We start from the raw sequence: 54,671 nt of genomic DNA, 5'->3' as shown, positions 1-54,671 counted from the left end.
CCGCACACTCCGGGTACGCAAACCGCAACCCTTTCACCCACAAAAACGCGCTCTCAGCCACCCTATCTCCTCGATGCGGAAAGCGGCCATTCTAGGAAGCTGCAGCACGCCGGGCCCACCACAAGCCTCCCACCTGGTTCACCACCAGCCCGCAGAGCACTGCGGCTGCGCCCAGCCACTGCAGAGGCGCCGGGGTTTCACCCAGAAAGGCATAAGCCGCCCACAGCCCCACCACCGGCACCAGCAGCGAAAACGGTGTGACACGCCCCGCCGCATGGCGTTGCAGCAGTTGCGTCCACAGCGTGTAGGCCAGCAGTGTGGCCAAAAAGGCCAGGTAGGCCACGGCCAGCAACCCTTTGCCATTCAAAGACTGCAGCTGTGCCCACACGGCGGTGGAGCCTTCACTCCACAACGCCAGCGCAAAGAACGGCCCGATGGGCACCACGCTGCTCCACACGATGAAAGGAAACGGCGCATACGCCCCGGCCTGTGCCGCGCGGCGCGCCACCAGGTTGGACACCGCCCACATGAATGCGGCGCCGAGGGTGAGCACAAACCCCGCCAGCGTCATCTGGCCCGGCCCCTCGCCATGCGCGAGGCCGATGGCCATCAAGCCGCCGAACGCCAGCAACAAGCCGCCCCACTGCCAGGGCTTGGCGCGCTCCCCCAGCAACGGCGCGGCCAGCAGCAAAGTGAAGAACGCCTGGGTCTGCATCACCACCGACGCCATGCCCGCCGTCATGCCCAGCTGCAGCCCCAGAAACAGAAAACCAAACTGCCCCAAGCCCTGCGCCAACCCGTAGCCCACCACAAAACGCCAGGGCAGCGAAGGGCGCGGCACGAACAGCAGGAATGGCAGCGACGCCGCCGTAAAGCGCAGCGCGCCCAGCAGCATCGGGCTGAGCCCCTGCAAGCCGAACTTCATCACCACAAAGTTCAGCCCCCAGATGACCACCACCGCCAAGGCGCGCAACAGGTCGCCACGGCTTAAGGCCGCTGGCGCACTCATGCGGCAGCCACCGATGCGCCCGCCGCCACCGGGCGGCCCTGCCGCGCCCGTGCAGTGACGAAAGCCTCAAACGCCTGGGCACTGGTCTTGCCGGGCACATAGCCCAGCACCTCCTTGAGTGCGGTATTCAGCAGCACCGGCCGGTAGCGCAGAAAGTCGAGCTGCTCAGGGCCATAGCGGCTCACACCGAGCGCAGAGCCCACCGCCAGCGCGGTGCGCAGCAGCCCGGCGGGCAGCTCCAGCACGGGCTTGCCCAGGCGCCGGGCGATCTCACGCAAAGGCAAGGCACCATCGCCCGCCAGGTTGAAACAGCCCGCCCGCTGCGTGCGCAAGGCATGCAGGATGGCACCGGTCACGTCTTCGTCCCAGATGAAGACAAACGGGCTCTCGCTGCCCCGGATGGCGAGCAGGCGCGGCTTTTCAAACAAGGCGGTGATCTGGTTGTCCACCCGCTCACCCAGGATGGTGCCAATGCGCAGCACCGTCTGCGCCAGCGCCGGGTGCTGCGTGCGGTATTGCGCCAGCATCTCCTCCACCAGCCGCTTGTGGTGTGAATAGGCAAACACCTCGTTGCCCCGCAGCGCATCCGTCTCGCGCAGCCATTCGGGGTTGTCGGCGTGGTAGCCGTAGGCCGCACCGCTGGAGCTGACGACCAGCTGCTTCACGCCAGTGGCCACACAGGCATCCAGCACGTTCTGGCTGCCCAGCACGTCCACCGAATATTCGAACTCGCGGCTGGAGCCCTTGCCGGGCGTAACGATGGACGCCAGGTGCACTACGCTGTCGATGGCGTGGTCCGCCAGTGTCTTCGCCAATCCGGGGTCGCGCACGTCCTGCACCAGATAGGAAACGCCGGACAGGCGGCGCTCAGCAGGCACCTCGCGCACATCGGCCGCCACGATCACGCCCGCCTGTTCGCGTGCCAGCGCTGCCACCACGCTACGGCCCAGAAAGCCGTCGGCGCCAGTGACGAGGATGCGGCGGTTTGCCCATGCCGCGCCGCTCATGCGCGCTGCTCCCTGGCGCCATCGGCGGGCGGCACGGCAGCGGGCCTACGGCCCCACCAGCCCGCCAGCGCCAGGCCCGCGATGATGTCCCAGAAACCCCAGACACCCGCCACCACCGCCATGCCCCCCAGCCCGCCAAAGAAGCTGAAGATCAGCACCAGGCCCAACCCGGCGTTTCGGATGCCGACCTCGATGCTCACTGCGCGCCGGTCGTAGTCCGGCAGGCCGCTCAGGCGCGCGCAGGCATAGCCGGTGCCAAAGGCCAAGGCATCGTGCAGCGCCACAGCCAGCAACACCAGGCCCACATAGTCCAGAAAATAGCGCCAGTTGCCCGCCACGGCACCGATGATGAAACCGATCAGGCAGACAAAACTGAGGATGCGCACGGGCTTGTTCACGCGCTGTGTGAGGCGCGGCAACTTTTCGGCACAGAGAATACCCAGCACAAACGGAATGCCGATGATGGCCACAATGTGGCCCGCCATCTCCAGCGGGTCGAGCGCAATGCTGCGTAGCAGCGGCGCCGCCGTGGGGTGCATGCCTCCCCAGAAGGCGAAGTTGAGCGGCATGAGCACGATGGCCAGCGCGTTGGAGATGGCCGTCATCGACACTGACAGCGCCACATTGCCTCCGGCACGGTGTGTGAGGATGTTGCTCACATTGCCCGGCGGGCAGCAGGCCACCAGGATCATGCCCAGCGCAATGCTGGGCCCAGGCTGAAGCAGCAGCGTGAGCACAAAGGTCACTGCAGGCAGCACGATGAACTGCGCGGCAATGCCCACCGCCATGGCGCCCGGCATGCGCAGCACGCGCTTGAAATCGGCAACGCGCGTGTCCAGCGCGATGCCGAACATGAGAAAACCCAGCACCACGTTGAGCACCACCAGCGATGCGGGGTTGAAGTTGAGGCGTATTTCGTCCACGGGCAGCATGGCGGTCCTTTCAGGCGAGGGCAGCGGCCGCTGCGCGCACCGCGTTGCGGTAGGTGTCCTTGTGCACGTAGTACGCCATGCGTTCGAGCTTGAGGTATTTGAAGCCACCCGACAGATCGGGTGGTGGCCCGGCCTTGGCCTGTCGCAGGGCCTCGGCGCGCTGCGAACCCTCGGCCTGCGCCTTGAAGAAGCGCGCCACCAGTTCGGCCTGTTCATAGCGCCCCTGCCAGCCGATGCCACTCGCCTCGATCATGCCCATCACCGCCAGGTTGTCGAAACGGGGCGACAGGATGTTGAGGTACAGCTGCGGCGCCATGCCCTGCCAGTTGAGCAGGCTGTGGTCGATGAAGGGGTAGTGCAGCTTGTAGCCCGTGGCGCAGAGCACCAGATCGTAGTCCTGTGCGCGGCCGTCCTTGAAGAACACGGTGCGGCCCTCAAAACGTGCGATGTCAGGCTTCACATGAATGTCCCCATGGCCCAGGTGGTGCAACACCAGCGAATTGACCACCGGGTGCGACTCGTACATCTTGTAGTCGGGCTTGGGCAAACCAAACCGCACAGGATCGCCGGTGAACCACTGCAGCACCACGCTGTCGATCTTCTGTTTGAGCCAGGGCGGCATCTTGAACTTGCCCCCCAGCGTGTCGGCTGGCTGGCCGAACACGTATTTGGGGACGAAGTAGTAGCCGCGCCGCACCGACAGATCCACGCTGCGCGCGTAATGCACCGCATCCACGGCTATGTCGCAGCCCGAGTTGCCCGCGCCCACCACCAACACGCGTTTGCCTTTGAACAACTCCGCACTTTTGTAGGCGCTGGTGTGCAGCAGTTCGCCATCAAACTGGCCTTCAAAGCGCGGCATGTTGGGCTCGGCCAGCGTGCCATTGGCAATCACCACGCCCTTGAACTCTGCGGTCTGCGCGGGTCCGCCGTGCTGGCTCCAGGTAACGCGCCACAGCGGCGCTGCGCCCTCGCCCACGGGTTCCACCTTCAAGACGCGGGTGCCAAACCAGTAGCAGGGACGCAAACTAAAGTGCGCGGCAAAGTCCATGAAGTACTGCCGCATCTCGCGGTGGCTGGGGTAGTCGGCCACCTCGGCGCGCATGGGGAACTCGGTGAACTCCGTGGTGTGTTTGCTGGAGATGAGGTGTGCCGATTCGTAGACCGTGCTGCGCGGGTTCTCGATGTTCCACAAACCGCCCACGTCGGTGTGCGCCTCAAAGCCCTGGAAGGGCACGCCCAGCTTTTGCAGGTTGCGCGCAGCCGCCAGGCCACTGGGGCCTGCGCCTATCAGGGCGATCTGGGTGCGGGTATCTGCCACAGTGGGTGTTGTCTCCGTTGTCATGCGTTTTTGCTTTCGTTGTGTATCGGTGTCTCTGCAGGCAACGGCAGGCCCGGAATGGCCGTGGCCCCCGCCTCGCCCACGCGTGGCTTGCGCGGCTGGCCCAGCAGCAGTCGGTCGTGCAGGGCGTCGGGCAACAGGTTCAGCAAGCGGGCCAACCAGCCGATGCGCGCGGGCAGCACGATGTGGGTACGCCCTTGCGCGACGCCCGCCAGCAGAGCCCGGGCAGCGGCTTCGGGCTCCATCAGGCCCGGCATGGCAAAACGGTTGCCCGCCGTGAGCGCGGTACGCAAATAGCCGGGGCTGACCGTGCTGACCACAATGGATTCGCCGCGCAACTCAGCCCGCAGGCTCTCCAGGTAGCGGATGAGCCCGCCCTTGCTCGCGCAGTAGGCGCCGTTGCCCGGCATGCCACGCCAGCCCGCAATGCTGGCCACGCCCACCAGGGCACCGCGCCGCCGCGCGCGCATGGCTTTCACAAACGGCTGGAAGGTGGTGGCGGCGCCCAGCAGGTTGATTTCCAGCATGCGCCGCATCACCGCGAGGTCGTCGGCTTCGGCGGTGTCAAAGCCACCAGCCACCCCGGCATTGGCAATGACAAGATCAGGCGTTCCCCAACGTCCCATCCAGTCGGCAGCCATGGCCTGCATGGCCGTGGCGTCGGCCACATCGGGCGTGTAGACAGCACAGCGCTCTGGCGCCAGTGCGGCCAGTGTCTCCAGCACGGGCTGGTTCAGGCCCACCAGCGCCACGGCGGCGCCCTGGCCGATCAGCTCCCGCGCCAGGGCCTGGCCCAGGCCACCACAAGCGCCGGTGAGTACCGCGTTCTGAAAAGTCGCCGCCATGAGCACCCCGTGAAATGTTGGTTTGCAGCTTAGCCACAATGCTCAATAATCCCGAAATGTTTTATGGATTCGTCTCGAATTCCGGGATTTATGACCAACCCATCCCCCAGCCTGCGCCTGTTTGAACTGCTGGAAATCATGTGCGCCCATGGCCGCCCGTTCAGTTTGGCGGACGCCATCGAGGCCACCGGCTGGCCCAAACCCAGCGTGCACCGCATGCTGGGCCAGCTCGAAAGCGGTGGCCTGCTGGCGCGCGAGCCCGATGGGCGCCGCTACACCCCCGCGCCCCGCCTGCTGCGCCTGGCCGAAAGCACGCTCAGCGCGGGGACCCAGCATGGCGTGCGCCATGCGGTGCTGCGCCAGCTGGTGGCCGATATTGGCGAGAGCTGCAACCTCACGGCGCTCAGCGGCGCCGAGGTGATCTACCTGGACCGCGTGGAGTCGGCCTTTCCGCTGCGCATGGAGCTGCGGCCCGGCACGCGTGTGCCCATCCACTGCTCGGCCAGCGGCAAGCTGTTTCTGGCCCACCTGTCGGCCGCGCGCCGGGCGGCGATCCTGGACGGACTGCCGCTGACCCGCCACACGGCCACGACTTTGACCGACCGCGCCGCCCTGGAGGCCGAGCTGGAGCAGATCCTGCGGCAGGGTTACGCCACAGACGCCGAAGAGTTTGTGGATGGTCTCGTTTGTGTGGCTGTGCCTGTGCTAGGCAGCGGGGGGCGGAAGGTACGCTGCGCCGTGGCACTGCAAGCACCAGCAGCACGCATGCCGCTGGCGCAGGCGCTACAGCAGGTGACCCGCCTGGGCGAAGCCGCCCAGGCGCTGGGCCGTACCTGGACATGACATCTCTTTAACGGACACCATGAACCTGAACTACCTGGATTTTGACTACAGCGAAGACGCGGACGGCGTAGGTACGTTTGACGCCATGGCGAGCGTGCAGCCCGCGCAGATCCCCACATTGCACGCCGAAATCGTTGCAGTGCTGGCCTGGGCGCACCAGCATTGGCCCGATGCCTGCGGCCCCTCAGAAGACGGCGGCGAATGGCACTACGACCTGCATGGCACGCAGGAGGTCAGCACACCGCTGGCGCTGAGGTTTGACGACTCCGCCGGGCAACTTCACGCGACGGCAGGCAGCCCTGCCCCACCCCGGACCACGATCACCCTCACAGTCAGCGGGAGCCCCGCCTTTTGCGATGCACTGCGCGCGGCTTTCGCGATCGACTAGGCCCTCGATGCGGGGTTAACCCCAATTACCAGCAAAAGCCCCACGTTGCGAACAGGTTAGTGCAACGGCACGTGGCAATCTCTCAGGCATCGCCACAGTTGCGACTCCTCAGTTCAACTCAAGACCGGAGAGTTTTCATGCTGTCACGCCGCCACTTCCTGGGCGCAAGCCTGGCCACCACCGCTTACGCAGCGGGCTCCTTTGTCCCCGTGTGGGCACAGAACGCGCCCAACTTCGGAACCCCCACCTTGCCCAGTCCCGGCTTTCGCCGCATGAAAGTGGGCGATGTGGAAGTGATTGCGCTGAACGATGGCATCACGCGCCGCCCGCTGGGAGAGGAATTTGTGAAGAACGCGCCGCTGACAGAAGTGAAAGCTCTGCTGACGTCCCAGGGGTTGCCCACCGACTACATCGACGTGCCCTACACGCCCTTTCTGGTGGTGGCAGGCGCGCGCAAGATCCTCATTGACACCGGCTTGGGCGAGTTTGGCGGCGCCACCACCGGCAAGCTGCTCGACAGCCTGCGCGCAGCGGGACTGCAAGCGGCCGACATCGACACGGTGCTGATCAGCCACTACCACGGCGACCACATCAATGGCATCCGCAACAAGGCCGGTGAGTGGGTGTTCCCCAAGGCCAAGGTGATGGTGCCTGCCGCCGAACACGCGTTCTGGATGGACGACGCCCGCATGGCCGCTGCGCCTGCGGGCATGAAGGGCGCATTCGAGAACGTGCGGCGCACCTTTGCCACCATGCCCGCGGACACCCTGGTGCAGTTTGCGGCTGATGCGGAACTGGCGCCAGGAATCAAGTCCGTGGCGGCCTACGGCCACACGCCAGGCCATACGCTGTTTGAGCTGACTTCGTCGGGCCAGAAGTTCTTTTATGTGGCGGACCTGACCAACGTGCCTGCGCTGTTCGCACGCAACCCCGACTGGGCCGTAACGTTTGACATGGATGCCGAGGCTGCGCGCAAGGTGCGGCGTGAAGTGTTCCAGCGCATCACCGCCAGCAACGCCATGCTGGGTGGCTTCCACTTCCCGTTCCCGGCCTTTGGCCGCATGGCGGCTTCTGGCAACGGCTATGCCTTCCAGCCTGCTGCCTGAACCCCGCTTTGCGCGCCGTGCGGTGCTGGGCGCCGGGCTGGCCTTGGCCAGCCTGCGCAGCTGGGCGGCACAAGACCCGGATGCCGAAGCCTTGTTGCGCAAAGGCGGGGTGGTGGCCGCGTTCCGCCACTCGCTGGCCCCCGGCACGTTTGACCCCCCAGGATTCCGGCTGGGTGACTGCAGCACCCAGCGCAATCTGAGCGAAGAAGGCCGCGCACAGGCACGCAGCGTGGGCGCGTGGTTTCAGCAGCGGCAACTCCAGCCGGGCAAGGTTTTATCAAGCCCCTGGTGCCGCTGCGTGGACAGTGCCACCCTCGCCTTTGGTACGCCGCAGGTCTGGGCGGCACTCGGGTCGCCCCATGGCAGCCCGGAGACCACCAGCACGGCCCACCTGCGCGAACTGCGGGCTGCGCTGGCCACGGCATCGTCCCGGCCTGGTCGATTCGAGGCGTGGTTTACACACATGTTTGTGCTGTCCGACCTGGCAAACACCAACACCAGCTCGGGTGAAGCGCTGATCCTGCGGGCCGACACCAAAGGTAAAACCGAGGTGCTGGCACGTCTTGCGGTCCCTGGCTGACGAAGGGGCTGGCTCGCGCACCGGGTGCTGTGGGGGCCGCAGTTTGTGACGCCATGAGAGTCTGTAAAACAGCTGCCAAACAACTTTCAGCGCCCGGCCACCCGGCTGTGGCCTAAAATCGCTCTCTTTTCCACCAACTTTGAGACCTACCATGGGCAACAAGATCGTCACCGAAGCAGACCGCAAGCGCACCCCCCGCCCAACGCCCCTGCCCGGCTACACCCTGGCCACCCCCGGCCGTGGCCAGCGCGTGAGCCTGGAGCGCGGTGTGGCAACCCGCAGCAAGAAGAACCCTGGCAAGCGCTCCAAGAAGGGCGGCTGATCGCCAGATCGTCACAGGCCGGTGGCACAAACCGGCACCTTGCAAAAGAGCCCTCGCAAGAGGGCTTTTTGTTTTGCGTGCACGCTGTGCCAACCAGGCCCTACACAGGCATCGACCCAATGTCCTGGCGCGCCATCTCCAGCAGCCACTGGCGAAACACGGGCAGGCTGGCAGCCGTGTGGCGGCCGGGCAGGCGGCACAAAAAGTAGCCACGCTGCAGGCTGATCGGCAGGTCAAACGGCGTGACAAGGCGGCCCGCCTCCAGCTCCGCACGCACAAGGCAGCGCTGCACCAACGCCACGCCCATGTCGGCCAGGGCCGCCTGGATCAGGATGGAAACCTGATCGAACACCGTCGATAGCTCGGGCTCCACCCCTTCGACCCCAGCGGCACGCAGCCACTGAGCCCAGTTACCAGGGGATGTGGAATGGGCCAGCAAGGGTTCGGCAACCAGATCTGCGGGGCGCCGCCAGCGTTGCCTGGCTGCACGTGCTGGGTGGCACACGGGCACCACTTCGCGGCCGATGAGGTAGTCGCACTCCCAGGTGGGCCATTGCGACGGCCCCAAGCCGGTCAGGATGGCGGCATGTGGTGTGGGCCCCGAAAAATCCTCGTCCTTGCGGTAGGGGACGAAACGCACACGCACCTCGGGGTGCCGGGCCTGGAAATCCGGCAGGCGCGGCACCAGCCACACACTGGCCAATGTGGGCACCACCGAAAGAACCAGCTCCATGGTCTGCGAGGGGCCCACGCGCAGCGCCTCGCTTGCCGCTTCAATCACAGCCAAAGGTTCCCGCACGGCCTCCAGCAACTGTTCGCCAGACTGGGTAAGCACCATCTGGTGCGCACTGCGCCGCAGCAGCACCTTGCCGTAGTGGCTCTCCAGCCGCGCCACCGCCCGGCTGATGGCGCCCTGCGTCACACACAGTTCCTCGGCGGCCCGCGAAAAGCTGCCTGTGCGTACCACCGTGACAAAAGCATGCAGCTCAGACATGGATGCGGAATGAAGACGCATAGGGCACAGGAATGTGAAAGGAAGCGAACGCCAAAGGCAATGGCGCGATGACGGTTGTATGACCAATGGTAATGCAGCAATGCGAGACTGTCGTTTGCGGGCACGCGCCGTTCACAGGAGACTTGCCGGCACCTTTTTGGCCACCGAGACAACCCACCACCATGGCAACCTTCCACTCCTCCTTTTCACCCGCCCGCAGGGCCGCGCTGCTGGTGCTGGCCTTTGCACCATGGAGCGGCATGGCCCAAGCGCAGGCAAGCTACCCAGACCGGCCCATCAAGCTGATCGTGCCCTTTGCGCCCAGCGGCTCCACCGACCTGGCGGCCCGGCTGATTGCCGAATTTGCGAGCCGCGAGCTGGGTCAGCCCATCGTGGTGGAGAACAAGGCGGGGGCTGGCGGCTCGCTGGGCATGGAGCTGGTGGCCAAATCGCGTGCCGACGGCTACACCCTGGGCATGGCCACCATGAGCACGCATGGCTCCAATGCGGCCGCCTATGGCAGCCGCATGAAGTACGACGCGGTGCGGGACTTTGCCCCCATCTCCAACGTGGCCACCGTCCCCAGCGTGTTTGCGGTGCACGCGAACTTCCCCGCCAGGACCATGCAGGAGTTCATCGCACTGGCCCGTGCCAACCCCAACAAGTACACCTTCGGCTCTCCGGGCACAGGCTCGCTGGGGCATGCAAACGTTGAACATTTCTCCAGCCTGGCCAAGATCCAGCTGCTGCATGTCCCCTACAAGGGCGCGGGCATGGCACTCAATGACGCCGTCGCCGGGCAGGTCGATGGCATCACCGACAACCTGCCTTCTGCATTGCCCCACATCAAGTCAGGCCGCCTGCGCGCCCTGGCGGTGCTGTCGGACAGCCGCTCGGCCCTGCTGCCCGACGTACCGACCTACGGCGAGCTGGGTTTCAAGGAAATGGGCTCAGGGGGCTGGTTCGGCGTCGTCGCCCCAGCGGCCACGCCAGCCCCGGTGGTCAACCGGCTCAACCAGGCGATCCACGCGGCCATGAAACAACCCGACTTCATCAAGAAGATGGACGACGCAGGCGCCACGCTGATTCCTGGCACGCCGGCGCAGTTCGGGGTGCAGATCCAGCAAGCGCTGGAGCGCTATGCGCGCGTGGCAAAGGTCGCCAAGCTGTCTGCAGAATGAGCGCGCCGCACCTGCACAGCGGGGAACCCGCATTCACCCTGCGCGCCCCGGTGGCACCTGCCATTCCGCTGGTCTGCGACTCCCCGCACAGTGGCACCACCTATCCGGAAGATTTCGGCCACGCAGTCCCCCGCGCACTTCTGCGCGCAGCGGAAGACACGCATGTGGAGGCCCTGTGGCATGCCGCCCCGGAGTTGGGCGCCACTTTGCTGGCAGCGCATTTCCCGCGCAGCTACATCGATGCCAACCGCACGCTCGATGACCTGGACCCGGCATTGCTCGACGCCCCCTGGCCGACGCCACTGGCCCCCAGTGAAAAGACCCGCCTAGGGTATGGCCTTATCTGGCGCAACGTGAACGCCACCACCCCCATCTATGCCCGCAAGCTCCCGGTGGCCGAGGTACAGCGGCGCATCAGGCGCTGCTACCAGCCCTACCACGAGGCACTCGCCACTGCCATCGAGCACACCCATGCACAATTCGGCGCCGTCTGGCACCTGAACCTGCACTCCATGCCCAACAACGCCTACGAACGGCTTCAGATCCAGAGCGAGCACCCTCTGGCCGACTTCGTGCTGGGCGACCGCGACGGCACCACCTGTGAGCCAGCTTTCGTGGACCTGGTGGAGCAGGAACTCAAAGCTCGGGGGTACACGGTGGCGCGCAACAACCCCTACAAGGGCGTGCAGCTCATCGCACAGATCGGCCAACCCGGGCACCAGCGGCACAGCTTGCAGGTGGAAATCCGGCGGCCGATCTACATGGACGAAGCCAGCCGCGAACGCAGCGCCCAGTTCGATGCCGTGCAGCGGGATCTCAGCGGTGTACTGGAGGCCATTGCACGCTACCTCCGGGAGCATTCAGCAGTGCGACGATCAGGCTCAACAGCTCAACCAGAGTTTCCGCAGGCAGCACCAGTGGCGCCGCACGCGATCGCGCCATAGAGGTAGCTATTACAAGCGGTCTCTCTGCAAAAAACACCTGTGGCAGGCTGGTTGCCGCAGTTTGGCGAGGTCCGACTACTCCAGCCCCAAGGGCGCAGGCATGGTTTCCGCTTGCCCCCTTGCTGGCAGGACGATGTGAAAGGCCGCGCCGCTGGCGGGCACATTGCGGGCATAGATCTGCCCTCCCATAGCCTCCACAATCTTGCGGCAGATAGCCAGCCCCAGGCCTGTCCCCCCTGAACCGTCCTTGGTTTTGCTCGACTGCACAAACGCCTCAAATATGGTTTCGAGTTCGGACTCCGGAATGCCTGGCCCCTCGTCATGCACCACCAGGTGCACCTGGCCTTGCGGGTCCATGAAGCCCTGCAGCGTGATGGTGCTGCCCGGTGGCGAAAATTTGATGGCATTGGCCACCACATTGCGGATCACTTGCTGAAAGCGCAGCGGGTCGGCCTTGGCCACCAAGGGCGTATCGGACATGTCCATGTCCATCATCAAATGGCTGCGTTCCAGAAGTGGCTCCAACTCACGGATGACCGGGCGCACCACACCACGCAGGTCGATGCGCTCCAGGTGGAAGGTCCCCACCGTGCTCTCCAGCTTCGAAACCTCCAACAGGTCGTTGACCAGCGTCAGCATGCGCTTGCCCGCAAGATGAATGTCTTCAAACATTCCCGCTAGCTTGGGCTGCGCACGCCCGCGCAACATGCCCAGCTCGGCGAAACCCAGGATGGACTGCAGTGGGGTGCGCAGTTCATGGCTCATGTTGGCCACAAACTCCGACTTGGCCCGCGACGCCTCTTCGGCCGCATCACGTGCCTCCTGGGTCGCACGCTCGGCCTCGCGGAACTCACTCACGTCCATCAGGATGCTGAGCACACCCGTCACCCGGCCATGCTCGTCTTCAATCGCCGCCTTGGCGACCCGCGTGTCACGCCGCGATCCGTCCCCGTGGCGAACCTTGGTGTCCAACAAGGCCCGCCCACCCCAGCGCAGCAACTGGACGTTAGAGGACTGGTGCACCTTGGCCTCATCGGGTGGAAGGACGGATACGAATTCCCGACCCAGCACGGTTGCGCGCTGCCGCCCTTTGTATTGCTCCCAGGCCTTGTTGACCAACATGAATCGCCCCTGCTCATCGGTGACCGAGATCGGAAGCGGGTTGGTCTCCAGCAGCAAATCCTGGAACGCCAACTGAGAATGCAACTGTTGCTGCGCAACCCAACGCTCCGTCACATCCACTGCGCTGCCAGCAAAGCCTGTCACACGCCCTTCGGAAAGCAACGGAACCACCGCGAGCTGCAACATCATCTCCTTGCCCTCGCCTACGCTCAGCACGACCTGGCATGTACGCACCCCATCGGCAGAAGTGGGATTCAGCACCCTGGCAAGCTCCGCTCGGCTCAATGGGGCCACAACGTCCCGCAGATTCTGCCCCTTGGCCCGCGTTGCTGCATCTCCTGTAAAAGCCGTCCAATGGGCATTGACATAGGTGATGACACCATCGGCATCGGTGCGAAAGATCAACTCCTGCACACTGCGCATCAGGACTGACAGTTCTCGCTCATTGCGAGCTACCCGGGCATGCGCTGCATCCACTGCACGGCGCGCGAACTCCCGGGTTCTCACACTTCGCCACACCACAAAGGTCAACCCGACTACCAGCAAAACCAGCGCAATGCCAATGCCCAGCAGGGCACGTGCTTCCCGCAACCAGCGCTGCACAGCACTGCGCGAGGACTCTTCAACAATCACCAACAGTGGCTTGGTACCCGAAACGCGAAAGCCGACGATCTGGTTCTCGCCCAACACGCCCGCACCAATATAGGCCGCGTGCTCTTGACCGGGCAGGTAATGCGTGAACACGGGAACACGCTGGTTGACCCAGGTCCCGACGTATCCGGCTGCGGGCCCGGAAGTTGCAAGAACCTGCCCCCCGTAAGAGGTCACCACCGAATCAAAGCTGTCTGTCTCCAGCGTCAGATGCTGAAAATTTGAGAGCGAATCCGGGTTGACCAAAGCGATCAATGTCAACTCGTGCCCGGCTTCGTTCTTGTAGCTGTACAGCATCGGCACGAACGCCACGCCAGCCGGTGCCGGTGCAGCAGCTCCATGAAGGCGGATTGCCTGCAAGCCACGCCCAGGGGTTAGTGTTCCCAGAACGCTACGACCGAGGGTGGGCTTGCCTCCAAGCCGGGACATGTCCACGAACGTTTCTGCATCCCCCTTTTGCGTACTGGCCACAATGCGGCCGCCGGTATCCACCACCGCCAGGCTACGCAGAAACGACAAGCCCGTCAAAGCCTGGGTCAGAGCTTCTTCCATCCGCCGGGGGTCTGCCGCCACCGAACCCAGCGCGGGTGCGATGGCCAGGGCCTCCAGTGCCAACTCAGCGGTCTCGAAGGTTCGGGTGGCCTGGTCCTCCAGGATGCGGGCCAGCATCGTGGCATGCGACAGGTCATTGGCCCGGGCTCCTCGAAAGTCATTCACAGCCAACGCCCCCACGGCAAGCAGACTCGCCAGCGCAGCGAGCGCCCCCACCACCAGGACCATGGTACTTGCGTGCGAGATCCACGAAACAGACCTCAGGGACAACTGCTCCAGATGGCGCATGAGGCCCATCAGCGCACCACGATGGATTTGAGGCCATGGTGGCCCGCTGCGCGTAGCAGCCGACCGTCTGCCTTTATGCGAGAGACAAAGGCATCCACAGCAGCGAGCCAGGCAGCATCCCCTTGCTTCACCGCGTAAGCGTAAGGGAGCACGGAGAAGGGCTCCGAAGGTTCGATCAGCCGGGCCCAGTCCGCGTTGTCCAGCAAACGTCTGCTGTAAGGGTAGTCGGTCATGAACACATCCACGCGTCCTGCAACCAGTTCACGCTCTCGGGTTGCGGGGGGGCTGATCTTCACCAAGGTTGCACTCTTAAGGCGCTGCGCCATGATGGGCTCCATGAACGTACCAGCCTGAACGGCCACCATCACCCCCGGCTTGTCGATATCGGCCCATTGTTTGACCACCACGTTGCTTTTGGTGGTGACAGCATAGATGTCGCTTTGCATGTAGGGCTGCGTGAAAGCGAGTTTTTCCATGCGCTGCGGCAGCATGCCAACGGCAAACATCGCAACATCGCAGCGGTCTTGACGCAAGTCTTCGATCAACGTTGCGAATGAGGACTCTACGTACTCAACTTTGACCTTGAGGTCGCGCCCCAGTTCGGCCGACAGCTCAATGTCGATACCCGCCAGCTCCTGGGTGCGTGGGTGGCGATAGGTCACCCCATAGTAGTCTGGCCAGATGCAGACCTTCGCCAGGGCCTGGCCCTGCACACGATCCAGCACCGGGCCCGCAGCGGCACTTGTGGCGACCAAGGCCGTGCACAGGCCTGCGGCCACGCTCCATCGATTCAGACAAGACATCAGCATACGGACTCCTTGAAATTCGGCTTTTTCCAGCACATGTTTTCGCCCTAGGGCGAGTCAATCAGCGAATCGAACGAAGGGCACTCCTGCGTGATCCTGCAGCGCAGGGCATTGATGGCCTCGGCATGCGCCAGGAAGGCATCCACCACCACCGGGTCGAAGGCACGGCCCCGCTCTGCCTTCAGCATCTCCAGCGCCTCCTCCACGCTGAAGGCGGGGCGGTAGACACGGTCCATGGTGAGCGCATCAAAAAAATCAACCACGGCAGTGATGCGACCCGACAGCGGAATGGCATCCCCGGCGAGCCCCGCCGGATACCCTGCACCGTCATAGCGTTCATGGTGGGTCAAGGCCACCTCTGCGGCCATGCGAAACACCGGAATGCGGGAGCGGCCCAGAATCTCTGCCCCCATGGCGGCATGGCCGTTCATGATCTCCCGCTCCTCGGGGGTCAGCTTGCCGGGTTTCTTGAGCACGCTGTCGGGCGTGCCGATCTTGCCGACATCGTGCATGGGGGCCGCCTTGCGCAGCATGCGGGCAAAACCCACCGTTTGCCCCAGAGCCAAAGCCAGCGCCTCTGCCAGGTAGCCAATGCGCACGATGTGAATGCCCGTGTCATCGTCCTTGAGGTCGGCGGCCGCCGACAGGTGCAGCAAGGCCTCATGGTGGGCCCGGGTGACTTCGCGCAGGGCCTCGTTGCGCTCGCGGTACATGCGGCCGAAGTCGTCCACAAAACGCTCCATCTGCGCTGCGGCGGCTTCATCGAAACAGCGCGCCCCTTCTTGGGCCTGAGGCGCAAGGTACGAAAGGGCTGCCATGATCACAACGCCGCCTCCATGCGGTAGATCGTCTCCAGGACCTGCAAGGTGCTGAAAGGCTTCATCAGGTAGTCATCCGCACCGGCAACGAACCCCGCCGCCCTGTCATCGGACTGCACCCGCGCCGTAAGCATGACAACCTTGGTGTGCCGCATCCCCGGATCGGATTTGATGCGACGGCACACATCCAGGCCGTTCAAGGTGCCCGGCATCATCACATCCAGCAGCACGATGTCTGGCTGCAGCTCGCGGGCCAGCGCCCAGCCTGCGTCCCCGGTGGCGGCTTCATGGATCTCGAAGTCATCGAACTCCAGCGTCATCTTCAGCAGTTTGCGGATATCCATGTGGTCTTCAACGATCAAGATCTTCTTCACGGCAAGCCCCTTTCCAGGACATGAATCAATTAGGAGCAGAAAACCACCAAGCCAGGTGATTTTTTTGCGATTGATTGAATCATATCAATCATTTTTATCAAATACAAGATCTCCAACATAAAAAAATCGTCCAAAATGCGCGATCTATGCAATCTGACAAATTCCCATCGGAGCGCCAGGCACCGGACCACTACACCACGCTCGAAGTGGCCAAGATCCTTGGCATGGCCGTGCGCTCGGTCCAGCTCATGGTGGACCGCAACGAGCTGGAAGCCTGGAAAACCCCCGGAGGGCACCGGCGAATATCTCGAACCTCTGTAGAACGCTGGGCCAGCGCCCATGGCTTGGCAGGCGCTGGCAGCGCGCCAATCTCTCCTGCGCCACCTCCGGCTCCCGCTACCCGCTCTTCCACGCCTGCCGCACAGTCAGCGACACCGGCATCGGTGCATGCGCCGCAGATCCTGCTGATTGAAGACTCCGTCCATTTCCAGAACCTCGTGGGGCTGATCGTGAAGCAGCACTTTCCAGGGGCAGTGCTGCAAGTGGCCAATGACGGGATCACGGGACTGGCCCTGTATGGCCAGATCCAGCCCGACGTGCTGATCGTTGACATCCTGCTGCCGGGCATCGACGGCGCCACCCTGATTACCACCCTGCGCTCACACCCGCAGTTTGCGCGCAGCCACCTCATCGTCGTCACATCGCTGGACGAAGCGCAGCGCGAGCCCTATGCCTTTGCCCTGCAGGGAGTGAAGGTGATCCACAAACCCCGGCTGGTGGCAGAGTTGCCTGCAGTCCTCGCGACCTGCCTGCCACAGGGCCAGGTGCCGTCATGAACCTGCCCCGGGTGCTGCTGGTCGAAGACGATGCCTCCATCGCTCGCTTCGTGGAGCTGGCGCTGGAAGAACTGCCCATCGAGCTGGTCACCTGCACCAATGTGGGCGACGCCCTGCTGGCGCTGCAGGCCGGCCACACACGGATCATCATCACCGACCTCATGCTGCCCGGCGAGTCTGGCATCGGCCTGGTGCAGCGGCTGCTGCACGAGCCGGGCCTGGGCCATCCGATCCCTGTCGCGGTCTTCAGTGCCGGACTGACCCCTGCCGTGCGCGACCAGCTGGGTGCCATGAAGGTGTGGCGCATGCTCTCCAAACCCGCCTCGGTGACGGAACTGGAAAACTGTGTGCGCGACGCCTTGGCCCTCCCTATGAGCCCATCCGCTGATGCGCAGCCTTCGCAGGCACCAGCACCCGCCACCCAGGCCGAGGCCGAAGCGATAGCCACCCACTTTGCGGGCGACGAGTTCCTGTTCAGGGCCTACCGCGCCAGTTGCCTGCAGCAGTTCCCTGCCGATGTGCACCAGGGCGATGCAGCGTGCGCTGCGCAGGACTGGCCCACCCTGCGTCGCCTGGCACATAGCCTGGCCACTGTGCTGCTGACGCTGGGGCACCCCACGCAAAGCGTGCGGGCGCGACAGCTGGAGAACGCCGCCGCCCAACTCGCCGCCAGCCAATGCCTGGACCACTGGAGCAAGCTGCGCGCATTCATGATCCAGCTCTGACAACCTGCACAGGACCACACCATGATCACTGTCCACCACCTCGAAACCTCCCGCTCGCAGCGTGTTCTTTGGCTGCTAGAAGAACTGGGCGTTCGTTACGAACTCAAAATCTACCAGCGCGACAAGGCCACCAAGCTGGCCCCGCCGGAACTCAAGAAAATACATCCCCTGGGCAAATCCCCTGTGATCACAGACGGTGGTGAGGTCATCGCCGAGTCGGGTGCCATCATCGAATACCTGGTGGAAACCTATGGCGCCCAGGCCAGTGGCGACCTGGCACACCTGCAACCGGCACCGCGCACTCCAGAGCACCGCCAGTGCCGCTTCTGGATGCACTACGCCGAAGGATCGCTCATGAACTGGCTGGTGATGAAGCTGGTGTTCATGACCATCCCCACCCAGCCCATGCCCTTCTTCGTGAAGCCCATTGCGCGCCAGCTGTGCAGCACGGTGCAGAAGAAGCTCATCGACCCCAACGTGGACAGCGCGCTGGCCTTCATCGAAGCGCACCTGGCCACCCACCGCTGGTTTGCGGGGGAACACCTCACCATGGCCGACTTCCAGATGAGTTTTGCGGTGGAGGCCCTGCTGTCCCGCGCCAATGACGCCAGCGGCAGTCCGCATCTGCGTGCCTACAAGCAGCGCATGGAAGCACGCCCGGCGTACCAGCGCGGCATCGCCAAGGGCGGGCCAGTGGTGATGGGTGCCTGAGGGCCTTTTTTACGATCTGAGTCCCAGCCCCCCCTTCCCCGGGTGATGGGCGACGGGCCTGGAAGATATGTAAGCAAATAGCTGTTTACGTAACAAAAGCATAAAATTTCGCATCCATCCCGACCCTTGGGGGGATGCACCATGCCCAGCAACCCAATCCAGCGGCCGGCCCAGGCCCACCTTGCCAATGAACCGGCAGGGCACCGGGAACGTTTTGCCGCCGGGGCCACCATCCTGGTGTCGGTGGTGCTGTTCATGCTGGCAGTGCCCTACGCCACGGTGGCACTGGTCCCCTTTCCGGCCTTCATTCCCATCTACGTCACCGCCCTGGTGATCTTTGACCTGATCACGGCCGTGCTGCTGTTCGGGCAGTACCGCGCGCTGGGCGCTGTGGGGCTGCTGGTGCTGGGGGGCGCCTACCTGTTCACCGCCACGGCCACGGCGGCCTATGCACTGATCTTTCCAGGCCTGTTCGCGCCCACGGGGCTGCTGGGCTCGGGGCCGCAGACCTCGTCCGCGCTGTACATGCTGTGGCATGCGGGCTTTCCACTGGCCGTGATGGCCTACGCCCAGATCAAACACCACAGGCCACCCGGCCCGCAATGGTGGGAGCACGGCCGCGCCCACCGGGGCATTCTGGCCACGGTGGGCGTGGTGCTGCTGGTGGTGGCCCTGTGGACCGGATTCGCCACCGCCGGGCACGCGCACCTGCCGGTGTTCCTGGATGGCAACCGCACCACCGCCACGGGCAAGCTGGTGCTGGCTGGTATCTGGCTGCTCAGCCTGGCCGCACTGGTGCTGCTGTGGCGCCGCAAGCCCCATGCGCTGCTCGACGTCTGGCTGCAGGTGGTGATGTGCGTCTGGCTGCTGGACATTGCCCTGGCTGCCTTGCTCAACACGGGACGCTACGACCTGGGCTGGTACATGGGGCGCATCTACGGTCTGCTGGCGGCGGGCTTTTTGCTCATCGTGCTGCTCAGCGAAAGCGCCCGGCACCAGGCGCAGTTGCGGCAGGTGACTGCGGCGCTGGAGGCAGCCAACGCGAGCCTGTGGCGCCTTTCGATGCAGGATGGCCTGACCGAGCTGGCCAACCGCCGCGCCTTCGACCTGCACCTGGCTGAGCAGCTGGCCCTGGCCACGCGGCACCACCGCCCGCTGGCGCTGGTGCTGATGGACGTGGACCACTTCAAGGCCTACAACGACGAATACGGACACCAGCTGGGCGACGAGTGCCTGCGAACCATCGCCAAGGTGCTGCGGGCCAGCGGCAAACGCCCTTCAGACCTGGCGGCCCGCTACGGGGGCGAGGAGTTTGCGCTGGTGCTGCCGGAGACGGACAGCCACGGTGCGCTGCACATCGCCACGGCCACACAAGGCGCGGTGGCACGGCTGTCGATCCCGCACAGCCAGTGCTCCACCGGCCCGCATGTGAGCATCAGCGCCGGCATCGCCGCCATCCACCAGGGCGAGGCCATGACGCCGCAGCACTTGATCGAGACCGCAGACAAGGCGCTGTACGAGGCCAAGAGGGCCGGACGCAACCGCGTGGTGCTGCAGGACATTCCCTGCTCGGCCTGACCCGCACCGACGGCCGGCTTCAGCCCACGCCACACACCCGGGCTCCCGGGTCGTTGTGCGCCAGCTCGCGCTCGTTTTTGGCCTGGGCCACTTCCATGTCGCGCGGCAGGGTCACGCCGTTCTTCACGGCCAGGATCTCGGCCATCACGCTCACCGCGATCTCGGGCGGCGTCTTGCTGCCGATGTAGATGCCAATCGGGCCGCGCAGGCGCGCCAGGCTGGCCTCGGTCTGGTCGAAGTGCTCGATCATGCGCGCGCGGCGGGCTTCGTTGTTGCGGCGCGAGCCAATGCCGCCCACATAAAACGCCTCGGTGTTCAGCGCCTCCAGCAGCGCCAGGTCGTCGAGCTTGGGGTCGTGCGTGAGCGCTACCACGCAACTGCGGCGGTCGGGCTTGAAGGCCAACACCACGTCGTCGGGCATGTCGCTCACCACCGTGGCGCCTGCCACGCTCCAGCTGCCCCGGTATTCCTCGCGCGGGTCGCACACCGTCACGGCAAAGCCGTTGAACAAGGCCATGGTGGCCAGGTATTCGGCGAGCTGCCCGGCGCCGATGAGCAGCATGCGGTACTCCGGCCCGAAGGTGTTGGTGAGCTGCACCGCATCCACCGCCAGTTCTTCTGGCGCCTGCGTGGGCGCCAGGGTCACGGCGCCATCGGCCAGGCGCACCGTGCGCTGCATGAGGCGCCCGGCGGCCAGCTGGGCAATCAACGCGGCCAGCAGGGTGGGATCGGGGTCGTACTCCAGCAGCAGCTCCAGCGTGCCGCCACAAGGCAGGCCAAAGCGGTGCGCTTCGTCGGCACTGATGCCGTATTTGACAAACGACGGTGGCCCGCTGGGAATGCTGTGGGCACCATCGTTTGTTGCCGCAGCGGCCTGCGCATAGGCGCGGGTGTGGCGGTCGATCAGGTCGTCCTCGATGCACCCACCCGACACCGAGCCCACCACCGCACCATCCTCACACAACGCCATGATGGAACCCACCGGCCGGGGCGACGAGCCCCAGGTGCGCACCACCGTGGCCAGCAGCGCGCGGCGCCCTGCAGCCCGCCAGCCCTGCAGGGTGCGCAGCACCACAACGTCCAAATTTTCCATGACTCGCTTCCTCTGGGTACCCGGATCACTCAGCCGCGATTGAACCACCAAGCCAGCAACACCAGGGCCCCTGCGCCAACACCCCACGCCCATGCAGGGATACCCCCGCCCTGGATGGCGCCACCGCCACCCGGGGGGGTGATGGCCTCGGCCTGCACGGCATCCGACGCACCGGCCTTCGGGACCTCGACACGCGGGAAACGGCGCTGCATCTCGTCGTCGAAGCGCTTGAAAAAATCCTCCGCCATGCTCTTCGCGGCACCGTCGATGAGGCGCTGGCCCAGCTGGGCGATCTTGCCGCCCACGGTGGCGTGCACTGTGTAGTGCAGCTCACAACTGGCCTGCCCCACCCCATCCACGGCCAAGGGCACCAGTTTGACCTGGGCGCTGCCCTTGCCAAACCCCGCCACACCGCCCGAGCCGTCAAAGGCGATGCTGTAGCTCTCGGGTGGCACGATGTCAGACAGCGTGATCTTGCCCGCGAACTTGGCCGACACGGGTCCGATCTTGAGGGCCATGGCCACAGCGTACTGGTTGTCCCCCGTGGGCTCGACCTTGTCGCAGCCGGGGATGCACAGCTTGAGGACCTCGGGGTCGTTGAGTGCTTCCCAGGCCTGCTGCTGGCTCACGGCAAGGGTGCGGCTGGCTTGCATTTCCATAGTGGTGTTCCTTGTGGGGGGGCGGTTTATTGTCGAAATCGATCATTGCCGCAGCACGCTGGCCAGGCTGGCGGCCAGGTCCTGCAGGCGGCTGAGGTTGTGCACGGCCACCATGCCGTGGGCCTGGCGGTGCAAGGCCGCCGCTCCCCGTGCCGTGGGCGCATAGCCTTCAAAGCGCAGCAAGGGGTTGAGCCACAGCAGGCGGCCGCAGTGGCGACGCAGCCAGGCCAGCTCCTGCGTCAGCACCTCGGGCGCGCCGGTGTCCAACCCGTCGCTGATCAGCAGCACCAGCGTGCGCCGCCCCACCAGGCGCCGCGCATGCTGCTGCCGCAGCTGGGCCAGGCTGTCACCCATGCGTGTGCCACCGGCAAAGTCGTTGATGGCCTGGCTGGCCACCTGCAGCATGGCGTCGGTGTCGGCGAGGCGGAAGGCGGGTGTGAGGTCGGTCAAGCCCGTGCCAAACGCAAACACGTCGCGGCGCACGGCGGCGCCGGTGTGGCGCGGTGCGGTGGCCGCGTGCAAAAAGGCCAGTAGCAAGCGGGCGTAGCGCTCCATGGAGCCCGATACGTCCACCAGCACCAACAACGGCAGCGGTCGCTGGCGCCGCTGCAGCAAGGGGATATGCAGCACCTCGCCCCCACTGCGCGCCGCATGGTGCATGGCGCCGGGCCAGTGCGGGCGGCTGCCGCGTGCGCCAGGCCGGGTGCGGCGGGCGGCGTAGTGCGGCAAGGGCAAAGGCACGTCACGCGCCAGGCGCTCTACCAGGATGTATTCGCTGGCCGAGAGCTGGTTGAAGTCAGCCTGCCGCAGGCGCTGCAGGTCGCTGGCCGTCATGGCGGCATCGAACTCGATCTTGTCTTCTTCGCGCGCAGGCGGCGCATTGCGTGCAGCGCGTACCGGAGCCAATGCCTCGCTCACGCGCGGGCGGCGTTTGACGGGCTCGGCCTTGGACTCTGCGCTGGGCAGCATCTGTGCCAGCAGCTTCTGGGCCACGTCAGGGTTCTTGAAGTAGGCATCGAACAGCTCGCGAAAGACCAGCCGGTCCTGCTCGCGGCTGACCAGCACGGCCTCCAGCGCAGCGCAAAAATCCTCTCGCTGCAGGCCCACGAGCATCACCGCCTGCTGGGCCAACGCCATGCGGGCAGCGTCCACCCGCACACCGGCGCGACGCAGGGTGCGGCCAAAGCCGCTCAGGTTGTCGGCGAGCTTGCCGGTGCGGGCATCGCCGAGCTGGGAGAGCACCGCGCCCTCAGCCATGGGACGGCTCTCATGCATCGGTGTCGGCGGGCTGCAGCAGCTGCACCGCCATGTCGCGCGTGAGCGCCGCCAAGTCCTCACGCTGCTTGAACAAGATGCCCGCCGTGTCGGACACCACCTCCGGGTCCACCACGATGGTGTCGAGCGCGACCAGGGCCTTGGCCCACTCCACGCTCTCCGCAATGCCCGGCGCGCGCTGGAAGGCATTGGCAAACGGCTGGCTGCGCAGGCGGCCCACAAACTCGGCCACCTGCTGCGCCAGCGCCGCGCTGGCGCCCGGCACCTGCGCGCGCACGATGGCCAGCTCGCGCTCACGCTCGGGGTAGTCCAGCCAGTGGTACAGGCAGCGGCGCTTGACAGCGTCGTGCAGGTCGCGCGTGCGGTTGCTGGTAAGGATGGTGACGGGCGTGGCGCTGGCGCGCACCGTGCCGATCTCGGGGATGCTCACCTGGTACTCGCCCAGGTACTCCAGCAGGAAGGCCTCGAAGGGCTCGTCGGCGCGGTCCACCTCGTCGATCAGCAGCACGGCACCCGGCGCAGGTGCCTGCAGCGCCTGCAGCAAGGGGCGGCGGATGAGGTAGCGATCCTGGTAGACCTCCCGCTCCACCTGCGCCATGTCGGCACTGCCCTGTCCCTCCGCAGCCCGCATGTGCAAGAGCTGGGCGGCGTAGTTCCATTCGTACAGCGCCTCGCGCTGCTCCAGGCCGTCGTAGCACTGCAGGCGGATCAGTCTGCGCGAGAGTACTTCAGACAGCGCCTTGGCCAGCGCCGTCTTGCCCACGCCGGGTTCGCCCTCCAGCAGCAGCGGGCGCTGCAGCCTGAGCGCCAGGAACACCGCAGTGGCCAGCCGCCGGTCGGCAAAGTAACCCACGCTTTGCAGCGCCTGCACCAGGGCATCGACGGTGGTTGGCAAACTCATTGCTACTCTTTTAATAGCTTCTTGCGCTTGATAGACGCGCGCAGGAGGCCGATTTGGCTATAAATCGTTGTTGTCGGCACTGTGCCCGGGCTCTGGCAGGTGCTGTCCGCACAGCTGGCATGCCCCGCGCAGCAGGCCGCAGATCGGGTCATGCCCTGGTGGGCACACCCGGCCTGCGGTGCGGCGCGCCTCGCTCAGCCAAGCATCTTCTGCACCGCCCGCTGCGTCTGCACGCTGATCAGGTTGGCGCGGTAGGCAGCGCTGGCGTGGATGTCGCTGTTCAGCTCGCTGGCGTCGATCTTCACCCCCGCAGCCGCTGCAGGCGTGAAGCTCTGGCTCAGCGCCGCCTCCAGCCCCGCGTGGCGGAACACGCTGGTCGCCGCGCCGGTGATGGCCACGCGCACGCCGCTGCCCGTCTGCGCCACAAACACTCCCACCAGCGAGAAGCGCGACGCGGGCTGCTTGAACTTCATGTAGGCCGCGCGCTGGGGGATGGGGAAGCGGATGGCAGTGATGATTTCACCCTCCTCCAGCGCCGTGGTGTACATGCCCACAAAGAAGTCGTCGGCTGCGATCTCGCGTTTGTTGGTAATGACCGTGGCGCCCAACCCGAGCACGGCACTGGGGTAGCAGGCCGCCGGGTCGTTGTTGGCCACCGAGCCGCCCAGCGTGCCGCGTGCGCGCACCTGCCGGTCCCCAATGTGGGCAGCCAGGTCGGCCAGTGCGGGGATGGCGGCCTTCACGTCCGCGCTGTTCGCAACGTCCATGTGGCGTGTCATGGCGCCGATGACGAGGGCATTGCCGTCGCGTCGGATGCCCGCGAGTTCGGTCACGCCATTCAGGTCCACGATCCTCTCGGGGTTGGCCAGGCGCAGGCGCATGGACGGCAGCAGGCTTTGCCCGCCCGCCAGCAGCTTGCCGCCCTGGGCGATGTGTTGCGCAGCTGCGGCGACGGAGGTAGGCGCTTCAAAGGTAAATGCGTACATGGTCGAATCTCCTTATGCCTTGGCCGACTGGATGGCTTCCCACACGCGGTGCGGCGATGCGGGCATGTCGAAGTCCTTCACACCCAGGGGGCGCAGGGCATCGAGCACGGCGTTGATCACCGCCGGGGGCGAGCCAATGGCCCCGGCCTCGCCGCAGCCTTTGGTGCCCAGCGGGTTGTGCGTGCAAGGGGTGCACACATGGCCGAGCTTGAACTCGGGGAAGTCATCGGCGCGCGGCATGGCGTAGTCCATGAAGCTGCCGGTGAGCAGCTGGCCTGTCTCACGGTCGTACACGCAGTTCTCCAGCAGCGCCTGGCCGATGCCCTGCACCAGCCCGCCATGCACCTGGCCTTCCACGATCATGGGGTTGATGATGGTGCCGAAGTCGTCCACAGCGGTGAACTTGTCCACCCGCGTGGCGCCCGTGGCGGGGTCCACCTCCACCTCGCAGATGTAGGTGCCTGCGGGGAAGGTGAAGTTGGTCGGGTCGTAGAACGCAGTTTCGTTCAGGCCCGGCTCCAGCTTGTCCAGCGGGTAGTTGTGCGGCACATAGGCCGTGAGCGCCACCTGGCCAAACGGGATCTTCTTGTCCGTGCCGCGCACGGTGAACTCGCCGCCGCTGAAGTCGATGTCGGCGTCGCTCGCCTCCATCAAATGCGCCGCGATCTTCTTGGCCTTGGCCTCGATCTTGTCCAGCGCCTTCATGATGGCCGCGCCGCCCACGCTGATGGAGCGCGAACCGTAGGTGCCCATGCCAAACGGAACGCGGCCCGTGTCGCCGTGCACGATGTCCACGTTCTCCACCGGGATGCCCAGGCGCGCGGCCACCACCTGCGCAAAGGTCGTCTCATGCCCCTGGCCGTGGCTGTGCGAGCCGGTGAACACCGTCACGCTGCCCGTGGGGTGCACGCGCACCTCGCCGCATTCAAACAGCCCGGCGCGTGCGCCCAGGGCGCCTGCGATGTTGGACGGCGCAATACCGCAGGCCTCGATGTAGCTGCTGTAGCCGATGCCACGCTTGAAGCCCTTGGCCTCGCTGGCCGCCTTGCGCGCCGCAAACCCGGCCACGTCGGCCAGCTGCTGCGCCTGCGTCATGCACGCGTGGTAGTCGCCAATGTCGTACTGCAACGCCACCGGCGTCTGGTACGGAAAGCTGGTGATGAAGTTGCGCTTGCGGATCTCGTCCTGGCCCAGGCCCAGCTCCCACGCGCAGCGGGTAACCAGGCGCTCCAGCAGGTAGGTGGCCTCGGGCCGGCCCGCGCCCCGGTAGGCATCCACCGGCGCGGTGTTGGTGAACCACGAATCCACCTCGACATAGACCTGCGGCGTGGTGTACTGGCCCGCCAGCAGCGTGGCGTACAGGATGGTAGGCACGGCGCTGGCGAAGGTGCTGAGGTAGGCGCCCAGGTTGGCGTGGGTGTGCACCCGCATGGCCAGGAACTTGCCGTCCTTGTCCAGGGCCATTTCGGCGTGGCTGATGTGGTCGCGGCCATGCGCATCGCTCAGGAAAGACTCGCTGCGGTCCGCCACCCACTTGATGTTGCGGTTGAGCTTCTTGGCGGCCCAGGTCAGGCACACGTCCTCGGCATACAGATAGATCTTGGAGCCGAAGCCGCCGCCCACATCGGGCGCAATCACGCGCACCTTGTGCTCGGGCAGGCCCATCACAAACGCCGTCATCAGCAGGCGCTCGACGTGCGGGTTCTGGTTGCTCACGTACAGCGTGTACTCGTCACTCGCGCGGTTGTAGCTGCCGATGGCGGCGCGTGGCTCCATCGCGTTGGGAATGAGCCGGTTGTTGATCAAATCAAGCTGGGTGACATGGGCCGCGCCCGCAAACGCGGCGTCCACCGCGCCCTTGTCGCCAATGGCCCATTTGAAGCAGTGGTTGTCGGGGGCAATGTCGTGCAGCGCCGCACCCGCCACCGCGCCCGCAGCGGCATCGGCCACGTTGACCACGGCGGGCAGCACGTCGTAGTCCACTTCCACCAGCTCGGCCGCATCGCGCGCCTGCTGCAGCGTCTGGGCCACGACCATGGCCACGTGGTCGCCCACATAGCGCACCTTGCCTTGCGCCAGGATGGGGTGCGGCGGCTCCTTCATGGGCTCGCCATTGGTGCTGGTGATGAGCCAGCCGCAAGGCAGGCCGTTGATGTTGTCGGCGGCCACGTCCGCGCCCACAAACACACCCAGCACGCCCGGTGCCGCCTTGGCGGCGCTGGTGTTGATGCTGTTGATCTTGGCGTGCGCGTGCGGCGAACGCACAAACACCGCATGGCTTTGCGCGGCCAGCACCACGTCGTCGGTGTACTGGCCCGCACCGGTGAGGAAGCGGTAGTCCTCCTTGCGCTTGAGCGATTCGCCAATGTGCGGCAGCTTGGAAAAGTCGGATGCACCCATGGTTGTTCTCCTTTTTCCTGGTTAGGCCGATGCCATGGCCTTCTGGCCAACCTGCACTGCGCGCACGATGTTCTGGTAGCCCGTGCAGCGGCAGATGTTGCCTTCGAGCAGCTCGCGGATCTCGGCTTCGCTCGCACCGGGGTGGTTCTTGCACAGGTCCACCGCGCTCATCACCATGCCGGGCGTACAGAAGCCGCACTGCAGGCCGTGGCACTCCTTGAACGCGGCCTGCATGGGGTGCATGGTGCCGTCGGCAGCGGCCATGCCTTCGATGGTGGTCACCTCGGCCCCCTGGGCCTGCACGGCCAGCATGGCGCAGGATTTGACGGCGCGGCCGTTCACGTGGACGGTGCAGGCGCCACACTGGCTGGTGTCGCAGCCCACATGGGTGCCGGTGAGCGCCAGGTGCTCTCGCAGCGCATGGACAAGCAGGGTGTTGGGAGGGACGTCAACACTGGCAGCGCGCCCGTTGACCGTGAACTGGACTTGCATCTGGCTGTCTCCTGAATAGGTTGTAGCTGGACTGACCTCGCGCATCTTCTGCCGCCCCCCACCACCCATCCCTAGGGACAACCCTAGATTTCCGGGGGCCCTCGCCGGATATTCTCAAAATGAAACATGTTGCAGCGCACACCGGCGCATCATGCGCAGCTCAAGGATCCGGATCACCATGCTGCCCTCCGCCCCCACCTCCACCGCCCACCGCCACGCGCTGATTGCGCAGGCCCGCCAGACCCTGCTGGCGGAGGGTGCAGCGCCCGTGCGCGCAGAGGTGGAGCCCTGGATCGCGCGGTCGTGGCAGCGCTGCCTGGCGCAGGGTATGGACCCCACGCAGCGTGTGGTGTTCGAGGCCGTGAGCGCCCCGGCGCTGCGCCACAGCCTGGAGCAAAACCAGGCCCTGCTGCGCGCGGCCCGCCCTGTGCTGGAGCAGCTCACGCGCGCCATTGCGGGCATGCGCTACTTCGCCATCCTGACCGACGCCCGGGGCACCGTGGTCGAGGTGCAAGGCCACTGCGACCCCAGCGACCCGCGCGCCAGCAGCATCGGCCGCGTGGGCATTGATCTCTCGGAAGCCGCCGTGGGCACCACGGCCATCGGTGCGGCGCTGGCCGAGCTGCAGCCCGTGTGGCTGCACCGGGGCGAGCATTTTCTGGACGACAACGGCAGCTACAGCTGCGCGGGCGCACCGCTGTTCGACCCCGAAGGCCGGTGCATGGGCATGCTGGACTTGACCGGCATCGATGTGCCCGAGCGGCCGGAGCTGCGCCACCTGGTGGCGCGCTCGGCCCGCGCCATGGAAGACGCCCTGCTGCTGCAGCGCCCCCACGCGCTGCTGCTGCGCATGAACTGGCCCGGCTGCATGCTGGGCAGCGAAGGCGACGGCCTGCTCGCACTCGACGCCGATGGCTGCGTGGTGGGCGCGAACAGCATGGCCCGCCAGCTGGTGCCCCAGCCCTTGCGCGCGCCCGGTGCCACCACCCACTGCAGCGACCTGCTGGCCATGCCCTGGACCATGTTGTTTGACGCGGCCCGGCGCCACCCCGTGCAGCCGCTGGATTTGCCCCTGTGGTCAGGCCTGCGCCTGCAGGCCATGGCCCAGTGGCCCGCGCACACCCACCGCAGCAGCGCCGCCAACCCCGTCAGCGCGTTCAGTCCCACCGGGGCCACGCCCCTGGTTTCTCCCCCCCCGCCAGTGGCCGCGCCGCTGCGCGAGGCCGAGACCGCCCTGATCCGCCAGGCCGTGCTGGACGCCCGGGGCAACGTGGCCGAGGCGGCCCGCGCACTGGGCATCAGCCGCGCCACGGTGTACCGCAAGCTGGGCACGCCCAAGGGGTCGTGAACGGCGCCGCGCCAGCCCACCTTGCCCGCACGCTGTCGATCAGAGTCAAAATTTTGATAAAAAAAGGCCTCTGCGCGCGACCATATTGCCTTTTAAGCTATCAAATATATAGCGCAATCATCCCGCAAAACAACGCCGCTCAGAGCTCTGCCAGTGCCAGCACTACGGCGTTTTCCTCCACGACCAGCACCACGGCGCTGCCCGCGCGCAGCCCGCTGTGGGGCGCAGCAAAACCCACCATGTGCAGGCCCGCCGCCAGCTCGGCCGACACCTCATCGCCCGATTCACCCCGCACCACACGCGTGGCCCGGCCGGGCAGCCGCAGGGTGCCAGCGGGCGCTGCAGTGGCGGGGGCAGGTGCCGCGCGCCCACCACGCTCCACCCGCACCGCCGTGGCCTTGCACAGCGCCAGCACGGCCAGCCCCGGCTGCAGGCCCAGCAGCTCGGCGCTCTCGCGGGTGATGCGTGCGGCCAGCGCCCCGGCACCTGCCACGTCGCCCACAGCACCCGCTCCCTCCAGCTGCAGGTGCGCACACACGATCTGCCCCTGCACCGTGAGCCGGTCCACCACACAAGGCAGCTGGTTGCGCATGCTGGTGCGCACCGCCAGCCGCGCCAGTGCCGGGCCCGCGTGGGGTGTGGCCTGCCAGCGCGCCAGCACGGCGCCGCGCGCCTGCGCCATTGCATCGGCGGCGGCCAGCAGCTGGTGGCCCGCCTGGGTCAGCTGCGCGCCGCCGCCGCCCGCCCCGCCCACGGCCCGGGCCACCAGCGGTGTGCCCGCGAGGTTGGTGAGTGTGTCCACCGCCTGCCACGCGGCCTTGTAGCTCACGCCCACGGCGCGGGCGGCCTGCGAGATGGAGCCGCAGGCGCCAATCTGGCGCAGGATGTCGATGCGTTTGTCGGTCAGCGCATGGCCCAGCGCGTCGGTGAGGGAGAGTGAAGCAGGCATGGGCTGATGATGCCTCAGCGGGGTCTTGGCGCAGGACCGTCAGGCCGCCCTGCGGCGCAGCCCCTTGACCGGCTTCGCCAACTTTTGCTGACGCGCCAGCGCGCCATCCGCCGCCGCCTTCAGCAGCCGCTGGAAGGACGGGCATTGCGCATGGCTTTCGGCCGGGCAGGCCGCTGCGTGACGCAGGCCGTTGCTCATGGCCTTGAGGCGCTTGACCATGGCATCCAGCTCGTCGGCCTTGGCCGAGAGCAGTTGCCGGTCGATGTGGGGCTCGCCACCAGGCAGGAACATGGAGCGGATCTCGTCCAGCGAGAACCCCGCCGACTGCCCCAGCGCAATCAGCGCCAGCTGGTCCAGCACGCCGGGCGCAAACCGGCGCCGCTCACCCGGCGGGGCCACCGAGTGCACCAGGCCCTTTTCTTCGTAGTACCGCAGCGTCGATGCCCGCAGGCCCGAGCGTTTGGCAACTTCTGCAATGTCCATAAAAACCTCCAGCAAGCCCTTGACTTCAAGTTGACTTGAACTTCTACAGTCCATTCAACCGTGAATTCAACCCGTTTTCACGTCCACCGTCCAAGGAGTTTTTTATGGCTTTTCAATGGCAAGACCTTCCGCTCGCCCTGCTGATCGGCATCGGCGCCACCGCCGTCATGGACGCCTGGCTGGTGCTGCTCCATCGCCTGGGCGTGCCCACGCTCAACTTCGCGTTCATCGGCCGCTGGGTGGGCCACCTGCTGCGCGGCCAGTTCGCCCACGCGGCCATCGCCAAGGCGGCGCCCATCCGGGGTGAGACAGCCTGGGGCTGGCTCACGCACTACGCCGTGGGCGTGGGTTTTGCCATGGTGCTGGTGGCCATCCAGGGCACGGACTGGGTGCGCAGCCCCACCCTGCTGCCCGCATTGGCCCTGGGCCTTGGCACCGTGGCCGCGCCGCTTTTGGTGATGCAACCGGCCATGGGCGCGGGCTTTGCCGCATCGCGCACGCCCACGCCGCTCAGGAACTGCCTGCGCAGCCTGGCCAACCACACCGTTTTTGGCTTCGGCCTGTACCTGTCCGCGCTGGCCATCGGCCTGGTTTCACGATGACCGCCTCCCGCGCCCTCCCCCTGAAGCCCCCTCAGAAACCACCCAAGGAAACCACACCATGCAACACATCGCCATCATCTATCACAGCGCCCACGGCCACACCGCCCACATCGCGCAGCAGGTCCGCCAGGGCGCTCAGGGCGTGCCCGGCATCCAGGCCGAACTGATCCGGGCCGAAGACCTGGCCCACACCCCAGACTCCCTGCTGCGCTACGACGGCGTCATCCTCGGCTCGCCCACCTACCTGGGCGGGGTTTCCGGCCCGTTCAAGGCCTTCATGGACGCCACCGGCCGCCTGTGGAAGACGCAGCAGCTCAAGAACCGGCTCGCAGCAGGCTTCACCGTGTCGTCGCTGCCTGCGGGCGACAAGCAGTCCACGCTGCTGTCGATGTTTGTGTTTGCCATGCAGCACGGCATGGTGTGGGTGGGCAACCCCATCCTGCCCGAGCAGCATGCCGGTGTACCGTACGACGAGGCCGCCAACCGGCTGGGCTCGTGGTCGGGCCTGATGGCGCAGGCAGGCCACGGGTCCCCCGCCGATGCCTTTGCCCCAGGGGATGTGAAGACGGCCCGGATGTTTGGCCGGCATTTTGCGCAGACCCTGCAGCGCCTGGATACCGTTGCTGCGCCACAGCCCCGTGAGGAGATCGCCGCATGATCCCCGCCCGCTATGGCCCCGCGCTGTTCAGCCTGATCCTGTCGGGCACCATGTCGCTGCTGGTGTCTGGCATCGCCACCTACCGCACGCTGCCGCCGCACCAGGGCTTTGTGGGCCCGTGGATGAGCGCCTGGCTGACCGCGTGGCTGCTGGCGTTCCCGGCCGTGATGCTGGCCGCCCCGCTGGCCCGCCGGGCCGTGGCCCGGCTCACCACACCCGGCGCCACGCGGCCGCACCGCCGCTGAAATGCGGCAGCAACCTCGGCCTGGGGCTCGCAGCAAAAACCGCGTTTCGCAGCGCCCCAAAAGCGGCTACGCTGCGGGCCATGAACACCCCCACGCTCCCGCCACGCACCGTGCGCCTGCGCCTGCGCATGTGGCTGCTGGGCCTGTCGCTGCTGACGACCCTGCCGCTGCTGGTGTTTGCACTGTCGGTGGTGTGGGAGTTCAAGGAGTTCCAGCAGCGCACCCTGGTGGAGCAGCTGGAACGCCGCAGTGACGAGCTGGCCCACACCGTGGCCGAAAAGCTGCACAGCACCCTGGGCACCCTCAATGCGCTGGCCGAATCCGATGCCGCCCTGGCGCTGGATGCGCCCGGCCTCTACCTCCACGCCAAGCGTGTTGTTGCCCGCGACCCCGACATCCGCGCGATCACCCTGGTCACCCAGGACCGCATCCTTTTCCTGACGGCTGCCCCGTTTGGACGCACCGACCTGCCCGTGAGCGCCGCCAGCCACGTTGCCACCGCGTTGCGTACCCAGAGTCCGAATGTGTCCGGGCCATTTTTATCCCCGGTGAGCCCCATCCAGGTGGTCGCACTCACCGTGCCGCTGGCGCGCGAAGGCGAGGCCACCTATGCGCTGCGCGGCATCCTGGCTGTGGACTCGCTCAACAGCCTGGTGGCCGCTGAACGCCTGCCCGCAGGCTGGATTGCGGGCATCGCCGACGCCGAAGGCACCGTGGTGGCACGCAGCCACGATGCGGCGCGGTATGTGGGCAAACCGGCCAGCGCATCGTTCCGGCAAGGCATCCTCTCCGCCGGACAACCCGCCCCGTTCCTGGGCGCCACGCTGGAAGGCACGCCCACCATGAACCTGGTGCGGCCCGTGTTCGGCTTTGACTGGTACCTGGGCGTGGCGGTGCCGCAGACCATCCTGCACGGCCCCCTGACGGACATGCTGTGGCACATGGCGGGCCTGGGCCTGCTGTGGATGGCGCTGTCGGTAGTCACCGCCATGGCGTTTTCGCGCTACCTGCTGCGCCAGATGAAGGCCGTGGCCCACGCCGTGGACGGGTCTGCCGATCCACGCAGCAGGCCCGTGCCCCTGCGGGTGTCCGAGCTGGCGGCCATTGCCGAGCAGTTTGATGCCACCCGGCGCAGCGAGGCGGCCATGCGCGGCGACCGCGACGTGGCCGTGAGCGCGCGCGAACAGGTGCAGGATTTGTACGACCACGCGCCCTGCGGCTACCACTCGCTCGACCATGAGGGCCGCGTGCTGCGCATGAACCAGACCGAGCTGCAATGGCTGGGCCTGCCGCTGGCACTGGTGCAGGGCCGGGCCTATTCCGACTTTCTGACACCGGCCAGCCAGCAGATCTTCCAGGACCGCTTTCCCCAGTTCATGCACGAAGGCCACATCAAGGACCTGGAGATGGAACTGCTGACCGCGTCCGGCGAGGCCATGCCCATCCTGATCAGCGCCACCGCCATCCACGATGCCCAGGGCCGCTTTGTCGCCAGCCGCTCCACCGTGTTCGACCATACCGAGAAGAAGCGTGTGCAGGCCCAGCTGGAGCGCATGGCGCGCAGCGATGCACTGACCGGCCTGAGCAACCGGCGTGACTTCTACGACAAGGCCGAGCACGAAATCGCCCGCAGCCGCCGCAGCATGCAGGTGTTCTGCGTGCTGATGCTGGACGTGGACTTTTTCAAGAAGATCAACGACGAGTACGGCCATGCCGGGGGCGACGATGTGCTGGTGCAGCTGGCGCAGTTGCTGGTGGCCCAGTTGCGCAGTGTGGACCTGCCCGCCCGCATCGGCGGCGAAGAGTTTGCAGTGCTCATGCCCACCACCCCGCTGGCCGAAGCGGTGACCGCCGCCGAGCGCCTGCGCCTGGCCCTGCAGACCACCCCAGTGGCCCTGCGCGATGGGCGCGCCGTGCATGTCACGGCTTCCATCGGGCTGGCGCAATGGGGCCCGGGCGATGCCGATATCGAGGCCACCCTCAAGCGGGCCGATGCGGCGCTCTACCGGGCCAAGGCCCAAGGACGCAACCAGGTGTGCACCGAAGACTGACGTCCATCAGGCGGCCTGCTGCACGGCGGCACGGCGGTGCCACCGACAAGGTCTCCGCTCATGCGCCCCTGGCTCCCATCCCCCAACAAGCCATCGCGGACAGGCCACCAGCAGGGTGTCTATACTCGCTATTCCAAATATGAATAACGACTCCCTCGCATCCACCACCATGCTCCAGCACCTCGCCCCCGCGCTTCGCGCCATCGTTGGGTGGTTCGGTCTCACCCTGGCCTCCGTACAGACGGCGCAGGCCGACACCGTCTCTGTTGCAGTGGCCGCCAACTTCACGGCCCCCATGCAGAAGATTGCTTCAGCTTTCCAGGCCGACACGGGCCACAAGGCCGAGCTGTCGTTTGGCGCCACCGGCAAGTTCTACGCGCAGATCAGCAACGGCGCACCGTTCCAGATCCTGCTGTCGGCCGACGACACCACCCCCGCCCGGTTGGAGAAGGAAGGCAAGGCCGTGGCCAACGCGCGCTTTACCTATGCCATTGGCACGCTGGTACTGTGGAGCGCCCAGCCCGGCTATGTGGACGCCCAGGGCAGCGTGCTCAAAACCGGCGACTTCAAGCACCTGGCCATTGCCAACCCCAAGATCGCGCCCTATGGCATGGCAGCCATGCAGGCCATGGACAAGCTGGGGGTGACCGCACGGCTGCAGCCGCGTTTGGTACAGGGCGAGAACATTGCACAGACCCACCAGTTTGTGGCCACCGGCAATGCGCAGCTTGGGTTTGTGGCGCTGTCGCAGGTGATGGCCGACGGCAAGATCACGAGCGGCTCGGCCTGGCAGGTGCCCGCCGACTTGCACGAGCCTATCCGCCAGGATGCGGCCCTGCTGGAGACAGGCAAGGGCAATGCGGCGGCCCTGGCGCTGATGCAGTACCTCAAGGGTGACAAGGCCAAGGGCATCATCCGGTCCTACGGCTATAGTTTCTGAGGCCGTTGTGCATTAACTTAAACAAGCAAAGCCGATCACGCTGAGCTTGTCGAAGCGCTGCGCGAAGCTTCGACAAGCTCAGCCCGAACGGCCCTGATGAATCGAACGCGCTGCCGGACAAGACCAAGGACCGCGCGACCGCAAAACTCTATTCAACACCTATGCCCTTCTCCAGCGCTGACCTGGCGGCCATTGGCCTCACGCTGCGGCTGGCAGGCACCACCATGGTGCTGCTGCTGGTGCTGTGCACGCCGCTGGCCTGGTGGCTGGCGCACACGCGGTCGCGCTGGCGCGGCCCGGTGTCGGCGGTGGTAGCGCTGCCCCTGGTACTGCCCCCCACGGTGATCGGTTTCTATCTGCTGATCACCCTGGGGCCCCAAGGCCCTATCGGGCAATTCACCCAAAGCCTGGGGCTGGGCACGCTGCCCTTCACCTTCTGGGGCCTGGTGGTGGGCTCGCTCATCTATTCGCTGCCGTTTGCGGTGCAACCGCTGCAGCACGCGTTCGAGGCCATCGGCAGTCGGCCGATGGAGGCCGCTGCCACCCTGGGAGCGGGCCCGCTGGACAAGTTCTTCACCGTGGCGCTGCCGCTGGCCCGGCCGGGTTTTGTCCATGCCGCGATCCTGAGCTTTGCGCACACGGTGGGCGAGTTCGGCGTGGTGCTCATGCTGGGCGGCAACATCCCTGGCGTGACGCGTGTGGTGTCAGTGCAGCTTTACGACCACGTGGAGGCGCTGGAGTATGCCCAGGCGCACTGGCTGGCAGGGGGCATGGTGGTGTTCTCGTTCCTGGTGCTGCTGGGCCTGAACCTCACGCGGCGCCGCGCCCCCCTGGTGTCGTGAGGCAATGATGGAAACCGCATTGCCTCTGCCCTCCATCCACGCCCGCCTGCACCTGGTGCGCCCAGGCTTCACTCTGGATGTGGACCTGCATCTGCCTGGACGCGGTGTGACGGCGCTGTTCGGCCCCTCGGGCTGCGGCAAGACCACCTGCCTGCGTGGCATCGCGGGCTTGACCCGCAACCATCCGAACCCGAGCCTGGCCCGCGCCCGGCCCGGCCGCGTGGTGGTGAACGGCGAGGTGTGGCAGGACGACGCCGCCCACCTCTGGCGCGCTACCCACGAGCGCGCGCTGGGCTATGTGTTTCAGGAGGCCAGCCTGTTCGACCACCTGAAGGTGCGCGGCAACATCACTTATGGCCTGCAGCGCACGCCGCCCGCGCGGCGCCAGGTGGCGCTGGAGCAGGCCGTTGAACTGCTGGGCATCGGCCATCTGATGGAGCGCAAGCCCCAGGCCCTGTCGGGCGGCGAGCGCCAGCGTGTGGCCATTGCGCGCGCGCTGGCCACCAGCCCGCGCCTGCTGCTCATGGACGAGCCCCTGGCCGCGCTGGACGCACAGCGCAAGGCCGAGGTCCTGCCCTATCTGGAGACTCTGCACCGCGCGCTCGACATCCCCGTGCTGTACGTGAGCCACGCCATCGACGAGGTCGCACGGCTGGCGAGCCACATGGTGCTGCTGCGCGAAGGCCGCGTGCTGGCCCAGGGCCCCACGGGCGAGCTGATCACCCGCCTGGACCTGCCCCTGGCCCATGGCGATGCAGCCGCCACGGTGATTGACAGCACCGTGCAGCAGCATGATGCGCACGACCACATCACCACCGTGGGGTTCAGCGGCGGGCAGTTACTGCTGGTCAGCCCCACGGCGCACGCGCCGGGCGAGGCATTGCGCCTGCGCGTGCAGGCGCGCGACGTGAGCCTGGCACTGGCCGCGCCCGAAGACAGCAGCATCCTCAACATCCTGCCCGCCACCGTGGTGGCCCTGGCCGAAGACAGCCCGGGCCAGTGCATGGTGGCGCTGGACGCCGGGGCCGCGCGGCTGCTGGCACGGGTCACCCAGCGGTCGGCCCAGGCGCTGGCGCTGGCGCCGGGCCGGGCTGTTTTTGCGCAGATCAAGGGCATTGCCATCGTGAACTGACCCCGCTCAAAGCCAGGCCGCACCGACCGTATGATGGCCCGCAGACACACAACACAAAAGGGGAGGACGGGGTGGCCATGGCGTGGAAAAAACAAAGTCATCGATCAACGACCGGCGCGTACGCGCGACTCCATGAAGGCTTGCACACCAAGCCGCGCGGGGCCTAAACCATGGGAACACTCAAATCCCTGGTCCTGGGCGGCTACGGCAACTTTGGCGCACGCATCTGCCGCGCACTGGCGGGCGACCCGGCCACCCACCACGGCATCGAACTGCTGGTGGCAGGCCGTGATGCCACCCGCGCCCAGGCCCTGGCGCACACTCTGGGCCACGGCGCGCAAGGCATCGCGCTGGACCACCAGGCACCCGGCCTGGCCAACCGGCTGCGCGCGCTGGGCGTGGGCCTGGTGATCCACACGGCAGGCCCCTTCCAGGCACAGGCCTACGGCGTGGCCCAGGCCGCTGCCGAGGCAGGCGCGCACTACATTGACCTGGCCGACGGGCGCCGGTTTGTGTGCGACTTTCCGGCAGCGCTGCAGGCCCCCTTTGCGGCGGCCGGGCGCACCGCAGTCACCGGAGCCAGCACCGTGCCCGCACTGTCGTCGGCCGTCATCGACCACCTGTGCGCAGACTGGCAGCACATCGACAGCATCGACATCTGCATCGCCCCTGCACAGCGCGCGCCGCGCGGCGAGGCCACGCTGGCCGCCGTGCTGAGCTATTGCGGACTGCCGATCCCCGTGTGGGAGGGTGGCCGCTGGCAAGCCCGGCGGGGCTGGGCCGCGCCCACGCCGGTGCGGTTCCACCGCCTGCGGCCGCGCCTGGGGGCAGTGTGCGACATCCCAGACCTGGAGATTTTCCCGGCCCACTACCGGGTGCGCGACCGCGTCCTGTTCCGCGCGGCCCTGGAAGTGGGCATCGCGCAGCGCAGCTTTGCCACCCTGGCCGCCCTGCGCCACTGGGGGCTGCTGGCCCACCCCGAAAAGCTGGCGGGGCTGCTGCACCGCAGCGGCGGCGTGCTCGACGCCCTGGGCACCCCCTTGGGCGGCATGGTGGTGCGGGTGGCAGGTGCCGACGCCCAGGGCCAGCCGCGCCAACGCGCGTGGCACATTGCGGCCGACAACGACCACGGCCCCGAGATCCCCTGCATGGCCACCATCCTGCTGGCCCGGCAACTGGCCGCCGGGCAGGCCCTGCCCACTGGCGCACACACCAGCACCGGCCTGCTGCCGCTGGAGTCTTTTACGCCCGAGTTTGCAAAGTGGGGCATGGTGACAGACACCGTGGAGGAGGCATGACGCCCGCCGCCCATGCGCTGCTGCGCTGGAGCCTCGTCTTCGTGTGGCTGGCCACGGCCCTGGTGAGCGTGGTGGAGCTGAACGGGCAAAGCCGCGCACTGCTGGTCAGCCTGCCCCCTGCGTGGAGCAGCATTGCAGGATTGGCGCCCTCACTCATCCTGGCCGGAGCTGCCGCCGATGCGGCGCTGGGCGCCTGGATGGCCTGGCGGCCCGGCCGGGCGGCCTACCTCGCAGCCCTGGTGCTGATGGGGATCATGACCCTGCTGGCCAGCGCCATCGACCCGTCCTGGTGGCTGCACCCGCTGGGCCCGCTGACCAAGAACCTGCCCATTGCCGCCATCCTGCTGGTGCTGCTGCAGGACGAACGCGCGAAGTCCCCATGAGCCTGTACCTCACCCTCAAGTGGCTGCACATCGTCTCCAGCGTGCTGCTGGTGGGCACGGGGCTCGGCTCGGCGTTCTACATGTTCTTCACCAACCGCAGCGGCAATGTGCAGGCGCAGGCCGTGGTCACGCGTCTGGTGGTGCGGGCAGACTGGTGGTTCACCACGCCCACGGTGCTCATCCAGCCCGCTACGGGGCTGGCCATGGCGGCCATGGCGGGCCTGCCCTGGAGCACACCGTGGCTTGCTGTGTCGATCGCGCTGTACCTGGTGGCCGGGGCCTGCTGGCTGCCCGTGGTGTGGCTGCAGCTGCGCATGCGCGACATGGCAGCGCAGGCCGCACAAAGCGAACAGGGCGACGGCGTGCTGCCCCCGCTGTACTGGCGCTACGCCCGCTGGTGGGAGGCGCTGGGCTACCCCGCCTTTGTGGCCATGGCCGTGGTGTTCTACCTGATGGTGAACAAGCCTGTGCTGGGCTTCTGAACCTATGATGGCCCCATGCTCATCGAAACGCTGGACACGGCCCGCGACCTCGGGCGCCTGAAGGAAATCCTGGGGGTAATGGTGCGCCACGGCTTTGGCGACACCGTGCGCCGCATGGGCCTGGCCGACCGGCTGGAGCGCGCGGGCCAGGCGCTGAACTGGACGCATGCTGCCGACCTGGCCCGCGTGGAGCCGCCCGTGCAGGTGCGGCTGGCGCTGGAAGAACTGGGCCCGGCGTTCGTCAAGTTCGGGCAGATCCTCGCGGGCCGGGCCGATCTGTTCGGCCCCGAGTGGATTGCCGAGTTCGAAAAACTGCACAGCCAGGTGCCCGCCGTGCCCTTCGATGCCCTGCGCCCGCAGCTGCGCGAAGACCTGGGCGCCGAGCCCGAAGAGGTGTTCGCCTGGTTCGACACCACACCGCTGGCTGCGGCCTCCATCGCCCAGGTGCACCGCGCCCGCCTGCATGGCGGCACCGAAGTGGTGGTCAAGATCCGCCGCCCCGGCATTGCCGACACCATCCACGCCGACCTGCGCCTGCTGCAACGCCTGGCCGCGCTGGCCGAGGCCGAGCTGCCTGCGCTCAAGCCCTACCGGCCGCAGCAGCTGGTGCGCGAATTCGCACGCTCCCTGCGGCGCGAGCTGGACCTGGCGGGCGAATGCCGCCAGGCCGAGCGCATCGCCGCCAACATGGCCGAAGCGCTGCCCCACATCGTGATCCCGCGCGTGCACTGGGCCTACACCCGCGAGCGCATCAACGTGCAGGATTTCATCGACGGCACACCCGGCGGCGCGCTGGCCGCGCTCACGCCCGAGGCGGGTTTCAACCGCCGCGTGCTGGCACAGCGGGGCGCGCAGGCGGTGATCAAGATGATTGTGGAAGACGGCCTGTTCCACGCCGATCCGCACCCGGGCAACGTGTTCTACCTGCCCGGCAACCGCATTGCCTTCATCGACTTCGGGATGGTGGGGCGGCTGTCGCAGCGGCGGCGCGACGAGCTGCTGCAACTGCTGCTGGGCCTGGTGGAGCACCAGCCCCAGGCGGTGGCCGATGTGCTGCTGGACTGGACGGGCGACGCCCAGGGCCTGAACCTGGGCCAGCTCGAAACCGAGGTCGAGGCCTTTGTGGACCAGTACCACGGCGTGCCGCTGGCGCAGCTGAGCCTGGGCCAGATGCTGGCGGACGTGAGCGCCATCCTGCGCGAGCACCGCCTGGGGCTGCCACCCGACCTGGCGCTGCTGATCAAGGCCTTCATCTCGCTCGAAGGCATGGGCCGCAACCTGGACCCGGGCTTTCACATGGCCACCGAAACCCTGCCCGTGCTCCAGCAGGTGGTGCGCCACCGCTACCGCCCTGAGGCGCTGGCCGGGCGCGCCTGGACCGCGCTGCGGCGGGTGCTGGCCACGGCGGAGCAGCTGCCGGACGACCTCTCGCGGCTGCTGCGCAATGCGCGGCGTGGGCACCTGCAGGTAGGCATCGAGCTGGCCCACCTCAAGCGCGTGGGCGACCAGATCGACCGCTCGGCCAACCGCTTGGCCATGGCGCTGGTGATTGCGGCGCTGATCATCGGCTCGTCCATCGTGATGACCGTGAAGGGCGGGCCCACGCTGTTCGGGCTGCCCGCGTTTGGTTTTCTGGGCTTCTTTGGTGCCGTGGTGTGTGGGCTGTGGCTGGTGCGGGCCATCTGGCGCAGCAGCCATCACCGGGATGACGACTGAGCATGCAGCTGCCGGGTTGCGCCCCTTCGCGCGAGCCCGACCTGCCTTGCTAACGTGACAACCCGCACAGCCCCTGTCGCCTGGAAACTGGCGCGGCGCAAGCCCGTGCCACCATGGAACCGGCTCCGCAGGGCCACCGGTGGCGTCCCCTTGGGGGGATGGCGCGAAGCGACTCAGGGGGATTTACTTTCCAGCGTTGGGGAAGAACAGCTGCTCGCCCCCGATCTTGTAGCCCGCGATGGCCTGCTGGCCAGCGGGCGACACCACCCAGTCCACAAACTTCTGCGCGTCCTGCGCCTTCACATGCGGGTGCTTGGCGGGGTTGACCACCATCACGCCGTATTGATTGAAAAGCCTGGTGTCGCCTTCGACCAGCACGGCCAGGTCGGCACGGTTCTTGAAGTTGAGCCAGGTACCCCGGTCGGCCAGCACGTAGGCGCCACTCGACGCGGCGATGTTGAGCGCCGGGCCCATGCCGCAGCCGCATTCCTTGTAGCCGCTGCCCTTGGCCGTGTCGGCACCCGCAAGCTTCCAGTAGCGCAGCTCGGCCGCGTGCGTGCCGCTCTTGTCGCCGCGCGAGACAAAGTTGCCGTTGGCCGTGGCCAGCTTCTGCAGAGCGGCCACGATGTCCTTGCCCTTGGTGCCCATCGGGTCGCCCTTGGGGCCGATCAGGATGAAGTCGTTGTACATCACGGGGTAGCGCTTCACGCCCCAGCCGTCGGCCACAAACTTCTCTTCGGCGACCTGGTCGTGCACAAACAGCACATCGGCATCACCCCGGCGCGCCATGTCGAGCGCCTGGCCGGTGCCCAGGGCCACCACCTTCACGTCCAGGCCACTGGCCTTCTTGAACTCGGGCATCAGGTGGCCAAACAGGCCCGACTGCTCGGTGGACGTGGTGGACGCCATGGTGATGTTCTGGGCGGATGCTGGGCCATACGCTACAAAAACAGTAGCTATCAGCACATACTGGACGCGCGCAAGAGGCTTAAAAAGCTTGAAGTTTTTCGTCATCGCCATCATCCCAGTTCTCCCTTGACAAACAAACGGGCGGCCTCTGGCAGGGGGCCGTTGAAAAAGTCGTGCACCGGCAGATCGGCCACCAGGCGGCCATGCTCCAGGTAGATCACACGGCTGGCCAGGCGCTTGACCTGGCCCAGGTTGTGGCTGCTGAACACCATGGTCACCGGGTGGGCCGGGCCCGCCGCGCCGTGGCTGGCGGCAAAGTCGGCCATCAGGGCTTCGACCTCGCGCTTGGCATGGGGGTCAAGGCTGGCGGTGGGCTCGTCGAGCAGCAGCACATCGGGCCGCAGCGCCCAGGCGCGGGCCAGCGCCACCCGCTGCTGCTGGCCGCCCGACAAGGTGCGGGCGTTCTGCGCAGCGATGTCGCGCAGGCCCACGCGCTGCAGCGCCGTGAGCGCCTGCAGCCGCGCATCGCGCCAGCGCGTACCGCGCAGCCACAGGCCCAGCGCCACGTTGTTCTGCGCGCTGGTGCGCAGCATGTGCGGGCGCTGGAACAGCATGGCCTGGCGCAAGGTGGCATCGCAGTGCAGGCCGCCTGCCTGGGTGCCCGCCAGGCCATTGAGCACGCGCAGCAAGGTGCTTTTGCCGCTGCCGTTGGCGCCCACCAGCGCCACGCGCTCGCCGGGGGTGATGCGCAGCGTGACCTGCTCCAGCGCGGGCACGCGGCCGTAGCGCACCGTCACCTGGCGCAGATCGGCCCACGCAGTGCTGGGTGGGCCGCTCATGCCGCCACCCCCACCGCCGTGCCGCTTGCCGAGCCGTCCACCCGCTCGCGCCAGCGGCGCAGCAGCGCAATCAGCACATTGAGCGCCAGCACCACGGCCAGCAGGATGATGCCCAGCGCCAGCGCCAGGGGCAGGTCGCCCTTGCTGGTCTCCAGCGCAATGGCCGTGGTCATCACGCGCGTGAAGCCGTCGATGTTGCCGCCCACGATCATCACCGCGCCCACCTCGGAGATGGCGCGGCCGAACGAGGCCAGCAGCACCGTGAGCAAGGCATAGCGCTCGTCCCAGGCCAGCAGCAGGGCCCGCAGCAGCGGGCCTGCGCCCATGGAGCGCAGCTGCTCGCCGTGCGCGCGCTCGGCGTCTTCCACCACCTGGCGCGTGAGCGCCGTGACCACAGGCAACACCAGAATGGCCTGCGCCAGCACCATGGCCTTGAAGCTGAACAGCCAGCCCAGCGACCCGAGCGGCCCGCTGCGCGACAGCACCAGGTACACCACCAGCCCCACCACCACCGAGGGCACAGCCAGCAGGGTGTTGAGCACCGCCAGCGCCGCCCCGCGCCCCGTGAAGCGGGCCACGCCCAACCAGGCGCCCAGCACCAGGCCCATGCCACAGGCCAGCAGACAGGCCGTGGCACTGACAGACAAGGAGCGGCCCACGATGGTCCAGAGGACGGGGTCGGAGGAGAGGGTGAGTTGCAGCGCTGTGACCGCGCTTTCGGTGAGAGTGGACATGGGCCAGAGGATCGGTTTGGGCTATCGTAGGCACCCATCCAATATCCAGCGATATGAACGTCCGTGCATAGGGTCCAACTTCACTACACACTCAGCAAGGATGCAGGCAACGCCCTCATCCGCAACCCGCTGCCCGAGCTGCTGCAGGCCGTGGCAGAACATGGCTCCATCTCGGGTGCCGCACGTGCGTTGGACCTTTCGTACCGCCATGTCTGGGGTGCACTCAAGCGCTGGGAGGACCAGCTGGGCGGCGAGCTGATCATCTGGGGCAAGGGTCAGTCGGCCCAGCTCAGCGAGTTCGGCGCCAAGCTGCTGTGGGCCGAACGCCAGGCCCAGGCCAGGCTGGCGCCGCAGATTGCGGCGCTGCACGCCGACCTGGAGCGCGCGTTTGCCGTGGCCTTCGACCCCAACGCCCATGTGCTCACCCTGTACGCCAGCCACGACGACGCCCTGGTGGCCCTGCGCACCCATGCCGCGCAGGCCGATGCGGGCGCACTGCACCTCGACATCCGCTTCACTGGCAGCGTGGACGCGATCCGCGCGCTGAACGAAGGGCGCTGCACGCTGGCGGGCTTCCACACCGTGGAGCAGGCCGGGGCCGATTCGCTCACCGCCCAGACCTATCAGCCCCTGCTGCAGCCGGGCCTGCACAAGATCATCGGCTTTGCCCAGCGCACGCAGGGCCTCATCGTGGCTCCAGGCAACCCGCTGGGGCTGCACAGCCTGCAGGACGTGGCCCGCACCGGCGCACGCTTCTTGAACCGGCCCCTGGGCACGGGCACGCGAGTGCTGCTGGACGACCTGCTGGCCCAGGAGGGGCTGGATGCGCAGGGCATCGTCGGCTATGCGCTCAACGAGCCCTCCCACACTGCCATAGCGCAGGCCGTGGCCGCCGGAGCCGCCGATGTGGGCATGGGCATCGAGCTGGCCGCGCGCGCGCGCGGGCTGGACTTTGTGCCGCTGGTGCACGAGCGCTACCACCTGGCCTGCCTGAAAGCCAGCCTGGACCAACCCGCCACGCTCGCCCTGCGCACCCTGCTGCAAACCCCTGAATGGCTGGCACACATGGCCACCCTGCCCGGCTACACCCCCCTGCGCTGCGGCGAGGTGCTGGCCATGAGCACGGTGCTGCCCTGGTGGCAGTTCAACGGGAAAAAGCGGGCAACGGCATCTAGGAAGAAACCCTAATTGCTCTATTTTTGATAGCTAAAGAACTAGAGCCTGCTGAGGGATAACACCGTCACGCATCCGTCAGCCTGGGCCTACAGTGCTCCGTAGAATCGCGCCGTTGTAAAAGTTTGTCGATCCGCTGCGCCCACCCGCGTGGCGGCCCGGCACATCGTACGCACAGCCTTTTTATTGGAGACACCATGCAGGCTCTATTGAAGTTATCAAGGGGGATCGACTGGCTTAACACCCAGGTCGGCAAATACGTGGTCTGGCTGATCCTGGCCTCCACCATCATCAGCGGCGTCAATGCCGTGGTGCGCAAAGCGTTCAACATCAGCTCCAACGCCTTCCTGGAAGTGCAGTGGTACCTGTTTGCCGCATCGTTCCTGCTGGCCGCAGGCTACACGCTGCTGCAGGGCGAGCACGTGAAGGTGGACGTGATCTCCAGCCGCTTCTCCAAGCGCACGCAGATCTGGATCGACGTGTTCGGCTACATCGCCTTCCTCACGCCCATGTGCCTGGCCGTGCTCTGGTATGGCATTCCCTTCTTCACCCGCGCGCTGGCCTCGGGCGAAATGTCGAACAACGCAGGTGGCCTGATCCGCTGGCCTGTGTATCTGATGATGCCGCTGGGCTTTGCGCTGCTGTGGCTGCAGGGCATCTCCGAGCTGATCAAGCGCCTGGGCTTCCTGCAAGGCCTGATCGAAGACCCCACGCTCAAGAAAGTGGAGAAGACGGCCGAGGAAGAGCTCGCCGAATCCATCCGCAACCTGGCTGAAGCCGCCAAGGGCAACGGCAAGAACAAGACCGAGGCCGTCTGAGCGGAGCACACACCATGGAATTCATTGCACACAACCTGGCCCCGATCATGTTCGCGGGGCTCATCGCCTTCCTGCTGGTGGGCTTTCCCGTCGCCTTCAGCCTGGGTGCCTGCGGCCTTTTCTTCGCCTTCATCGGCATTGAACTCAACGTGCTGCCCGAGGCACTGCTGCAAGCCGTGCCGCTGCGCATCTTCGGCATCATGCAGAACGACACCCTGCTGGCCATTCCGTTCTTCACGCTGATGGGGCTCATATTGGAGCGCAGCGGGATGGCGGAAGACCTGCTGGACACCATCGGTCAGCTGTTCGGCCCCATCCGTGGCGGCCTGGCGCTGGCCGTGATCTTCGTGGGCGCGCTGCTGGCAGCCACCACGGGTGTGGTGGCCGCTTCCGTGATCTCGATGGGCCTGATCTCGCTGCCCATCATGCTGCGCTACGGCTACGACCGGCGCCTGGCTGCCGGGGTGATTGCCGCCTCCGGCACCTTGGCGCAGATCATCCCCCCATCGCTGGTGCTGATCATCATTGCCGACCAGATGGGCCGCAGCGTGGGCGACATGTACAAGGGCGCCTTCCTGCCCGGCCTGATGCTCACCGGCTTCTATGCGCTGTACATCATCCTGCTGGCCGTTTTTAAACCCCAGTGGGTGCCTGCCCTCCCGCCCGAAGCGCGCACGCTCAAGGACGACAACGGCAAGAGCGGCGTGCCTTCGCTGCTGGTGCTGACCGGCATCTGCGTGGCAGCCTCGATTTATGTTGCCAAGAACATGCCGGCCCTGCACAGCTGGTGGTCGGGCGAAGCGGTGGACAAGGTCGCGCTGGATGAAACCATTGTGGTCTCCATGTGCTTTGGTGTGGCCCTGGCCTTTGTGGCCGCCAGCATCAACAAGATCACCCGCATGGGCCTGCTCTCCCGCGTGGCCGAGCGCGTGACCTTTGTGCTGATTCCGCCGCTGCTGCTGATCTTCCTGGTGCTGGGCACCATCTTCCTGGGTGTTGCCACCCCCACCGAAGGCGGCGCCATGGGCGCGCTGGGTGCCGGCATCATGGCCATCATCCGTGGCCGACTGTCGATGTCGCTGCTCAAACAGGCCGTCACCACCACCACCAAGCTGTCGTGTTTTGTGGTGTTCATTCTGGTGGGCGCCAGCATCTTCGGCCTGACCTTCCAAGGCGTGGACGGCCCGCTGTGGGTGGAGCACCTGCTGACCGGCCTGCCCGGCGGCCAGCTCGGCTTCCTGATCGTCGTGAACATCATGGTGTTCTTCCTGGCGTTCTTCCTGGACTTCTTCGAGCTGTCCTTCATCGTGGTGCCTTTGCTGGCCCCCGTGGCCCACAAGCTGGGCATTGACCTGATCTGGTTCGGCGTGCTGCTGGCCGTGAACATGCAGACCTCGTTCATGCACCCACCGTTCGGCTTCGCGCTGTTCTACCTGCGCAGCGTGGCCCCGGCCAAGGAGTACATGGACAAGGTCACCAAGAAGATGATTGCGCCGGTGACCACGCCACAGATCTACTGGGGCGCCATTCCCTTCCTGTGCATCCAGCTGCTGATGGTGGGCCTGATCATTGCATTCCCTGGCATCGTCTCCAGCGGCCTCGACAAGGAAGAGGTCTATGACCTCGACAAGGTGCGCATGGAAATGGAAGCCACCATGCCCGGCGCGTCCGCCGAGGCCGCCGACCCCACCGCTGGCATGGAAGGCGCAGCAGCAGCCCCTGGCGGCGAGACTGCAGCGCCCGCAGCAGATGACCCGCTGAAGGCCCTGCAGGACTCGATGGCCAACGAGAAGAAGTGATGTGCAGCGGCTGAAGGGGGACGCCCCCACCCCTCAGCCCTCACGGCCCCCAGAACAAAGCCCCGGCGGATGCCCTCCGCCGGGGCTTTTTTCATGCACTCCTGCCAAACGCACCGGGCCCCACAGCCCAAACAGGGCGTGGCCGTTCCATGGCGTCGCAATGGTCCGCACACAAAGCCTCGTCACAAGCCGGTGGCCGATTGCAAGGAGAGAAGCGCGCTCTTCAATGGGGTGCACGGCCCGACGGGAGACAAAGACCCGACGGGAGACAAAGACCCGGCGGGAGGCAGGAGGAACGCCGCCAACGCATTCAGGGCATCAAGGGGGGGCTGCAAGCATGGCATGCACCCCAAGCGCTGGGCAGGACCCCACCCGAATATGCCGCACAAAGACCCATGCCCATGCGCGTGGCGGTCTACGGGATCACCCCGCACAGCAGCCGGTCTGTGGCGTGCGGCCACCCCACCCCGACGCTGCACAGGCATGGGCCCCACACAGGGGAAAACCGCAGGCACAAAAAAACCCGCCAGGCGAACCTGGCGGGTTGATCGTTGGAACCATGCGGCACCGAGCCGCACGGAGTCGCAGCGCTTAGACCTTCTGTGCAGACATGAAGGTGTCGTAGCGGGCTTCGGCAAAGCGGAACCACAGGATCTGGTCGCGCTGGAAGGTACGCATGTCGGCGTAGATCTTCTTCCACTCGGGGCTCTTGGCGTCGTTCTCGGCGAACACTTCCATGGCGGCCTTGAAGGATGCGTCCATCACCGCTTGCGAGAACGGCAGCACCTTGGTCTTGGCAGCCACCAGTTGCTTGAGCGCCGTGGGGTTCAGGGCGTCGTACTTGGCCAGCATGTCGATGTGGGCCACGTTGGTAGCGGCTTCGATGATGGCCTTGTTCTCGGACGACAGACCGTCGAAGGCCTTCTGGTTGACGAAGAAGTCCACTTCAGGACCACCTTCCCACCAGCCGGGGTAGTAGTAGAACGGAGCGACCTTGTTGAAGCCCAGCTTCTGGTCGTCGTAAGGACCCACCCACTCGGCGGCGTCCAGCGTGCCCTTTTCGAGGGCTTGGTAGATTTCGCCGCCGGGGATGCTCTGGGGCACGGCACCCAGCTTCTGCATCACTTCACCCACCAGACCGCCGCCCAGGCGCATCTTCATGCCCTTGAAATCGGCAGGCGACTTGATTTCCTTGCGGTACCAGCCGCCCATCTGCGTGCCGGTGTTGCCGCCAGCGAAGCTGATGGCGTTGTAGTTCGAGTAGAACTCGTTCATCAGCTTGCGGCCGTTGCCATGCAGCATCCAGGCGTTCATCTGGCGGGCATTGAAGCCGAAGGGAATGGCCGAGCCCAGGGCGAATGCGGGGTTCTTGCCGTAGAAGTAGTAAGGCACGGTGTGGCACATCTCCACGGTGCCTTGCTGCACGCCGTCCAGCACGCCGAAGGGAGGCATCAGCTCGCCACCAGCATGCACGGAGATTTCAAACTTGCCACCGGACATGGCCTTGACGGCCTTGGAGAACACATCAGCGCCACCGTAGATGGTGTCCAGCGACTTGGGGAAGCTGGAAGCCAGACGCCAGCGGATGGCAGCCTGGGCGTGGACAGCAGGCGCAGCGCCCGCAGCCAGCACACCGGCGATGCCGGCATGCTTGATGATTGAACGACGATCCATGAGGTTCTCTCCGATATATTGATTGCAAAACTTGGGCAGCACGCGTTGTGCACGGCAAGCCAAGGACTCGATTCAGCCGAGGGCCATTGTAGAAACATGCCCCCCGGGACTTTTGCGGGTTTTCCCGCGAAATCCGGCGCAGGCGGTGCACCTTCAGGCTTCTGCAAGCATCCGCTGAGCGGCGTGCAAAGACGCGCCCTGGCGGCGCGCGGCGCGGCTGCCGGGGCCCATCGCCCGGCCAACGCGCTCAGGCGGCGTTATTGGACAGAAAACGCGCGGCAATCGATGCGCGGATGCCTGCGGCGTCGAGCCCTTGCAGGGCCAGCAGCTTGGCCGGGTCGCCGTGTTCGATGAACACGTCGGGCAGGCCCAGTTGCAGCACAGGGCGCACGATGCCCATGGTGTTGAGGGCTTCGGTCACGGCACTGCCTGCGCCGCCCTGGATCGCGCCTTCTTCCAACGTGACCAGCACATCGTGGCGCTCGGCGACCTCGCGCAGCAAGGCCTCGTCGATGGGCTTGGCCCAGCGCATGTTGACCACGGTGGCATCCAGCGACTCCGCCGCTTCCAATGCGGGGTACAGCAAGGTGCCAAACGACAGGATGGCGATGCGCGGCGCGTTGGCATCGGTGCCCTGGCGCTCGCGGCGGATCTCGCCCTTGCCGAACGGCAGCCCCTCCAGCCCCGCCAGCGGGGCCACACCTGCGCCGCTGCCACGCGGGTAGCGCACGGCCACGGGGTGGTTCTGCTCAAAGGCCGTGGTGAGCAGCTGACGGCATTCGCGCTCATCGGCCGGGCAGGCCATGCCCATGTTGGGGATGCAGCGCACAAACGGGATGTCGTACGCCCCTGCATGGGTGGCGCCGTCGGCACCCACCAGGCCCGCACGGTCGAGCGCAAACACCACGGGCAGGTTCTGCAGGGCCACATCGTGGATCAACTGGTCGTAGCCGCGCTGCAGGAAGGTGGAGTAGATCGCCACCACGGGCTTGACGCCCTCGCAGGCCATGCCCGCGGCAAAGGTCACGGCATGTTGCTCGGCAATACCCACGTCGTAGTAGCGCTCGGGGAAACGCTTTTCAAACTCGACCATGCCCGAGCCCTCGCGCATGGCAGGCGTGATGCCCACCAGGCGCTGGTCCTGCGCGGCCATGTCGCACAGCCACTGGCCAAACACCTGGGTAAAGGTCTGCTTGGGTGGCGTGGCGGGCTTGGTCAGGCCCACGCTGGGGTCGAACTTGCCGGGGCCGTGGTAGGCAATCGGGTCGGCCTCGGCCAGCTTGTAGCCCTGGCCTTTTTTGGTGACCACATGCAGGAACTGCGGGCCCTTGAGGCTCTTGATGTTTTCGAGCGTGGGGATCAGCGAATCGAGGTCATGCCCGTCGATGGGGCCGATGTAGTTGAAGCCGAATTTCTCGAACAGGGTGGCGGGCACCACCATGCCCTTGGCCTGCTGCTCGAAACGTTTGGCCAGCTCCAGCAGGGGCGGCACGGGCTTGAGCACGGTCTTGCCCACGTTCTTGGCGGCGGCGTAGAACTGGCCGCTCATGAGCTGGGCCAGGTAGCGGTTGAGCGCGCCCACGGGCGGGCTGATGCTCATGTCGTTGTCGTTGAGCACCACCAGCAGGTTGCAGTCGGCCACACCGGCGTTGTTCAGCGCTTCAAACGCCATGCCTGCCGTCATCGCGCCGTCGCCGATGATGGCCACGGCGTGGCGGTTTTCGCCCTTGCGCTTGGCGGCCAGTGCCATGCCCAGGGCCGCCGAGATGCTGGTGCTGGAATGCGCCGTGCCAAAAGTGTCGTAGATGCTTTCGGCGCGCTGCGGGAAGCCCGAGATGCCGCCCAACTGGCGCAGCGTGTGCATGCGGTCGCGGCGGCCGGTCAGGATCTTGTGCGGGTAGGTCTGGTGGCCCACATCCCACACCAGGCGGTCTTCGGGGGTGTTGAAGACATGGTGCAGGGCCACGGTCAGCTCCACCGTGCCCAGGTTGGAGCTGAGGTGCCCGCCGGTCTGGGAGACGCTGTGCAGCACAAACTCGCGCAGCTCGGCAGCCAGCGCCTTGAGGTCGGCGCGCGCGAGCTGGCGCAGGTCTGCCGGGTCGTTGATGGTCTGCAGCAGGGGGAAGGAGGTCGTGGACATTTACTATTCTTTTAATAGCTACTAACGCATGATGGACAGGCGGTAGAGGCCAATTTTGTTCAAATTCTAGTAAGAGCGGCGCACCACCATGTCGGCCAGCGCAGCCAGGGCACGGGTGTCCGGCAAGCCACTGCGCGCCAGGGCAGCGTGTGCGTCCTGCAGCAGTTCCTGCGCGTGGGCCTGGGCACGCTCCAGCCCCAGCAAAGAGACATAGGTGGGCTTGTCGGCGGCAGCATCCTTGCCCGCCGTCTTGCCCAGCGTGGCCGAATCGGCCACCACGTCCAGGATGTCATCCACCACCTGGAACGCAAGGCCCATGGCCGCGCCGTACTCCGACAGCGCCTGGTAGGCCGCCGGTGCCGCTTGGCCGCACACGGCGCCCATGAGCACACTGCCCTGCAGCAGCGCACCGGTCTTGAGCCGGTGCATCTGGCGCAGCTGGTCTTCGGTCAGCGCCACGCCCACGCTGGCCAGGTCAATCGCCTGGCCGCCCGCCATGCCGGCCGAGCCCGCTGCGCGCGCCAGCAGGCGGCACAGCGTGGCCTGCATGGCAACAGGCACGGGGCTGTCGTCGGGGGTGAGCAGCTCGAACGCGAAGGCCTGCAGCGCATCGCCCGCCAGCAGGGCCTGGGCTTCGCCAAACTGCACATGCACCGTGGGCTTGCCCCGGCGCAGCACGTCGTTGTCCATGCAGGGCATATCGTCGTGCACCAGGGAATAGGCATGGATCAGCTCCACCGCACACGCCGCGCGCAGGGCCGCCTCGCCCGACACCTCCGCAGCGGGGGTGCCGCTGCACACGGCCTCGTACGCGGCCAGCACCAGCAGCGGCCGCAGCCGCTTGCCGCCATCGAGCACGGCGTAGCGCATGGCATCGCCCAGCCCGGCAGGGGCACCATGACCCACCCACCCGGACAGGGCCCGCTCCACGCGGGCCAGGTGGTTGTGGCTCCAGGGGACCACATCAAACGGGGAAAGCTGACTCATCACTGCGTCTGAAGGCGCGGGCACTGCACTCATTCCTGGGTCCATGGTTGGAGCTGGCCATCGTCCAGCACCTTGATCTGGTCCTGCACCGCTTCCAGCCGCTGGCGGCAGAACGCCAACAGCGCCGCGCCACGCTGGTAGCCCGCCAGCATCTGGTCCAGCGGCAACTGGCCCGACTCGATGCGGGCCACAAGCTGCTCCAGCTCTTCCAGCGCCGCTTCGTAGCTGGCGGGTTCGGCGGGTGGTGCAGGGGTGGCAGGAGCCTTGGGCATGGGCAAAGCGGCAGAGCGCAGGTGAGAAAACCGGCCATTTTAGGCGCACCACCACGGCGCAGAGACCGGAGCCCGCCGAATGGACGCAGCGCCCCAGAACCCGCCCGGCAGCCGCCAAAGGCACAAGCCCACGCAGCGCCTGTTTGACCTGCGTCTAGAACAGTAATTTCAATACACGTAGGGGGGGTGCGGGAATAACCCCACCGCCTATAATCCCATTCCCGTCGAGCCGGCTACTCACCCTAGCCGGTTTCTTTTTTCTGGATGCGCCTTGGCGCACCTCCCGCACTTTCTCCCTGTGGGGAGTCTTTAGGTCAGGTCACCCATGTCTGATTTAAGTCTTCAACTGCAGCAGGCCGCAAGCCAACTACCAGTTTCAAGCTACTTTGACGATGCGCTGTTCCAGCGCGAGCTGGACACCATCTTCCAGCGCGGGCCCCGCTATGTGGGGCACCAGCTGAGCGTGCCGAATCCCGGCGACTATTACGCCCTGCCCCAGGAGGGCGAGGGCCGCGCGCTGGTGCGCAACGCCCAGGGCGGCATCGAGCTGGTCTCCAATGTCTGCCGCCATCGCCAGGCCGTGATGCTCAAGGGCAAGGGGTCGCTGCAGGGCCAGGGCAAGGGCCATGCGGGTGGCAACATCGTCTGCCCCCTGCACCGCTGGACGTACAGCCCCCAGGGCGAGTTGCTGGGCGCACCACACTTCGCGCACGACCCCTGCCTCAACCTGAACAACTACAAGCTGCGCGAGTGGAACGGCCTGCTGTTTGAAGACAACGGCTACGACGCGGCCGCCGACCTGGCCCAGATGGGCCCGCGCGCCGACCTGGACTTTGACGGCTACGTGCTCGACCACGTAGAGCTGCACGAGTGCAACTACAACTGGAAGACCTTCATCGAGGTCTATCTGGAGGACTACCACGTCGGACCCTTCCACCCGGGCCTGGGCAGCTTTGTGACCTGCGATGACCTGCGCTGGGAGTTTGGCAAGAATTACTCGGTGCAGACCGTGGGCGTAGCCAACCGCCTGGGCAAGGCGGGCAGCCCCGTGTACGAACGCTGGCACAAGGCGCTGCTGGACTACCGGAGCGGCAAACCCCCACAGTACGGCGCCATCTGGCTCACGCTGTACCCGCACATCATGGTGGAGTGGTACCCGCATGTGCTCACCGTGTCCACGCTGCACCCCGTCAGCCCCACCAAGACGCTGAACATGGTGGAGTTCTACTACCCCGAAGAGATAGCCGCCTTCGAGCGCGAATTCGTCGAGGCGCAGAAGGCCGCGTACATGGAAACCTGCATCGAGGACGACGAGATCGGCGAGCGCATGGACGCCGGCCGCAAGGCCTTGCTGGCCCGTGGCGACAACGAGGTGGGTCCCTACCAAAGCCCCATGGAAGACGGCATGCAGCACTTCCATGAGTGGTACCGCGAAGCCATGGGCAGTGACGCGCTGGACGCCAGCACCCCAAAGCGCTGAATACAGCGGCAAATCCCAGCCAATCCGCAGGCCCGCCGTGGTCTGCTCTCATTACAATAGCTGCCAGTGCTTAAAAATTAAGCGCCAGCAGCTATTTTCATTTCTGCGCCCCGTGGCGCACTTCAAGAGACCACAACCCGATGCAAGCCCTTTGGATGGTGTTGGCCGCGTTCCTGTTTGCCAGCATGGGGGTGTGCGTCAAGATCGCATCGGACTTCTTCAACTCGGCCGAACTGGTGTGCTACCGGGGCCTCATCGGCATGGCCATCCTGTGGCTGCTGGCGCGCTCGCAAAAGGTGACGCTGGCCACGCAATACCCCGGCATGCACGCCTGGCGCAGCCTGGTGGGCGTGACCTCGCTGGGGGCCTGGTTCTTTGCCATTGCCCACCTGCCCCTGGCCACGGCCATGACGCTCAACTACATGAGCAGCGTGTGGATCGCCGCCTTCCTGATTGGTGGCACGCTGCTGGCCTGGCGCCCCTCGCCCGCCACCCCCCGCCCGGCGCTACAGGGCCCGCTGGTGCTGACGGTGCTGGTTGGTTTTATTGGCGTGGTGCTGATGCTGCGCCCCAGCCTCGACCAGAACCAGGCCTTTGCCGGACTGATCGGGCTGATGTCCGGCCTGACCGCCGCGTTTGCCTACATGCAGGTGGTGGCGCTGTCGCGCATTGGCGAGCCGGAATCGCGCACTGTGTTCTATTTTGCGGTGGGCTCGGCGGTAGCGGGCGGTGGCGCCCTGCTGTTCACCGGCACTTCACCCTGGCCGGGCTGGCAGGCGCTGTGGCTGCTGCCCATCGGCATTCTGGCCGCCGCAGGCCAGCTGTGCATGACCAAGGCCTATGCCAGCGCCAAGACCCAGCGCGGCACGCTGGTGGTGGCCAACCTGCAGTATTCGGGCATCGTGTTTGCGGGCCTGTACAGCGTACTGCTGTTTGGCGACAAGATTCCCCCCATCG

The 54,671-nt window shown here is 66.4% G+C and carries 55 protein-coding genes (2 of these 55 cut by a window edge); 28 read left to right on the top strand and 27 right to left on the bottom strand.

Going from position 1 to position 54,671, the window contains the following annotated elements; genetic code table 11:
• The 6 genes from AC07Z7_RS02900 to AC07Z7_RS02875 all read right to left on the bottom strand — a co-directional run.
• Position 1 carries a 1-nt sliver of an ABC transporter ATP-binding protein gene (locus AC07Z7_RS02900; RefSeq protein WP_240515647.1) on the bottom strand. It extends 560 nt beyond the left edge of the window, so a 1-nt sliver of its 561-nt coding sequence is all that appears in the window; its start codon straddles the left edge of the window (only 1 of its three bases is visible, at position 1); the stop codon falls past the left edge of the window.
• A 90-nt stretch (positions 2-91) separates the two neighbouring features.
• The gene (locus AC07Z7_RS02895; RefSeq protein WP_494765262.1) at positions 92-1,009 is read right to left on the bottom strand and encodes an EamA family transporter; all 918 of its coding nucleotides are present in this window, start codon (positions 1,007-1,009) and stop codon (positions 92-94) included.
• Entirely contained in the window at positions 1,006-2,016 is a 1,011-nt protein-coding gene (locus AC07Z7_RS02890; protein WP_494765261.1) for an SDR family oxidoreductase, read from the bottom strand. The genes AC07Z7_RS02895 and AC07Z7_RS02890 overlap by 4 nt, the downstream gene beginning before the upstream one ends.
• Positions 2,013-2,948, bottom strand: coding sequence for a bile acid:sodium symporter family protein (locus AC07Z7_RS02885; RefSeq protein WP_094288527.1), 936 nt, complete (start codon positions 2,946-2,948; stop codon positions 2,013-2,015). The genes AC07Z7_RS02890 and AC07Z7_RS02885 overlap by 4 nt, the downstream gene beginning before the upstream one ends.
• A gap of 10 nt (positions 2,949-2,958) precedes the next feature.
• Positions 2,959-4,293, bottom strand: coding sequence for a flavin-containing monooxygenase (locus AC07Z7_RS02880; RefSeq protein WP_494765260.1), 1,335 nt, complete (start codon positions 4,291-4,293; stop codon positions 2,959-2,961).
• Positions 4,290-5,135, bottom strand: coding sequence for an SDR family oxidoreductase (locus tag AC07Z7_RS02875; RefSeq protein WP_494765259.1), 846 nt, complete (start codon positions 5,133-5,135; stop codon positions 4,290-4,292). The genes AC07Z7_RS02880 and AC07Z7_RS02875 overlap by 4 nt, the downstream gene beginning before the upstream one ends.
• Before the next feature lie 90 nt (positions 5,136-5,225).
• Between AC07Z7_RS02875 and AC07Z7_RS02870 the strand changes: the two genes are divergently transcribed.
• The 5 genes from AC07Z7_RS02870 (at position 5,226) to AC07Z7_RS02850 (ending at position 8,374) form a co-directional block, all read left to right on the top strand.
• Positions 5,226-5,978: an IclR family transcriptional regulator gene (locus AC07Z7_RS02870; RefSeq protein ID WP_494765258.1), complete on the top strand. Its 753-nt coding sequence runs from the start codon at positions 5,226-5,228 to the stop codon at positions 5,976-5,978.
• A gap of 19 nt (positions 5,979-5,997) precedes the next feature.
• Positions 5,998-6,366 (top strand): hypothetical protein, encoded by a 369-nt coding sequence (locus tag AC07Z7_RS02865; protein WP_094288519.1) that lies wholly within the window; start codon positions 5,998-6,000, stop codon positions 6,364-6,366.
• Between the two features lie 137 nt (positions 6,367-6,503).
• Entirely contained in the window at positions 6,504-7,472 is a 969-nt protein-coding gene (locus tag AC07Z7_RS02860) for an MBL fold metallo-hydrolase (RefSeq protein WP_494765257.1), read from the top strand.
• A complete protein-coding gene (locus tag AC07Z7_RS02855) occupies positions 7,450-8,052 on the top strand; it encodes a histidine phosphatase family protein (protein WP_494765256.1) in 603 nt (200 codons plus the stop codon). The genes AC07Z7_RS02860 and AC07Z7_RS02855 overlap by 23 nt, the downstream gene beginning before the upstream one ends.
• A gap of 151 nt (positions 8,053-8,203) precedes the next feature.
• Positions 8,204-8,374 (top strand): hypothetical protein, encoded by a 171-nt coding sequence (locus tag AC07Z7_RS02850; RefSeq protein WP_165773888.1) that lies wholly within the window; start codon positions 8,204-8,206, stop codon positions 8,372-8,374.
• 100 nt (positions 8,375-8,474) lie between these two features.
• Here AC07Z7_RS02850 and AC07Z7_RS02845 read toward each other — a convergent pair whose 3' ends face one another.
• Positions 8,475-9,389, bottom strand: a complete 915-nt coding sequence (locus AC07Z7_RS02845) for a LysR substrate-binding domain-containing protein (protein ID WP_494765255.1) — start codon at positions 9,387-9,389, stop codon at positions 8,475-8,477.
• A 161-nt stretch (positions 9,390-9,550) separates the two neighbouring features.
• Between AC07Z7_RS02845 and AC07Z7_RS02840 the strand changes: the two genes are divergently transcribed.
• Together AC07Z7_RS02840 and AC07Z7_RS02835 are read left to right on the top strand one after the other, a co-directional pair.
• Positions 9,551-10,549: a Bug family tripartite tricarboxylate transporter substrate binding protein gene (locus tag AC07Z7_RS02840; RefSeq protein ID WP_494765254.1), complete on the top strand. Its 999-nt coding sequence runs from the start codon at positions 9,551-9,553 to the stop codon at positions 10,547-10,549.
• A complete protein-coding gene (locus tag AC07Z7_RS02835; RefSeq protein ID WP_494765253.1) occupies positions 10,546-11,493 on the top strand; it encodes an N-formylglutamate amidohydrolase in 948 nt (315 codons plus the stop codon). Before AC07Z7_RS02840 ends, AC07Z7_RS02835 begins: the two co-directional genes overlap by 4 nt.
• 75 nt (positions 11,494-11,568) lie before the next feature.
• Here the strand turns inward: AC07Z7_RS02835 and AC07Z7_RS02830 are convergent, their stop codons facing one another.
• The 4 genes from AC07Z7_RS02830 to AC07Z7_RS02815 form a co-directional block, all read right to left on the bottom strand.
• Positions 11,569-14,046, bottom strand: coding sequence for a PAS domain S-box protein (locus AC07Z7_RS02830; protein WP_494765252.1), 2,478 nt, complete (start codon positions 14,044-14,046; stop codon positions 11,569-11,571).
• Between the two features lie 68 nt (positions 14,047-14,114).
• Positions 14,115-14,909 (bottom strand): ABC transporter substrate-binding protein, encoded by a 795-nt coding sequence (locus tag AC07Z7_RS02825; protein WP_094288615.1) that lies wholly within the window; start codon positions 14,907-14,909, stop codon positions 14,115-14,117.
• Between the two features lie 50 nt (positions 14,910-14,959).
• The gene (locus AC07Z7_RS02820) at positions 14,960-15,730 is read right to left on the bottom strand and encodes an HD-GYP domain-containing protein (RefSeq protein WP_494765251.1); all 771 of its coding nucleotides are present in this window, start codon (positions 15,728-15,730) and stop codon (positions 14,960-14,962) included.
• 2 nt (positions 15,731-15,732) lie between these two features.
• The gene (locus AC07Z7_RS02815) at positions 15,733-16,104 is read right to left on the bottom strand and encodes a response regulator transcription factor (protein WP_094288503.1); all 372 of its coding nucleotides are present in this window, start codon (positions 16,102-16,104) and stop codon (positions 15,733-15,735) included.
• 146 nt (positions 16,105-16,250) lie between these two features.
• Here AC07Z7_RS02815 and AC07Z7_RS02810 point away from each other — a divergent pair, with 146 nt between their 5' ends.
• The 4 genes from AC07Z7_RS02810 to AC07Z7_RS02795 all read left to right on the top strand — a co-directional run bounded on the left by AC07Z7_RS02810 (position 16,251) and on the right by AC07Z7_RS02795 (position 19,954).
• The gene (locus AC07Z7_RS02810) at positions 16,251-16,940 is read left to right on the top strand and encodes a response regulator (protein ID WP_291469043.1); all 690 of its coding nucleotides are present in this window, start codon (positions 16,251-16,253) and stop codon (positions 16,938-16,940) included.
• Positions 16,937-17,665, top strand: a complete 729-nt coding sequence (locus AC07Z7_RS02805; RefSeq protein ID WP_494765250.1) for a response regulator — start codon at positions 16,937-16,939, stop codon at positions 17,663-17,665. Before AC07Z7_RS02810 ends, AC07Z7_RS02805 begins: the two co-directional genes overlap by 4 nt.
• A 21-nt stretch (positions 17,666-17,686) precedes the next feature.
• Positions 17,687-18,376 carry a glutathione S-transferase family protein gene (locus tag AC07Z7_RS02800; RefSeq protein ID WP_494765249.1) on the top strand — a complete coding sequence of 230 codons (690 nt, stop codon included), beginning with the start codon at positions 17,687-17,689 and terminating at the stop codon, positions 18,374-18,376.
• Positions 18,377-18,517: 141 nt separating this feature from the next.
• Positions 18,518-19,954, top strand: a complete 1,437-nt coding sequence (locus AC07Z7_RS02795) for a GGDEF domain-containing protein (RefSeq protein ID WP_494765248.1) — start codon at positions 18,518-18,520, stop codon at positions 19,952-19,954.
• Between the two features lie 19 nt (positions 19,955-19,973).
• On the opposite strand, the gene AC07Z7_RS02790 is transcribed toward AC07Z7_RS02795, so the two are convergent.
• The 7 genes from AC07Z7_RS02790 to AC07Z7_RS02760 all read right to left on the bottom strand — a co-directional run bounded on the left by AC07Z7_RS02790 (position 19,974) and on the right by AC07Z7_RS02760 (position 27,760).
• Positions 19,974-21,047, bottom strand: coding sequence for an XdhC family protein (locus tag AC07Z7_RS02790; protein WP_094288493.1), 1,074 nt, complete (start codon positions 21,045-21,047; stop codon positions 19,974-19,976).
• A gap of 29 nt (positions 21,048-21,076) precedes the next feature.
• Entirely contained in the window at positions 21,077-21,706 is a 630-nt protein-coding gene (locus AC07Z7_RS02785; RefSeq protein WP_494765247.1) for an SRPBCC family protein, read from the bottom strand.
• A gap of 42 nt (positions 21,707-21,748) precedes the next feature.
• Positions 21,749-22,963, bottom strand: a complete 1,215-nt coding sequence (locus AC07Z7_RS02780) for a vWA domain-containing protein (protein WP_494765272.1) — start codon at positions 22,961-22,963, stop codon at positions 21,749-21,751.
• 10 nt (positions 22,964-22,973) lie between these two features.
• Entirely contained in the window at positions 22,974-23,882 is a 909-nt protein-coding gene (locus AC07Z7_RS02775; protein ID WP_494765246.1) for an AAA family ATPase, read from the bottom strand.
• A 194-nt stretch (positions 23,883-24,076) separates the two neighbouring features.
• A complete protein-coding gene (locus AC07Z7_RS02770; protein WP_494765245.1) occupies positions 24,077-24,868 on the bottom strand; it encodes an FAD binding domain-containing protein in 792 nt (263 codons plus the stop codon).
• A 12-nt stretch (positions 24,869-24,880) separates the two neighbouring features.
• The gene (locus AC07Z7_RS02765; RefSeq protein WP_494765244.1) at positions 24,881-27,268 is read right to left on the bottom strand and encodes a xanthine dehydrogenase family protein molybdopterin-binding subunit; all 2,388 of its coding nucleotides are present in this window, start codon (positions 27,266-27,268) and stop codon (positions 24,881-24,883) included.
• A gap of 21 nt (positions 27,269-27,289) precedes the next feature.
• Positions 27,290-27,760 (bottom strand): (2Fe-2S)-binding protein, encoded by a 471-nt coding sequence (locus AC07Z7_RS02760; protein WP_094288481.1) that lies wholly within the window; start codon positions 27,758-27,760, stop codon positions 27,290-27,292.
• 178 nt (positions 27,761-27,938) lie between these two features.
• Between AC07Z7_RS02760 and AC07Z7_RS02755 the strand changes: the two genes are divergently transcribed.
• Entirely contained in the window at positions 27,939-29,108 is a 1,170-nt protein-coding gene (locus AC07Z7_RS02755; protein ID WP_494765243.1) for a sigma-54-dependent Fis family transcriptional regulator, read from the top strand.
• Positions 29,109-29,247: 139 nt separating this feature from the next.
• On the opposite strand, the gene AC07Z7_RS02750 is transcribed toward AC07Z7_RS02755, so the two are convergent.
• A complete protein-coding gene (locus tag AC07Z7_RS02750) occupies positions 29,248-30,057 on the bottom strand; it encodes a TOBE domain-containing protein (protein WP_494765242.1) in 810 nt (269 codons plus the stop codon).
• A gap of 39 nt (positions 30,058-30,096) precedes the next feature.
• On the bottom strand, positions 30,097-30,540 hold the full coding sequence (locus AC07Z7_RS02745; protein ID WP_252658568.1) for a helix-turn-helix domain-containing protein: 444 nt from the start codon (positions 30,538-30,540) through the stop codon (positions 30,097-30,099).
• A 104-nt stretch (positions 30,541-30,644) separates the two neighbouring features.
• On the opposite strand from AC07Z7_RS02745, the gene AC07Z7_RS02740 reads away from it, so the two are divergent.
• The 11 genes from AC07Z7_RS02740 to AC07Z7_RS02690 all read left to right on the top strand — a co-directional run bounded on the left by AC07Z7_RS02740 (position 30,645) and on the right by AC07Z7_RS02690 (position 40,889).
• On the top strand, positions 30,645-31,142 hold the full coding sequence (locus tag AC07Z7_RS02740) for a DUF2938 domain-containing protein (protein ID WP_494765241.1): 498 nt from the start codon (positions 30,645-30,647) through the stop codon (positions 31,140-31,142).
• A 58-nt stretch (positions 31,143-31,200) separates the two neighbouring features.
• Positions 31,201-31,800 (top strand): flavodoxin family protein, encoded by a 600-nt coding sequence (locus AC07Z7_RS02735; protein ID WP_494765240.1) that lies wholly within the window; start codon positions 31,201-31,203, stop codon positions 31,798-31,800.
• A complete protein-coding gene (locus AC07Z7_RS02730; protein ID WP_291468830.1) occupies positions 31,797-32,045 on the top strand; it encodes a DUF2798 domain-containing protein in 249 nt (82 codons plus the stop codon). The genes AC07Z7_RS02735 and AC07Z7_RS02730 overlap by 4 nt, the downstream gene beginning before the upstream one ends.
• A gap of 80 nt (positions 32,046-32,125) precedes the next feature.
• On the top strand, positions 32,126-34,096 hold the full coding sequence (locus AC07Z7_RS02725) for a sensor domain-containing diguanylate cyclase (protein WP_494765239.1): 1,971 nt from the start codon (positions 32,126-32,128) through the stop codon (positions 34,094-34,096).
• Between the two features lie 169 nt (positions 34,097-34,265).
• Positions 34,266-35,036: a molybdate ABC transporter substrate-binding protein gene (gene modA / locus AC07Z7_RS02720; RefSeq protein ID WP_494765238.1), complete on the top strand. Its 771-nt coding sequence runs from the start codon at positions 34,266-34,268 to the stop codon at positions 35,034-35,036.
• 161 nt (positions 35,037-35,197) lie between these two features.
• Complete coding sequence (modB, locus tag AC07Z7_RS02715; protein ID WP_494765237.1) at positions 35,198-35,878, top strand: molybdate ABC transporter permease subunit; 681 nt, start codon at positions 35,198-35,200, stop codon at positions 35,876-35,878.
• 7 nt (positions 35,879-35,885) lie between these two features.
• Positions 35,886-37,010 carry a molybdenum ABC transporter ATP-binding protein gene (gene modC / locus AC07Z7_RS02710; RefSeq protein ID WP_494765236.1) on the top strand — a complete coding sequence of 375 codons (1,125 nt, stop codon included), beginning with the start codon at positions 35,886-35,888 and terminating at the stop codon, positions 37,008-37,010.
• 170 nt (positions 37,011-37,180) lie between these two features.
• Positions 37,181-38,308: a saccharopine dehydrogenase NADP-binding domain-containing protein gene (locus tag AC07Z7_RS02705; protein ID WP_494765235.1), complete on the top strand. Its 1,128-nt coding sequence runs from the start codon at positions 37,181-37,183 to the stop codon at positions 38,306-38,308.
• The gene (locus AC07Z7_RS02700) at positions 38,305-38,691 is read left to right on the top strand and encodes a DoxX-like family protein (protein ID WP_094288461.1); all 387 of its coding nucleotides are present in this window, start codon (positions 38,305-38,307) and stop codon (positions 38,689-38,691) included. Before AC07Z7_RS02705 ends, AC07Z7_RS02700 begins: the two co-directional genes overlap by 4 nt.
• Complete coding sequence (locus AC07Z7_RS02695; RefSeq protein ID WP_494765234.1) at positions 38,688-39,173, top strand: DUF2269 family protein; 486 nt, start codon at positions 38,688-38,690, stop codon at positions 39,171-39,173. Before AC07Z7_RS02700 ends, AC07Z7_RS02695 begins: the two co-directional genes overlap by 4 nt.
• A gap of 15 nt (positions 39,174-39,188) precedes the next feature.
• Entirely contained in the window at positions 39,189-40,889 is a 1,701-nt protein-coding gene (locus AC07Z7_RS02690; protein ID WP_494765233.1) for an ABC1 kinase family protein, read from the top strand.
• A 183-nt stretch (positions 40,890-41,072) separates the two neighbouring features.
• Here the strand turns inward: AC07Z7_RS02690 and AC07Z7_RS02685 are convergent, their stop codons facing one another.
• From AC07Z7_RS02685 to AC07Z7_RS02675, 3 genes are read right to left on the bottom strand one after another with little or no spacing between them, the layout of a single operon-like run.
• Positions 41,073-41,912, bottom strand: coding sequence for an ABC transporter substrate-binding protein (locus tag AC07Z7_RS02685; protein ID WP_165773887.1), 840 nt, complete (start codon positions 41,910-41,912; stop codon positions 41,073-41,075).
• Positions 41,909-42,637, bottom strand: a complete 729-nt coding sequence (locus AC07Z7_RS02680; RefSeq protein ID WP_494765232.1) for an ABC transporter ATP-binding protein — start codon at positions 42,635-42,637, stop codon at positions 41,909-41,911. The genes AC07Z7_RS02685 and AC07Z7_RS02680 overlap by 4 nt, the downstream gene beginning before the upstream one ends.
• Positions 42,634-43,371, bottom strand: a complete 738-nt coding sequence (locus AC07Z7_RS02675) for an ABC transporter permease (RefSeq protein ID WP_094288452.1) — start codon at positions 43,369-43,371, stop codon at positions 42,634-42,636. Before AC07Z7_RS02675 ends, AC07Z7_RS02680 begins: the two co-directional genes overlap by 4 nt.
• A 63-nt stretch (positions 43,372-43,434) precedes the next feature.
• Between AC07Z7_RS02675 and AC07Z7_RS02670 the strand changes: the two genes are divergently transcribed.
• The 3 genes from AC07Z7_RS02670 (at position 43,435) to AC07Z7_RS02660 (ending at position 47,161) form a co-directional block, all read left to right on the top strand.
• Positions 43,435-44,559, top strand: a complete 1,125-nt coding sequence (locus AC07Z7_RS02670; RefSeq protein WP_494765231.1) for a substrate-binding domain-containing protein — start codon at positions 43,435-43,437, stop codon at positions 44,557-44,559.
• Between the two features lie 182 nt (positions 44,560-44,741).
• Positions 44,742-45,362, top strand: coding sequence for a TRAP transporter small permease subunit (locus tag AC07Z7_RS02665; RefSeq protein WP_291467558.1), 621 nt, complete (start codon positions 44,742-44,744; stop codon positions 45,360-45,362).
• Positions 45,363-45,376: 14 nt separating this feature from the next.
• Complete coding sequence (locus AC07Z7_RS02660) at positions 45,377-47,161, top strand: TRAP transporter large permease (protein ID WP_494765230.1); 1,785 nt, start codon at positions 45,377-45,379, stop codon at positions 47,159-47,161.
• A 591-nt stretch (positions 47,162-47,752) separates the two neighbouring features.
• Here the strand turns inward: AC07Z7_RS02660 and AC07Z7_RS02655 are convergent.
• The 4 genes from AC07Z7_RS02655 to AC07Z7_RS02640 form a co-directional block, all read right to left on the bottom strand.
• Positions 47,753-48,835 (bottom strand): TRAP transporter substrate-binding protein, encoded by a 1,083-nt coding sequence (locus AC07Z7_RS02655; RefSeq protein ID WP_252658581.1) that lies wholly within the window; start codon positions 48,833-48,835, stop codon positions 47,753-47,755.
• Positions 48,836-49,082: 247 nt separating this feature from the next.
• On the bottom strand, positions 49,083-50,975 hold the full coding sequence (gene dxs / locus AC07Z7_RS02650; protein ID WP_494765229.1) for a 1-deoxy-D-xylulose-5-phosphate synthase: 1,893 nt from the start codon (positions 50,973-50,975) through the stop codon (positions 49,083-49,085).
• 66 nt (positions 50,976-51,041) lie between these two features.
• Positions 51,042-51,962, bottom strand: a complete 921-nt coding sequence (locus AC07Z7_RS02645) for a polyprenyl synthetase family protein (protein WP_494765228.1) — start codon at positions 51,960-51,962, stop codon at positions 51,042-51,044.
• Between the two features lie 29 nt (positions 51,963-51,991).
• Positions 51,992-52,234 (bottom strand): exodeoxyribonuclease VII small subunit, encoded by a 243-nt coding sequence (locus AC07Z7_RS02640; protein WP_094288433.1) that lies wholly within the window; start codon positions 52,232-52,234, stop codon positions 51,992-51,994.
• A gap of 325 nt (positions 52,235-52,559) precedes the next feature.
• On the opposite strand from AC07Z7_RS02640, the gene AC07Z7_RS02635 reads away from it, so the two are divergent.
• Positions 52,560-53,714: an aromatic ring-hydroxylating oxygenase subunit alpha gene (locus AC07Z7_RS02635; RefSeq protein WP_494765227.1), complete on the top strand. Its 1,155-nt coding sequence runs from the start codon at positions 52,560-52,562 to the stop codon at positions 53,712-53,714.
• A gap of 140 nt (positions 53,715-53,854) precedes the next feature.
• Positions 53,855-54,671 carry the 5' portion of a DMT family transporter gene (locus tag AC07Z7_RS02630; RefSeq protein WP_094288429.1) on the top strand. The gene runs 95 nt beyond the window's last position, so 817 of the gene's 912 nt are visible here — the first part of the coding sequence; the start codon lies at positions 53,855-53,857; its stop codon lies off the right edge, out of view.

The sequence above is a fragment of the Acidovorax sp. GW101-11A03 genome (assembly GCF_059424825.1).
Note: the sequence above shows the minus strand (reverse complement) of the source record. Positions and strands in the feature narration are given on the sequence as shown.

What these genes read in the sequence shown, in the direction of transcription:
- AC07Z7_RS02660 (WP_494765230.1), top strand. Translation starts at nt 45,377, where the DNA reads ATGGAATTCATTGCACACAACCTGGCCCCGATCATGTTCGCGGGGCTC.
- AC07Z7_RS02805 (WP_494765250.1), top strand. Translation starts at nt 16,937, where the DNA reads ATGAACCTGCCCCGGGTGCTGCTGGTCGAAGACGATGCCTCCATCGCT.
- AC07Z7_RS02665 (WP_291467558.1), top strand. Translation starts at nt 44,742, where the DNA reads ATGCAGGCTCTATTGAAGTTATCAAGGGGGATCGACTGGCTTAACACC.
- AC07Z7_RS02880 (WP_494765260.1), bottom strand. Translation starts at nt 4,293, where the DNA reads ATGACAACGGAGACAACACCCACTGTGGCAGATACCCGCACCCAGATC.
- AC07Z7_RS02750 (WP_494765242.1), bottom strand. Translation starts at nt 30,057, where the DNA reads ATGCCTGCTTCACTCTCCCTCACCGACGCGCTGGGCCATGCGCTGACC.
- AC07Z7_RS02830 (WP_494765252.1), bottom strand. Translation starts at nt 14,046, where the DNA reads ATGGTCCTGGTGGTGGGGGCGCTCGCTGCGCTGGCGAGTCTGCTTGCC.
- AC07Z7_RS02775 (WP_494765246.1), bottom strand. Translation starts at nt 23,882, where the DNA reads ATGAGTTTGCCAACCACCGTCGATGCCCTGGTGCAGGCGCTGCAAAGC.
- AC07Z7_RS02655 (WP_252658581.1), bottom strand. Translation starts at nt 48,835, where the DNA reads ATGGATCGTCGTTCAATCATCAAGCATGCCGGCATCGCCGGTGTGCTG.
- AC07Z7_RS02735 (WP_494765240.1), top strand. Translation starts at nt 31,201, where the DNA reads ATGCAACACATCGCCATCATCTATCACAGCGCCCACGGCCACACCGCC.
- AC07Z7_RS02785 (WP_494765247.1), bottom strand. Translation starts at nt 21,706, where the DNA reads ATGGAAATGCAAGCCAGCCGCACCCTTGCCGTGAGCCAGCAGCAGGCC.
- AC07Z7_RS02705 (WP_494765235.1), top strand. Translation starts at nt 37,181, where the DNA reads ATGGGAACACTCAAATCCCTGGTCCTGGGCGGCTACGGCAACTTTGGC.
- AC07Z7_RS02800 (WP_494765249.1), top strand. Translation starts at nt 17,687, where the DNA reads ATGATCACTGTCCACCACCTCGAAACCTCCCGCTCGCAGCGTGTTCTT.
- AC07Z7_RS02835 (WP_494765253.1), top strand. Translation starts at nt 10,546, where the DNA reads ATGAGCGCGCCGCACCTGCACAGCGGGGAACCCGCATTCACCCTGCGC.
- AC07Z7_RS02790 (WP_094288493.1), bottom strand. Translation starts at nt 21,047, where the DNA reads ATGGAAAATTTGGACGTTGTGGTGCTGCGCACCCTGCAGGGCTGGCGG.
- AC07Z7_RS02645 (WP_494765228.1), bottom strand. Translation starts at nt 51,962, where the DNA reads ATGAGTCAGCTTTCCCCGTTTGATGTGGTCCCCTGGAGCCACAACCAC.
- AC07Z7_RS02825 (WP_094288615.1), bottom strand. Translation starts at nt 14,909, where the DNA reads ATGTCTTGTCTGAATCGATGGAGCGTGGCCGCAGGCCTGTGCACGGCC.
- AC07Z7_RS02850 (WP_165773888.1), top strand. Translation starts at nt 8,204, where the DNA reads ATGGGCAACAAGATCGTCACCGAAGCAGACCGCAAGCGCACCCCCCGC.
- AC07Z7_RS02760 (WP_094288481.1), bottom strand. Translation starts at nt 27,760, where the DNA reads ATGCAAGTCCAGTTCACGGTCAACGGGCGCGCTGCCAGTGTTGACGTC.
- modC (WP_494765236.1), top strand. Translation starts at nt 35,886, where the DNA reads ATGGAAACCGCATTGCCTCTGCCCTCCATCCACGCCCGCCTGCACCTG.
- AC07Z7_RS02700 (WP_094288461.1), top strand. Translation starts at nt 38,305, where the DNA reads ATGACGCCCGCCGCCCATGCGCTGCTGCGCTGGAGCCTCGTCTTCGTG.
- AC07Z7_RS02770 (WP_494765245.1), bottom strand. Translation starts at nt 24,868, where the DNA reads ATGTACGCATTTACCTTTGAAGCGCCTACCTCCGTCGCCGCAGCTGCG.
- AC07Z7_RS02765 (WP_494765244.1), bottom strand. Translation starts at nt 27,268, where the DNA reads ATGGGTGCATCCGACTTTTCCAAGCTGCCGCACATTGGCGAATCGCTC.
- AC07Z7_RS02685 (WP_165773887.1), bottom strand. Translation starts at nt 41,912, where the DNA reads ATGATGGCGATGACGAAAAACTTCAAGCTTTTTAAGCCTCTTGCGCGC.
- AC07Z7_RS02820 (WP_494765251.1), bottom strand. Translation starts at nt 15,730, where the DNA reads ATGGCAGCCCTTTCGTACCTTGCGCCTCAGGCCCAAGAAGGGGCGCGC.
- AC07Z7_RS02680 (WP_494765232.1), bottom strand. Translation starts at nt 42,637, where the DNA reads ATGAGCGGCCCACCCAGCACTGCGTGGGCCGATCTGCGCCAGGTGACG.
- AC07Z7_RS02840 (WP_494765254.1), top strand. Translation starts at nt 9,551, where the DNA reads ATGGCAACCTTCCACTCCTCCTTTTCACCCGCCCGCAGGGCCGCGCTG.
- AC07Z7_RS02740 (WP_494765241.1), top strand. Translation starts at nt 30,645, where the DNA reads ATGGCTTTTCAATGGCAAGACCTTCCGCTCGCCCTGCTGATCGGCATC.
- AC07Z7_RS02745 (WP_252658568.1), bottom strand. Translation starts at nt 30,540, where the DNA reads ATGGACATTGCAGAAGTTGCCAAACGCTCGGGCCTGCGGGCATCGACG.
- AC07Z7_RS02875 (WP_494765259.1), bottom strand. Translation starts at nt 5,135, where the DNA reads ATGGCGGCGACTTTTCAGAACGCGGTACTCACCGGCGCTTGTGGTGGC.
- AC07Z7_RS02890 (WP_494765261.1), bottom strand. Translation starts at nt 2,016, where the DNA reads ATGAGCGGCGCGGCATGGGCAAACCGCCGCATCCTCGTCACTGGCGCC.
- modA (WP_494765238.1), top strand. Translation starts at nt 34,266, where the DNA reads ATGCTCCAGCACCTCGCCCCCGCGCTTCGCGCCATCGTTGGGTGGTTC.
- AC07Z7_RS02795 (WP_494765248.1), top strand. Translation starts at nt 18,518, where the DNA reads ATGCCCAGCAACCCAATCCAGCGGCCGGCCCAGGCCCACCTTGCCAAT.
- AC07Z7_RS02885 (WP_094288527.1), bottom strand. Translation starts at nt 2,948, where the DNA reads ATGCTGCCCGTGGACGAAATACGCCTCAACTTCAACCCCGCATCGCTG.
- AC07Z7_RS02755 (WP_494765243.1), top strand. Translation starts at nt 27,939, where the DNA reads ATGCTGCCCTCCGCCCCCACCTCCACCGCCCACCGCCACGCGCTGATT.
- AC07Z7_RS02895 (WP_494765262.1), bottom strand. Translation starts at nt 1,009, where the DNA reads ATGAGTGCGCCAGCGGCCTTAAGCCGTGGCGACCTGTTGCGCGCCTTG.
- dxs (WP_494765229.1), bottom strand. Translation starts at nt 50,975, where the DNA reads ATGTCCACGACCTCCTTCCCCCTGCTGCAGACCATCAACGACCCGGCA.
- AC07Z7_RS02865 (WP_094288519.1), top strand. Translation starts at nt 5,998, where the DNA reads ATGAACCTGAACTACCTGGATTTTGACTACAGCGAAGACGCGGACGGC.
- AC07Z7_RS02855 (WP_494765256.1), top strand. Translation starts at nt 7,450, where the DNA reads ATGCCTTCCAGCCTGCTGCCTGAACCCCGCTTTGCGCGCCGTGCGGTG.
- AC07Z7_RS02635 (WP_494765227.1), top strand. Translation starts at nt 52,560, where the DNA reads ATGTCTGATTTAAGTCTTCAACTGCAGCAGGCCGCAAGCCAACTACCA.
- AC07Z7_RS02845 (WP_494765255.1), bottom strand. Translation starts at nt 9,389, where the DNA reads ATGCGTCTTCATTCCGCATCCATGTCTGAGCTGCATGCTTTTGTCACG.
- AC07Z7_RS02860 (WP_494765257.1), top strand. Translation starts at nt 6,504, where the DNA reads ATGCTGTCACGCCGCCACTTCCTGGGCGCAAGCCTGGCCACCACCGCT.
- AC07Z7_RS02640 (WP_094288433.1), bottom strand. Translation starts at nt 52,234, where the DNA reads ATGCCCAAGGCTCCTGCCACCCCTGCACCACCCGCCGAACCCGCCAGC.
- AC07Z7_RS02725 (WP_494765239.1), top strand. Translation starts at nt 32,126, where the DNA reads ATGAACACCCCCACGCTCCCGCCACGCACCGTGCGCCTGCGCCTGCGC.
- AC07Z7_RS02810 (WP_291469043.1), top strand. Translation starts at nt 16,251, where the DNA reads ATGCAATCTGACAAATTCCCATCGGAGCGCCAGGCACCGGACCACTAC.
- AC07Z7_RS02695 (WP_494765234.1), top strand. Translation starts at nt 38,688, where the DNA reads ATGAGCCTGTACCTCACCCTCAAGTGGCTGCACATCGTCTCCAGCGTG.
- AC07Z7_RS02675 (WP_094288452.1), bottom strand. Translation starts at nt 43,371, where the DNA reads ATGTCCACTCTCACCGAAAGCGCGGTCACAGCGCTGCAACTCACCCTC.
- AC07Z7_RS02780 (WP_494765272.1), bottom strand. Translation starts at nt 22,963, where the DNA reads ATGGCTGAGGGCGCGGTGCTCTCCCAGCTCGGCGATGCCCGCACCGGC.
- AC07Z7_RS02870 (WP_494765258.1), top strand. Translation starts at nt 5,226, where the DNA reads ATGACCAACCCATCCCCCAGCCTGCGCCTGTTTGAACTGCTGGAAATC.
- modB (WP_494765237.1), top strand. Translation starts at nt 35,198, where the DNA reads ATGCCCTTCTCCAGCGCTGACCTGGCGGCCATTGGCCTCACGCTGCGG.
- AC07Z7_RS02730 (WP_291468830.1), top strand. Translation starts at nt 31,797, where the DNA reads ATGATCCCCGCCCGCTATGGCCCCGCGCTGTTCAGCCTGATCCTGTCG.
- AC07Z7_RS02690 (WP_494765233.1), top strand. Translation starts at nt 39,189, where the DNA reads ATGCTCATCGAAACGCTGGACACGGCCCGCGACCTCGGGCGCCTGAAG.